Source organism: Polaribacter sp. IC073, assembly GCF_007997075.1.
Lineage (GTDB): Bacteria > Bacteroidota > Bacteroidia > Flavobacteriales > Flavobacteriaceae > Polaribacter.
Genome location: NZ_VORS01000002.1, coordinates 57672 through 115342, shown reverse-complemented (window position 1 = coordinate 115342; position 57671 = coordinate 57672). Strand labels below are relative to the sequence as shown.

40 protein-coding genes and 1 pseudogene (2 of these 41 cut by a window edge) are annotated in these 57671 nt (G+C 29.6%); 20 read left to right on the top strand and 21 right to left on the bottom strand.

All coding sequences use genetic code 11. The features are described from left to right. Both ES045_RS03325 and ES045_RS03320 read right to left on the bottom strand, forming a co-directional pair. Positions 1-275: the beginning of a polysaccharide ABC transporter ATP-binding protein gene (locus tag ES045_RS03325; protein WP_147112394.1), read on the bottom strand. It extends 994 nt beyond the left edge of the window; 275 of the gene's 1269 nt are visible here — the first part of the coding sequence; the start codon lies at positions 273-275; the stop codon falls past the left edge of the window. After that, positions 275-1129, bottom strand: coding sequence for an ABC transporter permease (locus ES045_RS03320; protein WP_147112391.1), 855 nt, complete (start codon positions 1127-1129; stop codon positions 275-277). The genes ES045_RS03325 and ES045_RS03320 overlap by 1 nt, the downstream gene beginning before the upstream one ends. A gap of 132 nt (positions 1130-1261) precedes the next feature. On the opposite strand from ES045_RS03320, the gene ES045_RS03315 reads away from it, so the two are divergent. Further along, the gene (locus tag ES045_RS03315; protein WP_147112388.1) at positions 1262-1729 is read left to right on the top strand and encodes a GNAT family N-acetyltransferase; all 468 of its coding nucleotides are present in this window, start codon (positions 1262-1264) and stop codon (positions 1727-1729) included. 1 nt (position 1730) lies between these two features. On the opposite strand, the gene aroQ is transcribed toward ES045_RS03315, so the two are convergent. From aroQ to ES045_RS03300, 3 genes are all read right to left on the bottom strand, one after another. After that, positions 1731-2144 carry a type II 3-dehydroquinate dehydratase gene (aroQ, locus tag ES045_RS03310; RefSeq protein ID WP_147112385.1) on the bottom strand — a complete coding sequence of 138 codons (414 nt, stop codon included), beginning with the start codon at positions 2142-2144 and terminating at the stop codon, positions 1731-1733. Between the two features lie 76 nt (positions 2145-2220). After that, positions 2221-2724 (bottom strand): transporter, encoded by a 504-nt coding sequence (locus ES045_RS03305; RefSeq protein WP_147112382.1) that lies wholly within the window; start codon positions 2722-2724, stop codon positions 2221-2223. A gap of 104 nt (positions 2725-2828) precedes the next feature. Beyond that, positions 2829-3746, bottom strand: a complete 918-nt coding sequence (locus ES045_RS03300; protein WP_147112379.1) for a hypothetical protein — start codon at positions 3744-3746, stop codon at positions 2829-2831. A gap of 52 nt (positions 3747-3798) precedes the next feature. On the opposite strand from ES045_RS03300, the gene ES045_RS03295 reads away from it, so the two are divergent. Then, positions 3799-4170 (top strand): TM2 domain-containing protein, encoded by a 372-nt coding sequence (locus tag ES045_RS03295; RefSeq protein ID WP_147112376.1) that lies wholly within the window; start codon positions 3799-3801, stop codon positions 4168-4170. A gap of 64 nt (positions 4171-4234) precedes the next feature. Next, positions 4235-5131, top strand: a complete 897-nt coding sequence (gene xerD / locus ES045_RS03290) for a site-specific tyrosine recombinase XerD (RefSeq protein WP_147112373.1) — start codon at positions 4235-4237, stop codon at positions 5129-5131. Between the two features lie 48 nt (positions 5132-5179). Here xerD and ES045_RS03285 read toward each other — a convergent pair whose 3' ends face one another. The 6 genes from ES045_RS03285 to ES045_RS03260 form a co-directional block, all read right to left on the bottom strand. Then, on the bottom strand, positions 5180-6289 hold the full coding sequence (locus ES045_RS03285) for an alkaline phosphatase family protein (protein ID WP_147112370.1): 1110 nt from the start codon (positions 6287-6289) through the stop codon (positions 5180-5182). A gap of 218 nt (positions 6290-6507) precedes the next feature. Then, entirely contained in the window at positions 6508-7986 is a 1479-nt protein-coding gene (locus tag ES045_RS03280; protein ID WP_147112368.1) for a SusD/RagB family nutrient-binding outer membrane lipoprotein, read from the bottom strand. A gap of 4 nt (positions 7987-7990) precedes the next feature. Beyond that, positions 7991-11140, bottom strand: coding sequence for a SusC/RagA family TonB-linked outer membrane protein (locus ES045_RS03275; protein WP_147112365.1), 3150 nt, complete (start codon positions 11138-11140; stop codon positions 7991-7993). Positions 11141-11370: 230 nt separating this feature from the next. After that, positions 11371-12936 carry a ribonuclease Y gene (gene rny / locus ES045_RS03270; protein ID WP_147112362.1) on the bottom strand — a complete coding sequence of 522 codons (1566 nt, stop codon included), beginning with the start codon at positions 12934-12936 and terminating at the stop codon, positions 11371-11373. Positions 12937-13164: 228 nt separating this feature from the next. Further along, on the bottom strand, positions 13165-13455 hold the full coding sequence (locus ES045_RS03265; RefSeq protein WP_147112359.1) for a cell division protein ZapA: 291 nt from the start codon (positions 13453-13455) through the stop codon (positions 13165-13167). A 13-nt stretch (positions 13456-13468) separates the two neighbouring features. Continuing rightward, on the bottom strand, positions 13469-13759 hold the full coding sequence (locus ES045_RS03260) for a hypothetical protein (protein WP_147112354.1): 291 nt from the start codon (positions 13757-13759) through the stop codon (positions 13469-13471). A gap of 146 nt (positions 13760-13905) precedes the next feature. Between ES045_RS03260 and ES045_RS03255 the strand changes: the two genes are divergently transcribed. Both ES045_RS03255 and ES045_RS03250 read left to right on the top strand, forming a co-directional pair. Continuing rightward, entirely contained in the window at positions 13906-15606 is a 1701-nt protein-coding gene (locus tag ES045_RS03255; RefSeq protein WP_147112351.1) for a M23 family metallopeptidase, read from the top strand. Positions 15607-15613: 7 nt separating this feature from the next. Further along, on the top strand, positions 15614-18061 hold the full coding sequence (locus ES045_RS03250; RefSeq protein WP_147112348.1) for a TonB-dependent receptor: 2448 nt from the start codon (positions 15614-15616) through the stop codon (positions 18059-18061). 81 nt (positions 18062-18142) lie between these two features. Here the strand turns inward: ES045_RS03250 and ES045_RS03245 are convergent, their stop codons facing one another. Further along, positions 18143-23956, bottom strand: coding sequence for a T9SS type A sorting domain-containing protein (locus ES045_RS03245; protein ID WP_147112345.1), 5814 nt, complete (start codon positions 23954-23956; stop codon positions 18143-18145). 98 nt (positions 23957-24054) lie between these two features. Continuing rightward, a complete protein-coding gene (locus ES045_RS03240; RefSeq protein WP_147112342.1) occupies positions 24055-24456 on the bottom strand; it encodes a helix-turn-helix domain-containing protein in 402 nt (133 codons plus the stop codon). A gap of 94 nt (positions 24457-24550) precedes the next feature. Between ES045_RS03240 and ES045_RS03235 the strand changes: the two genes are divergently transcribed. Together ES045_RS03235 and ES045_RS03230 are read left to right on the top strand one after the other, a co-directional pair. After that, positions 24551-26371: an ATP-binding protein gene (locus ES045_RS03235; protein ID WP_147112339.1), complete on the top strand. Its 1821-nt coding sequence runs from the start codon at positions 24551-24553 to the stop codon at positions 26369-26371. Next, a complete protein-coding gene (locus ES045_RS03230) occupies positions 26364-26990 on the top strand; it encodes a response regulator transcription factor (RefSeq protein WP_147112336.1) in 627 nt (208 codons plus the stop codon). Before ES045_RS03235 ends, ES045_RS03230 begins: the two co-directional genes overlap by 8 nt. Here the strand turns inward: ES045_RS03230 and bcp are convergent. Further along, positions 26987-27439 (bottom strand): thioredoxin-dependent thiol peroxidase, encoded by a 453-nt coding sequence (bcp, locus tag ES045_RS03225; protein ID WP_147112334.1) that lies wholly within the window; start codon positions 27437-27439, stop codon positions 26987-26989. The genes ES045_RS03230 and bcp overlap by 4 nt on opposite strands. A 123-nt stretch (positions 27440-27562) precedes the next feature. Between bcp and ES045_RS03220 the strand changes: the two genes are divergently transcribed. Next, positions 27563-28228: an endonuclease III domain-containing protein gene (locus tag ES045_RS03220; RefSeq protein ID WP_147112331.1), complete on the top strand. Its 666-nt coding sequence runs from the start codon at positions 27563-27565 to the stop codon at positions 28226-28228. Between the two features lie 31 nt (positions 28229-28259). On the opposite strand, the gene ES045_RS03215 is transcribed toward ES045_RS03220, so the two are convergent. From ES045_RS03215 to ES045_RS03200, 4 genes are all read right to left on the bottom strand, one after another. Beyond that, the gene (locus ES045_RS03215; RefSeq protein WP_147112328.1) at positions 28260-28883 is read right to left on the bottom strand and encodes an SDR family oxidoreductase; all 624 of its coding nucleotides are present in this window, start codon (positions 28881-28883) and stop codon (positions 28260-28262) included. Positions 28884-29261: 378 nt separating this feature from the next. Further along, positions 29262-29441: a hypothetical protein gene (locus ES045_RS03210; RefSeq protein ID WP_147112325.1), complete on the bottom strand. Its 180-nt coding sequence runs from the start codon at positions 29439-29441 to the stop codon at positions 29262-29264. Positions 29442-29459: 18 nt separating this feature from the next. Then, complete coding sequence (locus ES045_RS03205) at positions 29460-33221, bottom strand: T9SS type A sorting domain-containing protein (RefSeq protein ID WP_147112322.1); 3762 nt, start codon at positions 33219-33221, stop codon at positions 29460-29462. A gap of 219 nt (positions 33222-33440) precedes the next feature. Then, positions 33441-34028, bottom strand: coding sequence for an RNA polymerase sigma factor (locus ES045_RS03200; protein WP_147112319.1), 588 nt, complete (start codon positions 34026-34028; stop codon positions 33441-33443). 214 nt (positions 34029-34242) lie between these two features. On the opposite strand from ES045_RS03200, the gene uvrA reads away from it, so the two are divergent. The 3 genes from uvrA to ES045_RS03185 all read left to right on the top strand — a co-directional run bounded on the left by uvrA (position 34243) and on the right by ES045_RS03185 (position 41151). Next, a complete protein-coding gene (gene uvrA / locus ES045_RS03195; protein ID WP_147112315.1) occupies positions 34243-37029 on the top strand; it encodes an excinuclease ABC subunit UvrA in 2787 nt (928 codons plus the stop codon). Positions 37030-37184: 155 nt separating this feature from the next. Further along, positions 37185-40049 (top strand): leucine-rich repeat domain-containing protein, encoded by a 2865-nt coding sequence (locus tag ES045_RS03190; protein ID WP_147112312.1) that lies wholly within the window; start codon positions 37185-37187, stop codon positions 40047-40049. Further along, entirely contained in the window at positions 40039-41151 is a 1113-nt protein-coding gene (locus ES045_RS03185) for a MauE/DoxX family redox-associated membrane protein (RefSeq protein WP_147112309.1), read from the top strand. The genes ES045_RS03190 and ES045_RS03185 overlap by 11 nt, the downstream gene beginning before the upstream one ends. 77 nt (positions 41152-41228) lie before the next feature. On the opposite strand, the gene ES045_RS03180 is transcribed toward ES045_RS03185, so the two are convergent. Further along, positions 41229-42311, bottom strand: coding sequence for an HmuY family protein (locus ES045_RS03180; protein WP_147112305.1), 1083 nt, complete (start codon positions 42309-42311; stop codon positions 41229-41231). Positions 42312-42337: 26 nt separating this feature from the next. After that, the gene (locus ES045_RS03175; RefSeq protein ID WP_147112302.1) at positions 42338-44464 is read right to left on the bottom strand and encodes a TonB-dependent receptor plug domain-containing protein; all 2127 of its coding nucleotides are present in this window, start codon (positions 44462-44464) and stop codon (positions 42338-42340) included. Positions 44465-44563: 99 nt separating this feature from the next. On the opposite strand from ES045_RS03175, the pseudogene ES045_RS03170 reads away from it, so the two are divergent. The 5 genes and pseudogenes from ES045_RS03170 to ES045_RS03150 all read left to right on the top strand — a co-directional run bounded on the left by ES045_RS03170 (position 44564) and on the right by ES045_RS03150 (position 50020). Beyond that, positions 44564-45465: pseudogene (locus tag ES045_RS03170) on the top strand (DUF6607 family protein). A 5-nt stretch (positions 45466-45470) separates the two neighbouring features. Continuing rightward, complete coding sequence (locus ES045_RS03165) at positions 45471-46946, top strand: ankyrin repeat domain-containing protein (RefSeq protein ID WP_147112299.1); 1476 nt, start codon at positions 45471-45473, stop codon at positions 46944-46946. 9 nt (positions 46947-46955) lie between these two features. Continuing rightward, the gene (locus ES045_RS03160; protein WP_147112296.1) at positions 46956-47450 is read left to right on the top strand and encodes a DUF2271 domain-containing protein; all 495 of its coding nucleotides are present in this window, start codon (positions 46956-46958) and stop codon (positions 47448-47450) included. Positions 47451-47457: 7 nt separating this feature from the next. Next, on the top strand, positions 47458-49656 hold the full coding sequence (locus ES045_RS03155) for a PepSY domain-containing protein (RefSeq protein ID WP_189663018.1): 2199 nt from the start codon (positions 47458-47460) through the stop codon (positions 49654-49656). Between the two features lie 10 nt (positions 49657-49666). Next, positions 49667-50020, top strand: coding sequence for a DUF6686 family protein (locus ES045_RS03150; protein ID WP_223267168.1), 354 nt, complete (start codon positions 49667-49669; stop codon positions 50018-50020). A gap of 196 nt (positions 50021-50216) precedes the next feature. On the opposite strand, the gene ES045_RS03145 is transcribed toward ES045_RS03150, so the two are convergent. Further along, positions 50217-53339, bottom strand: a complete 3123-nt coding sequence (locus ES045_RS03145; RefSeq protein ID WP_189663017.1) for a S41 family peptidase — start codon at positions 53337-53339, stop codon at positions 50217-50219. A gap of 192 nt (positions 53340-53531) precedes the next feature. Between ES045_RS03145 and ES045_RS03140 the strand changes: the two genes are divergently transcribed. From ES045_RS03140 to ES045_RS03125, 4 genes are all read left to right on the top strand, one after another. Beyond that, complete coding sequence (locus ES045_RS03140; protein ID WP_147112290.1) at positions 53532-54611, top strand: hypothetical protein; 1080 nt, start codon at positions 53532-53534, stop codon at positions 54609-54611. Between the two features lie 146 nt (positions 54612-54757). Beyond that, complete coding sequence (locus tag ES045_RS03135; protein WP_189663016.1) at positions 54758-56737, top strand: histidine kinase; 1980 nt, start codon at positions 54758-54760, stop codon at positions 56735-56737. 5 nt (positions 56738-56742) lie between these two features. Next, positions 56743-57585, top strand: coding sequence for a metallophosphoesterase (locus ES045_RS03130; RefSeq protein ID WP_147112282.1), 843 nt, complete (start codon positions 56743-56745; stop codon positions 57583-57585). Positions 57586-57589: 4 nt separating this feature from the next. After that, positions 57590-57671, top strand: partial view of a LytR/AlgR family response regulator transcription factor gene (locus ES045_RS03125; protein WP_147112279.1) — the start only. The gene runs 668 nt beyond the window's last position; the window shows 82 of its 750 coding nt (coding positions 1-82); its start codon is at positions 57590-57592; the stop codon falls past the right edge of the window.

The window sequence follows — 57671 nt, the reverse complement described above, 5'->3', positions numbered from 1 at the left end:
TTTAACAAGGTAGATTTACCGGCTCCATTTTTACCAATAATACCTAAAACTTCTCCTTTTTTTACTTCAAAATTAATATCTTTTAAAGCCCAAACATAATCTGACTTCCCTTTTGTAGCTCTATCATTTGTATCTCCAATTTTTAAAAAGGGGTCTTCTTTACCTCTTAGAGCATACCACCAGCGCTTTAAATCGTCGCTAATACTACCAGTACCCACCAATCCTAATCGGTATTGTTTACTTACGTTTTCTGCTTTTAGTATTACATCACTCATTATATCGTATCTATAAAACTTTTTTCTGATTTATTAAAAATAATAATTCCTAAAAACAATATTACTATTGTAAAAACAACTGTAAATAATAACATTAATCCATTAAAACTTCCTGTATCTAACAAAATATAGCGCACCATTTCTATTACTACAGCTAAAGGATTGTATTTAACAATCCAAACATATGCTGGAAGTTTTTCTGCAAAATATGCTACAGGATACATTACCGCTGATACATACATTAGTAATTGCATTCCAAATTCTACTAATATTTTTAGATCTCTATATTTAGTAACCATAGATGATATAATCATTCCGAGACCTAAACCCATCATACCCATTATTAAAACCATTAGCGGAAACAATACAGTGTATCTATTTAAACTGATATCAGCTCCTTGGGTATAATAATAAATGTAAAAGGCTACAAAAATTAGAATTTGTATTCCAAAACGAACTAAATTAGAGATAACTACTGAAATAGGCATGATAATTCTTGGAAAATATACTTTTCCAAATATCCCTGCGTTTGCATTAAATGTATTTGAAGTTGCTGAAAAACAAGATTTAAAATAATTCCATATAGTAATACCAGCTAAATTAAATAAAAATGGTGGTACGCTTCCTGTGGAAATATTTGCTACATTATTAAAAATTAAAGTAAAAACTACCGAAGTAAATAAAGGCTGAATCAAATACCATAAAGGTCCCAGAATAGTTTGTTTATAAACGGTTACCACATCACGCTTTACAAAAAGCATTAGTAAATCTCTATATTGCCAAACTTCTTTTAAGTTTAAATCTAATAAATTATTTTTGGGCGTTATTTCAAAAAGCCACTTATCTTTCTGCATACATCTTTTTAATAGTGTAAATATAAATTATTTTAATAGATTTCTTATTCTTTTTGATTGAAACGTATTATTTTTACGATACTATGAGGGGAAACAATCGCTTATAGTCTTTACCAAATAAGATACACCAACTTGAAGAAAAAAACGAATCAAATTATCTCTTTTAATAATAAGTATGCTAAAGATTTTTACAACTTAAATGTAGAGTGGCTAGAAAAAAATTTTTACGTAGAACCTTATGACGAAAAAGTATTAAGCAATCCGAAAGAATCTATTATTGATCATGGGGGATTTATCTTTTTCGTAAAGCATGAAAGCAAAATTATAGGTACTGTAGCTTTAATTAATCAAAATACTTATTTTGAATTGAGTAAAATGGCCATTTCACCAGAATATCGAGGTTTAAAAATAGGTAAACAATTAATTCGTTATTGCATCAATTTTGCAAAAGAAGAGCAATGGAAAAGCATCACATTATATAGTCATAGAAAATTAGTTCCTGCTATTAATTTGTATAAAAAAGTAGGCTTTGTAGAGGTTCCTCTAGAAAAAGAGGTTCATTATGAGCGTGCTAATATTAAGATGATTTTAAATCTTTAGTTTACAAAAAACTCTGAATCCCTAAATCGTATCCTTTTAGTCCAAAACCGAATAAAACTCCGCTTGCATTTGGCGAAATATAACTGTGTTGTCTAAATTCTTCACGCGCGTGTATGTTAGAAATATGGACTTCTACAACCGGTGTTTCTATTCCTTTTACAGCGTCTCCAATACCAACAGAAGTGTGTGTGTATGCAGCAGCATTTAAAATAATTCCGTCATAATCGAAACCAACTTCATGCAATTTATCTATAATTTCTCCTTCAATATTAGATTGATAATAGTACAATTCTACAGTATCGAATTTTAATTGCAACTCTCTAAAATAATCTTCAAAAGTTTTAGAACCGTAAATTTCTGGTTCTCTTTTTCCTAAAAGATTTAAGTTGGGGCCGTTAATAATTATAATTTTCATATTTCAAAAGTACATATTTTTATATAAAAAAACGGAAGCTAATCAGCTTCCGTTTTATAAATATATTTTTCTTCACTTAAAGTCCAAACATTACTCCTAAACTAACATTAGAGAAATTTGTTCCGTCATTACTTATCCCAGAATACGAAACATTAAGTTGTGTTTTTTCTCCTATTTTGTAACCTACAATCGGTCTGTAATAGAAACCACCATCGTAATTATCATCAAGACCAACAGCATACCCAAGGTTTGCGCCTACTACAAATTTATCTGAAACATTAAATCTTGCAGCACCCGAAATCGGTAAAAAAGAAGCATCAGAAACCTCAAAAGTTCCGCCTCCAATTACATCAACATCTTTTCCAAAAAAGTGGTTATATTGTATAGAAGGCCCTAATGTAAAACCTGCTGCTACAGGATACATATAATTTAATTCTGCTCCTAATGTTAAGTTTGATAAATCTGCGGTATCACCTGTTGGTGCACCAATGTTAAAACCACCGTTTAAAACACCTTCTTGTGCACTTAATTCTCCTAAACTTGCAATTGCTAAAAATGCAATAAAAAATACTTTTTTCATAATTTTAATTTTAGATTAATTTTAAATTCTTACACAAAAATAGCTTTGTTTCTATGCTAGATTGTGCTCTATAAATTTAAAAATTGACTCAAATGATAGCGTATTTATTTAGGTTGTTTTTTTACTTTTAATCGCACCACATTAATGGTAGCCTCTTTACCTTCTTCTAAATCTGCAATAACCTCATACTCACGTCTAAAGTCATATAATTTTAATTTAGTAGTATTTGTTTTTAATTTACCAGAGTTAATTGTTACAATTTTAATTAGATTCTTATCATCATTTAAATGAACTATAATCGCCTTCTTTTTCTTTTTTACTGAATAATTTTCTAAAATCGGAATGCCATTATTTAATATGGTTATCACGTCTCCATCTTCTTTTCCATAATCCCATATTTCCATTTTCATTTTATTGGTATACACATAAACGGAAACTTTTTCACCAGATTTAATGCTAGTTTCACTAAACTTTTTTAAATAATTTTCTGGTTTAATTTCTGCTTTTACAATACTATCTACCTTCTTTATCTTATCTATTTTTACAACTTTTTTATATAATTTTTTAATCTTTTTTTCGACGAATTTGGTACTTACTAATTTTACTTTTCCTGTTGCACAGGTATCTCTGTCATCATAAATGCCAATAAAATCTCCTTCTAATGATTTCTTTTTTGAATCTCCTTTAAATTGTCCTTTAAAACTTACAAAACAGAATTCGTCTGGTAGAAATTTAGATTTTGTATATAAAATATCACTTTCTTTAAATTGAATTTCTTTATTCTTCGGATTGTAATACCCTCTTATGTAAGACTTTGTTTCATTTTCACCTGATAGGTCTGTGTAAGAATACCCTTCGATAAAACCATTATCGTTAGAATTAAACACAATTTTATATGAAATTAATTGGTTAGAATCTAAAACCAAAGCGCCAAGTAGTTCATAATCAAATTCTTTTGATTCTTGAGAAAATTGGCTCAAGAAACTCATCATACTAAAAATAATAAAAAATCCTTTTTTCATAAATATTTTACTTTATATTTGAGACAAATTAACCTAAAAATAATCAATTACTATGAAAAAATCACTAAGCATTTACACATTATTATTTGCGTTTTTTGCATTTTCTTTTAATACACAGGCTTCTTTTCCTGTAAAAAAGAACACAGAAGTTGTAGAAGTTATTAAAGATAATAAAGTTGAGCAAAAAGAAGTAACTAGTTTTGCTGCAGTTGCAAGTTCTGGAAAAAGCCAGGTTACAGCTTTACTTCTATCTATTTTCTTAGGAGGATTAGGTATTGATCGTTTTTACTTAGGTTACAATCTACTTGGTTTTCTTAAATTAATAACTTTAGGAGGATTTGGTATTTGGTACATTATTGACCTTATTATGATAGTTACTGGAGATTTACAACCAAAGAACGGAAGCTATTCTAAGACACTTTAAAAATATTTTATCGTTTTATAAAACCACCCAATTGGGTGGTTTTTTTATTTAGTAAATTTACCAGATGAATTGGCAAAACGCAATTAAAGATTATCAAATGTATTTAAAAATAGAAAGAGGCCTTTCTAAAAATACGATGGACAGTTATTCTAGAGACTTAGAAAAACTTTGTGTTTTTTTAGAGGAGAATGAAATTACCATCTCTCCTATTGCTATTGATGGTAATCTTGTAAAGCAATTTATTTATGAGGTTGCAAAAAAAGTAAATCCAAGAAGTCAGGCACGAATAATTTCTGGTTTGCGTAGTTTTTTCGATTACTTAGTTTTTGAAGATTATAGAAATACAAATCCTACCGATTTAGTGGAAACACCCAAAATTGGTAGAAAATTACCAGATACTTTAAGTCAAGATGAAATTGATGCATTAATTACGGCCATCGATTTAAGCCATTCTCAAGGAGAAAGAAATAGAACTATTTTAGAAACAATTTACAGTTGTGGTTTGCGTGTTAGTGAAGCAATTACTTTAAAGATTTCTGATTTATTTTTTGAAGAAGGTTTTATACGTGTGCTAGGAAAAGGAAATAAAGAACGTTATGTTCCTATACATACAGAAGCACAGAAGTATATTTTAATATATCAAAAAGAAATAAGAAGTCATATTCAACCCCAAAAGGGATTTGAAGATACCTTGTTTTTAAATAGAAGAGGAAAAGGTTTAACGCGTCAAATGATCTTTATGATTCTAAAAGATTTAGCGCTTAAAATCGATTTGAAGAAGAAAATAAGTCCGCATACTTTAAGACATTCTTTTGCCACCCATTTACTACAAAACGGTGCAGATTTAAGAGCCATTCAGCAAATGTTAGGTCATGAAAGTATTACCACAACAGAAGTTTATGTGCATGTAGACAAAACGTATTTAAAAGAGATTGTAGAAACGTTTCATCCTAGAAAATAAAAAAGGCCTTTAAAATTTAAAGGCCTTTTACACTACTTAAATTCTATACTATTTTATAAAAGGAAAAGGTTTTCCTATAGAATCAGTAAGTATTTCAAGATCTAAAATTTTTGCAACAGAAGCTGCTACTTGATTTGTATACAACTGCTCTTCTAAGATTATTTCTCCTTTCGCTTCAATCTTATTTCCAAAAGCAATTACCCAAACCTGATCGGTATTTTCTATTGAGTTTCCATGATGTTTCCAAGTAGCCAAAGGCTCAGTTCCTCTGCCGTGATCTGTTGTAATTATAAAAGTAGTTTTACCTTTATAGAAAGCATCTTGTTGCGTGAAGTTCCATAATTTCTGAATAAATGCATCGGTTCTTTTTGCTGATTTTAAATACGCATCATACTCCCCATCATGTGCAAAATCATCGGTTTCTCCGTATGAAATATAAACCAATTTTGGATGCTGTTTTATTAATGTTTCCAAAGCAAACTGATGTGTAAAAGCATCTAAACGAACGCCTCCCCAAGGACTTGGAATTTGATCTTGTAGTTCATTTAAGAACATTTCTTTTGCTGTTAAATCTGTTCCTTTTGCTTTCCTAAAGCCAGCGTTTACATACAAACCACTTCTTTCTTCGTTTACAATAGACGGAAAAACATCCCAACTACCAAAAGCTGCTACTTTGCCTTTATATGCATCCGTTTTTTCTGCAATTTCTAAAATTGTTTTGTTCGGATTTGGCATTTTATTATTGCTTCTTATTCTTTTATCATCTGCCTTCCCCGTTAAAATTTCATTGTAACCAGGGTATGAAAAATGCATTCCGTTTGTTAAATTCATTTTACTTCCTTCCCAACGATTTCCATGAATTTGTCCCATTTTAGAAACTTCGTTCCAGATGAAAGGGAATAAAACGGCTCTTCTTTCTTTGGCAGATTCTTTCCAAAACTGCGCTTTCAACTCTTTGCCATTCCCAACATATTCTTTATTTTCTACCAATAAAGAATCTGCACCAGAAAACAATTCTTGCCAACGCAAACCGTCTAAAGTGATGATAAAAACTTTTGACGAATCATCTTTATAAATGGTTTTTCCTTGTTTTTTTTCTGATGTGCAAGCGGCAAGTATTAATAAAAATACTACGGATACTAATTTTATACTTTTCATTATTTTATTGTTTTATTGTTTTATTGTTTTATTGTTTTAAATTTTTTTTATTTATGATCAACTACCCAATTTACAAATTGAATTCTATTACGAACGCACACATCATAAACGGTATGATTATTTAGTTTTCTGTTTAGAATTTCATCCATTAAATGATTCTTTTGCTTCTATAAAACTAGGTAAATCCCTTGATAAATTTACAGTACATAACTCGTTTATCATTTCAACCACCAAGTTAACTCTCTAATTCCGTCATTAGAACCACCAAATTGTCTTGAAATTGCTTCTGTTACATTTTCTGAATTGTTATTGTATTCATCTAAAGGATAAATCCATCTTGTTGGTGGCGTATCTGTTCCCAAATATGGAAATGCAGGATAACTTGTCCTCAAATGATCAAAATACATTTTCCAGCCTCCTTGTAAGAAAGAAGTCAAATATTTCTGAGTGATAATTAATGCTAACTTTTCTGCTTCTGAATTAGCATTCGAAAAGTTTACTTTTGGTCCAGAAATGTATTTTGTTGCTGCTGCTTGCGTATAATATTCTTCATATCCCTTTGCATAAGTATTGTAAAATTTAAAATTTGCTTTGATACCATTTTCGTAAAATGCTTGTGCATTTCCAGCAGGAATCCACCCTTTTAGTGCCGCTTCTGCTAAAATAAACTGAACTTCAGAAAAACTTAAAAGATTGTGCGCTTCTGCCGTAGGATCTTTTGTATACCTATCATTTACTTTAGAAACTTTTCCTGCAGCTGCAAGTAAATTTACATCATTATAGGCAGCAATCGGGTTTCCGCCTTCGTAAGCAGTAAAATCATCAATTGCCAAACCAGCTTCTTTTGCCTTTTTTGTTTGTCCGGAAATAGCAAACAACCTCGTATCTTCTCTTTCTTTTAATAAATTCACAAAAGTTGAAGCCATGTATAACCCTGAACCATAACTACTTGAATTAAACTCGGTATATCTAGAGTCTACTGCATCAACAAACTCTAATCTTGCACTTTCTTTTGGTGTAGCAATAATTTCTTGTGAATTATAAATGGATGCAAATTCGTTTTTTATATCTAAAGAAGTGCTTCCTGCTTTTTTAGAAAGCGTTAATAAAACTTTTAGTCTAAAAGAATTCACTAATTTCTTCCATTTATGAATATCTCCATTAAAAATTGGGTCTCCTGTAATTACGTTTCCACCATCAAGCAACAAATTTGATATTGCTAACTCATTTAAAATTCCTGTAAAAACTCCTTCTTGTGTGCTGTATTTTGGTTGATACAAAGCTTCTGTTTCTCCTCTTAAAGCTTCCGCATAAGGAACATCTCCAAAAGTTAAAGCCAAGTCATAAAAATAATAGGCTCTAAAAAAATGACCAATTCCTTTGTAAGAATCATCAGCAACTCTATCTGCTTCTTCTAACATCTTTGTTACTTGCCTTAAACTATTATAGGCATCAAAACTACTTCTATCCCATTTGTAAAATTGCGATGAACTCTCGCCATCTGTTTGTACAATCATTCTAGAAGCATACATTGCACCTGCACCGTTTACTTGAAATGCTGCTGTTGCAATATTTGTTAAAAGTAAATCTGGGTGTGTTTGACTCACTTTATTAGGGTTGTTATTAATCTCTAATTCTTCACAAGAAGAAAAGAAAGCTACAGTTATTAAAAATACTATTATTTTAAAATTTTTCATTTTATTAAAATTTAAAAGTTAAACCTAAACCTAAATATCTTGTAGAAGGGTCTTGTAAATTATCATCATTGCCAAAATCTGGATCGATAATAGCTGCTTTCTTCCAAATAAATAAATTGTATCCGTTTAAGCTTGCATTAATTTGTTTGAAACCTTCTGCTTTAATCACCTTATTTAAGTCGTAACTTAAAGCCACTGTTCTTAATTTAAAATATGTTCTATTAAAAACATTGGCAAAAATCTTACTTTCCTTTGATGTTACTTGGGCTCTGTAAGGATAGTTTTGCGACCAAGATTGCCAGCTTACAGGTTTTGTATGTGCCGAATAGGTTCTAGTATCTGCCGTTACATTTCCATTTAAATCTCTTTGTACGGAACCTCCGGTAACATTTACTCCTGTTGGTACGTAAACCGTACCAATTCCGTTCTCATATTCTGCATCTCTGTGAATTGTAGAATTTGGATGTTTACCACCCCACCACATTTTCTCTACAGTTCTAGACCTTAGCAAACCACCCCAAACACCATCAACACCAACTTTTAAAGAAAAATCTTTGTATTTAAATGAGTTTTCAAGTCCTAATCTCCAATCAGGATTTTTATTTCCTATATTTTGCTGGTATGGGTTTTTTGTTGGTAAACTAGTATTATTATCTAAAATTAATTCTCCGTTTGCAGATTTTTCCCAAACAGTTGCGTAAAAAGCGTCTGTTCTATCATTCAATCTTAAATCATTGTATTGATCTGCACCTTCATCTAATCTTGTTAAACGTTGTACTTTTTTACTCCAATTTGTTAAAACATCCCATCTAAAATTGTCATTTTTAATTGGGGTTGCTGTAATTGAAACTTCATACCCGTTTGTTGTAAATTGATGTGCATTTTCTTTTCTTGATGAAAAACCAGAACCTAAAGAAATTGGTAAGTTTATAATAGAGTTTTCATCTATAGCATTGTAGTATGCAAAATCTAAACTGATTCTATTTCTTAAGAAACCTGCACTGAAACCTACTTCTACGTTTGTAGTTAAAGAGCCTTCTATATCTGGATTCACCAAGCTACCGGAGTACGATAATTGCGGACTTCCATCAAAAGTACCTGCATTGTCATAATAAGAATTTATTTGATACGCACTCAAAGACCTTTTTACTTGTGCCCAAGAACCAAAAACTTTTAAATAATTAATTGCTTCTGGTAATTCAAACCATTCAGAAACCAACGTACTTAAAGAAACTGATGGGTAAAACAAAGAATTATTATCTGTTGGTAACGTAGAGTGTTTGTCTGTTCTACCTGTGAATGTTAAGAATAGTTTAGCATCAAAATCTAATTCTAACATCCCGTAGAAGCTATTTACAGATCTTTCAGAAAAATCTGTAGTTCCTTTAATATTTCCTTTGGTATTATTTAAACTATACAATTCTGGTACAATAATACCATCTGTAGCATTATATTCCTGCTGATATTTATGATACTCTGACGATGCACCGGCATTTGCATTAAAAGAAAACCGGTCTGAGATCTCTTTATAATATGTCATTAACAAATTATAATCTACATCTAAAGAGTTGGTGTTCCATGTTTTATAATCACCATCTCTTGGGTCTCCATAATTTAAATAAGATTTTGGACTTTCTCTATTTTCAAATCGATCTTTCATAACTGCAGAACCCATTGCTTGCAGACTAAAATCATCTGAAATCTGATAACTTAATTTCATTTGTCCGTTTAGAACATTAGAATCATATTGCTGATTTAGCTCATGTGCAGCAAAATAAACATTGTTATACCAAGCATAATTATAGTTTGCTTGTCGATACCCTTCTTGACCAGGAATATACCTGTGTTCATTTAACTCTTTACCATTTACATCATCTCCCATCCAAATTAAAATGGTGTACATGTGGTTTTTGGGCCCGTAACCATGTCTAGGATAATTAGGAGAGAATACTTTATTGTAAGCAAGTTTGCTATCTAAAGTTAATTTATCTGATAATTTTGTTGATGCATTAAAAGTTAAACCGGCTGTTTTTACACTTGTATTTGGCACCCTACCCGTGTGAGATTTATAATTACCAGATAACCTAAAAGAACCTTTTTCTGTAGCATTTGATACAGAAAACGATGTGGTATTTATCACTGCAGTTTTTAAGAAATCTTTTAAATTATTATGATATTCCCAAGGAATAGGTACTCTAGAATAGCGAGATTTGTCATCATATTTTGTTCCACTAACATCTCCCCACCAAGGAGTAATTTCTCCATTTACATTGTCTAAAATAGGGCTATTCCATTGAGCTATTTTTACACCTGGTTCAAATTTTGGTCCCCAAATCATGTCTCCATCAGAAATACCTCCATCTTGTCCGTCCCAAAATTCATATTTTCCGTTAGAACCGCTTCCGTAGGCTGTTTGCGTTTCGGGAAAAACTGTAAAACCAGCACTAACCATCGTATTGTGAGCAACTGTTATTTCTAATCCATCAGCCTTTTTTCCTTTTAAAGTTGTTATTTGAACTGCTCCATTACCGCCTCTATAACCGTATAGAGCAGAAGCAGAAGTCCCTTTTAAAACTGTAATGTCTAAAATATCATCTGGTGAAATATCAAAGAAATCTGTACTTACAGGAATGCCGTCTACAACAATTAGAGGTGTTTTACCTCTTAAAGAAAAAGAAGGAGCTTGAAATAAACCGGTTGGATTGCTTACCGTTAAACCAGCGACCTTACCAGTAATTAAACCTGCAACATTGGGTGCTATAATTTCTTTAACTGCTGCTGCATCTATTTTTTGAGTGGCATACCCTACTTTCTTTTGTGCTCTTTTAATACCTAGAGCTGTTACAATAATTTCATTTAACATATTCTCTTCTGGCAGCAAACTAATAACAATGTCTTTTTTTTTTCCTATTATAATTTCTTGACTGATATATCCTAAATAAGTTATTTTTATAATACTTTTTTTGTCTTTATATGCTATTCTAAAATTTCCGTCAAAATCAGATGATGTCCATTTATCGCCATTTAAAATATGAACGGTTGCACCCGGCAAGGGACCTCCTGTTTCTTCTAAAATCTTCCCTTTTAACTCTTGCTGTGAAAAAGCAATTTGGCTTAGAAAAAATGACATTAAAATTAAAAAATTGTGTTTCATTTTGTAGTTATGTTTAGTTTATTATTTGACTACAAAGCAAAAACACTTAAGTTAAACTAACATATAGTAGATGTTAGTTTATAGCACACAATATGGTAATACAGCTTAAGGTTTGGTTACCTAAACGAAGCTTTTCTATAGAAAATTAACATTAATTTTAAAATAGAGGGCATAAAAAAACCTTGAGTATATACTCAAGGTTTTTAATATTTATATTTAAAGTAAAAAAGTTACTTCGCTACATTCACAGCTCTTGTTTCTCTAATAACTGTTACTTTTACTTGACCAGGATATGTCATGTCATTCTGAATTTTCTGAGAAATACTAAATGATAATTCAGATGCTTTTGCATCATTTACCTTTGTACTTTCTACCATTACTCTTAATTCACGTCCTGCTTGAATAGCATACGCTTTTTGTACCCCATTAAAACCAAATGCAATATCTTCTAAATCTTTTAAACGCTGAATATAAGAATCTAATACTTGGCGTCTCGCTCCTGGTCTTGCACCAGAAATAGCATCACAAACTTGTACAATTGGCGATATTAAACTCTTCATTTCAATCTCGTCATGGTGCGCTCCAATAGCATTACAAACATCTGGCTTTTCGCCATATTTCTCAGCCCATTGCATTCCTAATAAAGCATGCGGAAGTTCACTTTCTTCATTTGGTACTTTACCAATATCATGTAATAAACCTGCACGTTTTGCAACTTTAGAATTTAAGCCCATTTCTGCGGCCATTATTCCACATAAGTTAGAAACCTCTCTAGAGTGTTGTAATAAATTTTGTCCGTAAGAAGATCTGTATTTCATTCTACCAACCGCTTTAATTAACTCAGGATGCAATCCATGAATCCCTAAATCGATTACCGTCCTTTTACCAACTTCTATAATTTCTTGTGTAATTTGTTTTTCTGTCTTGCTTACAACTTCTTCAATTCTTGCAGGGTGTATTCTACCATCTGTAACTAATTTGTGCAATGATAAACGTGCAATTTCTCTTCTAATAGGATCAAAACAAGAAAGAATAATTGCATCTGGAGTATCATCTACAATAATTTCTACACCAGTAGCAGCTTCAATAGCTCTAATGTTACGCCCTTCTCTACCAATAATTCTTCCTTTTACATCATCTGATTCTAAATTAAATACAGAGACACAGTTTTCTACTGCTTGCTCTACACCAACTCTTTGAATGGTTCCTAAGACAACTTTTCTAGCTTCTTGCTCTGCTGTTAATTTTGCTTCTTCAACAGAAGTTTGAATAAAAGCCATTGCTTCTGTTTTTGCTTCATCTTTTAAAGAAGAGATCAACTCTTTCTTAGCTTCATCTGCCGAAAGACCAGAAATTTGCTCTAACATGTCTACATGCCGCTTGTGCGTTTTATCTAGTTCCTCTTCTTTTTTCTCAAGAAAATCTAATTTTTGATTGAAGTCTTTATCTTTCTGTTCTACAGAACGATTTAATTTCTTATGCTTATCAACTTCAGAAGCCACTTGAGATTCTCTATCTCTAATACGTTTTTCAACATCAGAAATTTTCTTTTCTCTACTTAAGATTACTTTTTCATGCTCAGCTTTAAGCTCAATAAACTTTTCTTTTGCTTGTAAAATTTTATCTTTTTTTATTGAATCTGCATCAATTTTTGCTTCCTTTATAATAGAAGAAGCTTCTTTTCTTGTTGCGTTCAATAATTTCTTTCCTTTAGATTTTTCAATTGCTTTTGCAATAATAAAACCAATTACAATTCCTATAATTCCCACTATAATGGGAAGTAACTTTTCGTCCATAATTTAAATTTAATATATAAAAAAAGCCTACGATAGTTTGGTTTTTTAAACTCCATTATGGTTATTTATAGGACTAACTAACTGTTCAAGGATCCACTTGTTACTAAAAAATTTAGTAGCTATGGCTTGCTTTAGTAGTTAAGACTCATCCTTCATAATTGAATCGTGTTGAGTTTAATAAACAATTTACTAACGTAGGCAGTGTGTTGTTAATGTATTTTAAAGAACTTATTTTAAATGAGTATTAACCAAATTGGTCAACTCTTTTAATCTATTTATAGTTTCAGAATTTTCAGAACCTTTTTCTAGTGTAGAAATTTCTAATTTAGAAGCAAATTGTAATGCACACATCGCTAAAACATCTTGTTTGTCGCTAACTGCATAATTTTGCTCATAAGTAGAAATTAATTTATTAATAGCCGTTGCTGCTTTTCGCATTCCTTCTTCTTCTTTAGTGTTGTTTACACTTAAAGGATAGGTTCTACCAGCTATAACTATTTTAATTTTTAATTTTCCCACAATAAAAAGAACTTTATTCTTGTAACTGAATAATACATTTATCAATTTCTCGAATTAATGTATTTATTTTGAGTTTTGTATCTCTTGTATTTGTACCACTGCCATCTATAGTTTTTGCAATTTTAAGTAAATCATATTGTTTTTTTTGATTTGCTATTATTTGCGCTTGTTCTAATATTTCTTGTTGAAAATTAGTAGAACTTTGAAGCAAAATTTCATTTTCTTTTTTTAAAAATTCATAATTAGAAAGCAAGGTTTGTAACCTATCTTCCAGTAAATGAATTGCTTCTAAGGTAATACTCATAAACTTATTAGAATAAAACTATACACACAAAGTTAATGTTCTGTTTTATATATTACAAGATTTAATTGACATTTTAATAATACACTGATGTTAAACCATTTAAAGGAAAATGTTTTTTACTACTTTTGTGTAAAAAATTAGACGACTTGAAACAGCAACTGCTACTCTTATTATTAATACCCTTTTTAAGCTTTTCACAAGAGAAATACCCTAAAGATTATTTTCAAAATCCGTTAAAGATTCCCTTAATTCTCTCGGGGACTTTTGGCGAGTTAAGAAGCAATCATTTTCATTCTGGTTTAGATATTAAAACACAAGGTAGAACAGGTTTAAAAGTAGTAGCAGCTGCAGCGGGTTATGTCTCTAGAATAAAGGTGCAGCAATATGGTTATGGAAAAGCTATTTATGTAACGCACCCCAACGGTTTTACTTCTGTTTATGGGCATTTGAGTAAATTCAATGTCGAAATTGAAACGTATGTAAAAAACATTCAGTACAAAAAAGAGAATTATGAAACTGGGAATTTATTTCCTAAAAAGAATAAATTCATCATAAACAAAGGAGATTTAATTGCTTTTTCTGGTGATACAGGCGGTTCTGGTGGACCACATTTACACTTCGAAATTAGAGATACCACCACAGAAAAAGTGATCAACCCAATGTTATTTGGCATTACTGTTCCCGATACTAAAACACCAACCATACAATCACTACAGGTATATCCTTTAAGTATCGATGCTAGAATAAATCAACAATACAATAGCTATAAAATAGACGTTAAAAATTTAGGAAATGGAAAATATTCGGCGCAAAGAATTTCCGCAAGCGGAACCATTGGTTTTGGCATAAATGCTTTTGATAGACTTAATAATGCTTGGAATAAAAACGGAATTTACAGTCTTGAAATGCTGGTGAACGGAAAAAGGCATTATTACCATGATGTAGAAACTTTTTCTTTTGCAGAAAGTAAATATTTAAATCTTTTAATTGATTATGAATATTACAAAAACTACAAAAGTAGAATCCAAAAAACATTTAAAGTTCCTAAAAATAAGCTTTCTATTTATAAGGATTTAATTGACAATGGTAAAATATTTATTAAAAACGGACTAAATTATGTTGTTGAAATTATTGCTAAAGATTTTACAGGAAACACAAGTTCTGTAAAAATTTCTATTGCGGGGAAAGACAGTAATTCTATCTTTAAAAAACAAAAAGATGCTACGAACTATAAAATTATTGCTACCAATTTTCAGAAGTTTTCAGAAGAAAATGTTACAGTTGCTTTTCCTAAAAACACCTTCTATGAAAATATTTTTTTAGATTTTAAGGTGGCTAATGGCATTGCTAAAATACATACTCCAACAATTCCTTTAGATAAAAGTTACACCTTAACTTTTAATGTTTCTAAATATTCTGAAGAAGAAAAAGAACAATTATATATTGCAAATATTGAGTATGAAAAATACCCAAGATACGTTTACACCAGAAAAAAGGACAGTACTTTTTATACCACAACAAAAACCTTAGGGAAATACACTTTAAAAACCGACAAGCTAAAACCAAAAGCGAGCATACTTTATATTAAAGACAAACAATGGATTAGTAATTCAAAAACTATAAAAGTTAAAATTTCTGATGCAGATTCTGGTGTAAAAAACTGGCGAGCAACGATAGATGGTGCATGGGTTTTAATGCAATACAATCATAAAAAAAACATACTTACCTATAATTTTAGTGATAAAAAATTGGTTGGTAGCAAACATATCTTTAAGATTGTAGTCTCAGACAATGTAGGCAATACTACAGAACGTTCTATTACGTTCTGTAAAAAACAAGCAAAATAACACATCCGTGAAAAAAATATTTATACTCATCTTATTATTACCGCTGTGTGCTTACGCTCAGAAAATAACTATTTTAAAAGGAACTGTAAAAAACAAAGACAAAAACCCTATAGAAAATGTTTCTGTAAAATTTGGGGAGACAGGAACTGTTACAGATGAAAATGGTAATTATTCACTTAGAGTTCCTTATCAGGAAGAAATTACTGTAAAGTTTAGCCATATTTCTTATCGAAAATTTTCTCATAAAATAACTGCAAAAAGTAGAAATGCCATCCGCTTCTCTCCTATTTTATCTTTAAGAACAGAAAAATTAGCAGAAGTAATTGTAAAAGACCGAAGAAAAGAAGCACAAGGAATTACAACCATAGATGTAGCTAAAGCAAAAGTAATTATAGGTGCAAATGCAGGTGTAGAAAACATCTTAATGACATTACCAGGTGTAAATAATAATAATGAATTAAGTACACAGTATAATGTTAGAGGTGGTAATTTTGATGAAAACTTAGTGTATGTAAACGGTATTGAAGTGTACAGACCTTTTTTAATACGTTCTGGCCAGCAAGAAGGTTTAAGCTTTATAAACCCTAACATGGTGCAGAATATCAATTTTTCTGCGGGTGGTTTTCAAGCAAAATATGGTGATAAATTATCGTCTGTTTTAGATATTACCTATAGAAAACCAAAAGAGATAGCAACTACTATCGATGCTAGCTTATTAGGTGGAAGTGTAACTTTCGAAAGTCCGTTTTTAGACAATAAGCTTTCTGTTATTACGAGTTTAAGATATAGAGACAATAGCTTATTTGTAAATAGTAAACAAATAGAAACTAATTTTAGACCAAAATTTACAGATCTACAATCTTTTGTTACGTATCAATTTTCAGAGAAATTTTCTTTGAATTATTTAAGCAACTTCTCTTTAAATAACTACAATTATCAACCTATATCTAGAAGAACACGTTTTGGTACCGTTGTAAATCCTTTAGAATTAACCGTTTTTTATGACGGTAAAGAAGAAAATAATTATTTCACCCTTTTTAATGCAATTTCTGGAGATTTTAAAGCAAATGAAGCCTTGTCTTTTAGAGGAACAATATCTAGCTACAACACGCAAGAAGAAGAATATTACGATATATCAGCAGCTTATAATCTAGGGGAAGTAGATGCAAATATTGGTTCAGAAAATTTTGGAGAAGTAGATTTCTCTCAAGGAATAGGCTCTCAATTAAACCATGCAAGAAACGATTTAGATGCATTGATAAATAATGTGCAAATAAGAGGAACGTATAAAAAAAATAGGCAACAATGGGATTTTGGTGTAAAATATCAACATGAAGACATTAGAGAACGCAATAGAGAATGGGAAGTAATCGATTCTTTAGGGTTTTCTATTCGTCCGCCAAATAGCTTAACAAATAACCAACCTTATGAATCTTTTGAAGGGCCAATAACTCCTTTTCAAAATATTAGAGAAGACAATACAGTTACAATCAAACGTTTTTCTGGGTTTGTTCAATTTAATGAACGCTTATTCTGGAATGATACCGAAGTTTGGTTTAATCTTGGCGTTAGAGCTCAAAATTGGACCGTTAAATCCGAACAAAATTCTTCAAGCAATCAGACTATTATTAGTCCGAGAGCACAATTTTCTATCAAACCAAATTGGGAAAAAGACATGTTGTTTCGTTTTTCTGGAGGCTGGTATTCACAGCCACCTTCTTACAGAGAATTAAAAAATTACAATGGAAAAATAAATACAGCGGTAGAAGCACAAAAATCGATTCACCTTGTTGCTGGTTTAGATTATAGTTTTAATATGTGGGAAAGACCTTTTAAACTAACCACAGAGTTGTATTACAAAGATTTAAGCAACATTAATGCGTACGCTGTAGATAATGTAAGAATTAGATACAGAGCAGACAATGTCACTACTGGGTATGCACAAGGTTTTGATCTCCGTTTAAATGGAGAGTTTGTTCCGGGCAGTGAAAGTTGGGTGAGTTTAGGGTATTTGAAAACAGAAGAAAATATTGACAATAGAGGAACTATTTCTAGACCATCTGATCAGCGTTTAAAATTTGCTATCTTGTTTCAAGATTATGTGCCAAATTTACCAAATTTAAAAGCATATTTAAACCTAGTTTATAATACCGGCGTTCCTGGTGGTGCGCCTGCCTATGCAGATGTCTATAAATTTCAAGAACGTTTAAGAGATTATAAAAGAGCAGATTTGGGTGTTTCTTATGTTTTTGCGGATGCAAACAAGCAATACACAACAGGTTGGTTGTCTAAGTTTAAAGAATTAACTGCTGGATTAGAACTTTTTAATATGTTCGATATTCAGAACTCTATCACCAATACTTGGGTAAGAGATGTGTATTCTAAAAACCAATTCGGTATTCCTAATTTTATGACGGGTAGAGTTTTAAATTTTAAAATAAGTATGAAGTTTTAAAGCTATAAAATTTACAAATAATAAAAAAGCGAGCAGATTAAAATCTACTCGCTTTTTGAATTTACTTCTTTTCCTTTTTTTTTAATTTTTAATTAATTTCTGATTGATAAATCCTTTATCGGTGATAACTCTTAGATAATAAATTCCGCTAGACAAGTTTTCAATATTTAATTTACTTGTTTTTACTTTTATTAATTTTTTACCTACTAGATTATAAACTTCTATGGTTTCTAGAATCAAACCATTAGACACTGAAACGTGAACAGCTGTTGTTGCAGGATTTGGATATATAGAAATATTGTCCTTTAGAAAATCACTCTCAAGAGATAATACCTTACATGAGCTGCTATAATTTGCCGCTATATCCTTTTTCCAATTGGTATTATTTACTGCTGCTGTAACATCGTCTACTTCGATACACGTTAAATTTACATTGCCTGTAGCATCTAATTTTAAAATAATTGTATTTGCTCCGTTTTTAATATTTAAAGTTGTTAAGTTATTATGACTCACATTTAATTCTGTAATGGATGTGATTTGAGAAATATCTATCGCTGCTATTAAATTATTAGCAACATTTAATACTTTTAATTTATTACTGCTTCTTGCCAAAGTTCTCTGCGCTCCTGTTATTCTTGAAGAAACAACCACAGAATTAGCATTTAACAAACTACTAATATCTGTAATACTGTTTCCAGAAATATTTATACTGGCTGCATTTGTAAATGCTTCTAAACCGACAACTGATGTAATATTTTGACCGCTTAAATCTAAATCTCCCGTAAAAGCTTGTGCTTCTTCGTATGTAATTACTCCATCGCCATCATCATCTAAGCCAACTAAAGTAGACAACGCTGTTTCTAAATTCTCATCTGTTGTGTACACTTCCCATTCCGAAGAACAATCTGTATTATAACTTGCAGTTGCATCTTTATTGCTCCAATTATTTGTTGAAAAAATAACGTCATCTACCGCAATACAAGCTAAGTTTAAATTGTTTGTAATATTAAAATCTAGAATTGCTGTATGATTGCCATTTTTTAAATAAGCTCTTTCTAATAAATTGTCATTTAAAATTAATTTGGTAAGGTTTGTATTTTGATTGATATCAATATTTACCATTTTATTATTATTTGCAATAAATTCTGTTAACAATGTATTCTTTAAAATATCTATGCCTGTAAATTGATTATCATGAATCCATAAACGTTGTAAAATTGTGTTTTTTGAAACATCTAGTGCTATTATTTTGGTGGTGCTCACATCAATTCTTTCTAAAAGAGTATTTTTTGAAACATCTAAAGCGATGAGATCATTCTCTCCTACTCTTAAATCTGTAAGTTTTAGATTATTCGTTATGTCTAAAGCAGTAATTTTACTATCTGAAAGGTATAATCTTGCTAAATCGGGTAACAGACTAACATCTATTGAAGTAATGCTTGTTTTCCAAAAGTGAACTCTCCAAAGCTTTGTATTATTCGATAAATCTACACTGCCTAAATTAAAATTCCAATCAAAATTAATTTGTTCTAAAAGCACATTATTTGATAAATCTATACTTGTTAACTCATTCTGATTTGCCCAAATTCTCTTTAACAATACATTTGAAGAAACGTCTAAAGTTGCTATTTGATTTTCAAATAAATAAAATTCTTCTAAATTAACCAATGCACTTACAGTAATATTAGAAATTTGGTTTTTACCAACGCTTAACCAGGTTAATGCTGTATTATTGGAAAGATCGATACTTGTAAGGTTATTTTCTTCTACATTTAAAAAAGTTATTTTTGTGTTTTGGGATAAATCGATATTGGTTAAATTATTATTTCGAACATTTAAACCTGTAATATTTATAAAAGCTTCAATTCCTGTTAAATCAGAAATACCTAAACCTTCTCCTGTTAAAGTTTGCGTGATTGCTGCTGCTTCAGATACCTGAATTTCACTATCACCATTACTATTAATAAAACTATCCGCAACTAATGCTGCTTTCATATTCACATCTGGTATGACAACTACTGGCGCTAAATTACAGTCCGTAGAAAAATTAGCGTTGGCATCTATACTTGTCCAATTTGTTGCAGAATACGTTGCATCATCAACCTGAATGCATGTTACATTCGGATTATTCTGTAACTGAATCTCCGTAATTAAAGAATTGTTTCCATTTTTTAAATTTATCGTTGTTAAATTAGCATTATCACTTGCATATAGTCTTGTTAGTGCTAAATTTGTTGATACATCTAAAGTAGAAATACCTGTATTGTAAACTGCTAAATTAAAGATTTCAGGATTTTGACTAATATTTAACTGCATTAAATTCTGATTGTTTGGCAACCATAATTGCTCTAATGTACTATTCTTTGTAACATCTAAAGATGCTATTTCTGTTTGTTCTGCTGTAATTACTTTTATTACTGAGAGCGCAGAAACATCTAACGAAACTAACGGATTTATACCAACAGCTAAATTTTCTACTAAAACAGTCTTTGATAAATCTACCGACGTTAATTGATTTCCTTCTAACCATAGTATTTTTAAGGCCGAATTTTGTGAAAGATCTATAGAAGTCAATTGATTATTATAGATTCTTAAATCTACTAATAAAGGATTATTTGTAATATCTAAAGAAGTTAATGCTCCTTCATAAATAGATAGTCTTTCTAACAATGTGTTTTGACTAAGAGCTACCGTAGTAAATGCATTACCATTTGCATAAAGTCTTTTTAAATTTGTTAGATTGGTTATTTCTAAATTAGACAAACCGCAGCTCCAAACATATAAACGCTCTAATAAAGTATTGTTAGCAACATCTATGTTTCCTAAGTTGTTATTTGAAGTATTTAACCATATTAGGTTTGCATTTTGAGAAACGTTTATCGTTGTTAAAAGATTATTATGTACAAATAAATCTTTTATATTTACCAACATACTAACGTCTATACTTGTAATTTGATTATACATCACCCCCAATCTCTCTAATAAAGTATTGTTAGAAACATCTACAGAAGTTAATTGATTACCATTTAAAAATAAATTAGATAATGCTGTGTTCTGCGATAAATTTATAGTAGAAATTGTATTATTTGCTGCTTCTAAAGAAACCAAATTAGGCATTGCTTCAAGTCCTGTTAAGTCTGTAATTTTAGCAAAAACGTTTGGTAATAATACATTATTTGTAGGGTCTGAAATTTTTAAACTATCAATTGCTACTGCTTCAGATTCTAAAATGTAACCATTTAAACCATTTTGATCAAACCCTAAATCTATTAAAGCTTGCTCAAAATTTGTGTCTGGAATTGCTATAGGAAGATCATTATTTGCAGGCGCAGTATACCCACAATCTGAATTAAAAATAGAGGAAGAACTTACATTCGTAAAGTTAGACATTGCAAAATTCACATCATCTACCTGAACACAGGTTAAATTCGGATTATTAAGTAAATCTAATTCTGAAATAAGATGATTATAGTTATTGTTTAAATTTATCTTAGTAATACTAGGTAAGTCTTTTGCTACTAATTTTGTGATTGCGTTTGAACCTAAATCTAATTCCGTTAAATTATTTTCTGAAATGTCTAAAACCATCAAATTACCGTTATTAGACACATCTAATGTCGTTAGTAAATTTGCTTTCACATGTAGTTCTTTCAATTTTGTGTTGTTGCTTATATCTAAAGCCGCAAGATTACTATTGCTAACACCAAGTATTTCTAAAGAACTTAAAGTACTAAGATCTATAGTGCCCAATTCATTATTCAGAAGATTTAATTCTTTAAGGCTTGTTAAACCAGCAATATTTAAAGAGGTTAAATCAACATTTTGAGCATCTAGATTAATCGTTTCTAAATCAGGAAATACTGAAGCATCAAAACTAGAAATATTATTTTGTTTTAAATCAATATATTGAAGACTAGAAGTACCTACAAAAGTAGAAATAGTATTAGTAGCTGCATAAACTGCTAAAAGATTTGGATTACTAGAGAAATCTAATGAGGTTATTTGATTGCCATAAAGAGCAGCAGCTTCTAGTAATGGATTATTACCTACATCTAGAATACTTAGTTGATTGTAAGCTAATACAAAAGACTTTAGTTTCGTATTTTGACTTAAATCGATATTTTGAATGGCTGTTAAACCTATCTGAAAATTATCTAGATTAGTACAACCCGTAATATCTACAAACGCTAATGAACTATTAAAATTAAAATTCATCGTGGTAATCGCAGGATTATCTGCAAGTATTACTGAAGTTAATTCCGTTTGATTTGCACCAACATAATTCAAAAATTGAAGTCCGGTTACATCTAACTCTGTTATAGGATTGTTAGAAAAATTTAATCTTTTTAAATTTGTGAAAGACTTTATCCCTTCTAAACTTGATATATTTTTGTCACTTAAAACAAGTTTAGTAATGGTATCTACTTCTACTTCTAAAATATTCCCATTTAAACCATTAGAATCTAATCCTAAGTCTATTAAAGCTTGTTCAAAATTTGTGTCTGGAATTGCTACCGTTATAGGTTCTACAAAACAATCTAAACTATAATTTGCAGCATCACTAATATTTGTCCAATTTGTTGTTGCATAACTAACATCATCAACTTCAACGCAGTTTAAATTTATATTGTCATTAAAATTAATATCTGTAATTAAACCATTAGCACCATTTTTTAGATTGATTTTTTCTAAGTTATTATTGTTTACATAAACTCTTGTTAGCTTGTTGTTTTTAGATAAGTCTATTTCTGTAATCAAATTATTTTCAAAACCGATACCTTCTAAAAGTATATTCTGGCTAACATCTATGCTACTAATTTGGTTTGTATGAAACCATAAACCTGTTAAACTTGTATTCTTAGTTACATCTAATGCTGTTAATTGATTTTCTCTAACTGAAAAAGTAACCAACGCTGTGTTTTGTGAGATGTCTATTGAAGTCAATTGATTTTGAAAAATGCCTAAATATGTTAATGCTACATTATTAGTTACATTTATTGAGGTCAACTGATTTTGATAAATTGCCAAAAAGGTTAGTGCTGTATTATTTGTTAAATTTACAGTACTTAGTACATTATTTTGAATCTGGACACTAACTAATTGCGTATTTGCAGAAAAATCAATTGAGGTTAACTGGTTATTTTGAGCACTTAGAAACTGTAAATTTGGTAAATTAGAAGTATCAAAAGAAGTAAAATTATTGTCATTAATTTGTAAATTTACAAGCAAACTATTTTGTGATAAATCTATTGTAGAAAATCCATTTTCAAAAACACCCAAACCAAGAAGATTTGTATTTTGCGTTACGTCTAAACTTGTTAATTGCGTACCGCCAACCCAAAGTGCTTCCAAATTTAAATTTTGCGTTACGTCTATAACGCTAATATTAGAATATGCTAAATCTAAGTGCTTCAAATTAGAAAAATTAGTTACGTCTATTACTGAAATTGGGTTATTACGTAGATAAATTGCCCTTACTAAATTACTGTTCGAAAAGCTAATAGTTGTAATACTATTACCATCTGCATAAAGACTAATAAAGTTCGTGTTTTGTGATACATCTAAGGCACTAAGATTATTATTTGAAATTTGTAATAACGTTAATTGATTGTTGTTTTGTAAATTAATTTCAGACAAATTATTATTATCAACATATAAGTCGGTAAGATTTGTAAAGGCTTCAATTCCTGTTAAATCTGAAATATCTTTAGAAGATAAATTCAAATCGGTAATATTTACTGCATCTGCATTTAAAATATTTCCATTTAAGCCATTAGTATCAATACCTAAATCAATTAAAGTCTGTTCGAAATTTGTGTCTGGAATTGCTACTGTTTGCGCTAATAAATTCAAGCTCAAAAAAAGGATTCCTAAAGAAAGTAGTTTTGTTTTCATCTTCGTTTTGTGGTGTTTATGGTTGTATAATAGGTAATGATCAAAAGTAGTTTTAGTTATAAAGCAATAAAATACCTAGCAGTAGGTATATTGTAGAGTTACATCAACTCAAAGGCTTTGGCATACTGATACCAATCGAAAATTGATTTTAAGTTTAGTTTTTGTTTGATTCGTTTTCTGTGAGTTGAAACGGTTGAGGTTTCAATAAAGAGTATTTTAGCAATCTCATGTGAGCTTTTCCCATTAATAACCAAAATAAAAACCTCTTTCTCTTTGTCGGTTAAAGAGTTAAATTTCTTCTTATTTCGAGTAGCAAATTGCCTGTTTTTTTCTAACTCTTTAGAAAACGAAATTAGTTTTGGTAAATCTTCAGGCAAAACATCAAAGAAAAAAAGGAAGTCTTTTATAAAACTAATAGGCAGTTTTTTCTCATTCCACAGTATATTATGTTGCGGAACAGGTTTAGTTTGTGCTGTGTCAAATAATTTTATAACCCCCATTATACTTACCTTATTTAAAGCCTAACAAATTTAATTTGTCTTACAAAAAAAAAACCATACTTTAGTAGGGTCTTTTTTCTAATCTATACTCAAAGTGAAACTTAAATTTATTTTTTATTTATTTTTTTACTCAGCGCTTATTTTCTCTCAAGAAGATTCGATATCAATTTATAGGGATCTAAAAACCTTTTATATTGATGATAAAGAACAGCATACAGTTATAGATATTATAAATAAGTATGAAGAAGGAGAATTCTTCCAAGAGAAAAATCAAAAGATTTATAAAAATTTAGGCACTAAAATCTTATGGCATCACTTCGCTGTAAAACCATCAAAAATAATTACCAAAAACAAATACTTTACAATTTCTAATACCTATTTACCGTACGGAAAAATATATTTAAGAAAAGGAAATAAGGTAGATACGCTATACGAAGTTTCAAACAACAAGCTTTTTCCTCACAAAAATATTTTTTATAGAAACCCCGTTTGGAAAATTCCTGTTGACACCTTATTAACAACAGATGTTTTTTTAAAAATTAAAAATAATAATGGTAGAACTAGAATGGCATTGTATCTAGAAACAGAAAATCAATTTTTAAAACGCGTAGAAACAGAATATTTCTATTTTGGTTTGTTTATTGCTTTTCTTATTTCCATGACTTTAATTTTAGTTTTTTTTGCTGTTCTAAAAAAAGAATATGCTGTCTTATTTTATGCACTTTATAGTATTACTGTTTTATTTGAGTTTCTTGCAGGTAAAGGTTTAGGTGTTCAATATTTTTGGTCAGACAGTACTTTTATTACAAACAATATTAGAAGTTTTAGTCAGACTGTTGGTGTATTCTGTATTGGTTCTTTTTATATGAAGTTTTATAAACTAAAGGCCTCTCAAACGATCACTAAAGGAATCTTTAAATGGGGAACGTTTTTAACAATTCCTATTATTTTATTGTATGCTTATAAATATTTTTTTGGTGGCTTTGTTACTTTATACCTTGCCGTTTGGTCGGTTTTAAAAATAATTGTATTTATTTGGGTTTTAACACACCTATATTTAACTATAAAAAAACAACTACCAATATATTTAGTCATAGCATTTATTTTACCCATTTTAGCAGTAATTAATGGGCAAATCATGAATCCTAGTGTAGAAAATAGTCTAGCTATCAAATTAAGCGGTCCTAATATTTACTACATCATGCTTTCCTTAGAAATTTTATTATTTACTAGATATATTTTTGGTTCTGTGATAGATACACAAAGAAAATACTTTAAACTAAAAAAAGTAAGTGACGAGTTAAAGTATCAGTTTCAAAATAAAGCCTTAGAAATTCAGCAACAAGAGCGTAATAAATTAGTACACAATGTGCATGATACTTTTGGTGGTTATTTAGAAGCTTTAAAATTACGTTTATTACAAAAAACGGAAAATACACCAGAAAAAATTCAAGAAATCTTAGATGCTTTTTATAATGATTACCGCTACTTATTAAATAGTTTACATGTTCCAAAAATTAATTCAGAAAATTTTATTACGAGTTTAATCGAGTTTTGCGAGAAGTTAGATGCACTTACAAGTCAAAGAATTAATTACACTTTTACGATTGACTCCATAGATTTACAGCAAGAAAAATGTGTTCACTTGTATCGAATACTTTCAGAATTAACCACAAATGCTATTAAATATTCTGAAGCAACCGAAATAAATATTTCAATCAACCAAAAAACAGAAGGATTTGTTCTTTTAGAAGTTTCTGACAATGGGATTGGTTTCAATCAAAATAAAATACAGAAAACAGGTTTTGGTTTAAATAGTGTAAAAAATAGAGTCGAACAAATAAATGGTACTTTAGAATGTATTTCTAATAAAAAAGGAACCGTATTTAAAATAGAAACTCCTATAAATGATTAAAAAACCGATAAGAATTGTTATTGCAGACGACAATCGCTTTTTCTGTGATGCGTTAAAAGACAGCTTAAATATGCATGAAGAGCTAAATGTTGTCGCTACTTTTACAACCCTAAAAGAACTCTTTAAATTCACGAATTTTTATAATTTAGATGTTTTAATTTTAGACGTGAACTTTAACAGCAAATGTTCTTTAGACTTTATTGATCAAATAAAACCAACAGATAAAACATTTAAAATCATTGCCTTAACAACAATGAATAATAATTTCATAAAAGAAAAGGCAATAAATAATGGTGTCGATATTTTTGTAGGAAAAGACGGTAATTTAGAAAATTTCAAAGAAATCATCCTACATTGTTTTGTTGATAAAACGATAAAGCCCAGTAAAATTTCCTCAAAAATAAGTGTTGATAATTATACATTTACAAAACGTAAATTAGAAATTTTACAAGCATTGTTTAATCATTCCGATAAAAAAGAAAAAGAGCTTTCTGCAATATTAAATATTACAGAAAGCTCTTTAAAATCTCACAAAAGAGATTTATTTGAGATTACACATACTAAAAGCACTCCAGAATTAATTAAATTCGGAATTCAAAAAGGATTAATTATAGCTTAATCTAAAATTTGAGCTGCATGTGCCTTCGTTTTTACCTTCGAAATTATATCTTCAAGAACGCCGTTTTCATCAATTACAAAAGTAGTTCTGTGAATACCATCATATTCTTTGCCCATAAATTTCTTTGGTCCCCAAACATTATAAGCTTCAATTACCACTTTATCTTCATCTGCTAAAAGCGGAAAAGGTAATTCGTGTTTATTAATCCAGTTTTGCTGTCTTTTTGCAGAATCTGCACTTACACCTAAAACGTCGTATCCTTTTGCTAAAAAAGATTGGTAATTGTCTCGTAAATCACACGCTTCATTAGTACAACCAGGCGTACTTGCTTTTGGGTAAAAAAATAATACTAACTTTTTACCAGCATAATCTGCTAATTTAACAGTGTTTCCTGCATTGTCTTTTGCCTCAAATTGTGGTGCCTTATCTCCTATTTTTAATGATGTCATGACTATTCGTTTGAAAGTTTATAAAGTGGAAAGTTAAAAAGTAAAAATGATACAAAAAACTTTTTAGTAAATAATGTGTAAAACTTTAGAAACTTTTAACTTTACATCTTTAGAACTCATTTTATGAACAAACAAGAAAAAGTGCAATTTGTAATTGATACACTTGAAGAAAAATATCCAGAAATTCCTATTCCATTAGATCATAAAGATCCGTATACTTTATTAATTGCGGTTTTATTATCTGCGCAGTGTACAGATGTTCGTGTAAATAAAATTACGCCACTTTTGTTCGCTAAAGCGGATAATCCTTTCGATATGATTAAAATGTCTGTGGAAGAAATCAAGGCAATTATTCGTCCTTGCGGATTATCTCCAATGAAATCGAAAGGAATCTATGGTTTATCTAAAATTATAATTGAAAAATATAATGGTGAAGTGCCGCAAAGTTTTGAAGGTTTAGAAGAACTACCCGCAGTTGGTCATAAAACGGCTGGAGTAGTTATGAGTCAGGCTTTTGGTGTCCCTGCTTTTCCAATAGATACTCATATTTTACGTTTGATGTATCGTTGGAATTTATCGAATGGAAAAAGCGTTGTACAAACAGAAAAAGATGCTAAAAGACTATTTCCTAAAGAAATCTGGAACGACTTACATTTACAAATTATTTGGTACGGTAGAGAATATTCACCGGCAAGAGGTTGGAATTTAGAGAACGATATCATCACAAAAACAATTGGTAGAAAAACCGTTTTAGACGATTATTATAAAACAAAAAAAACACCTAAATAAGGTGTTTTTTTATTCTAAAATAGGTGACATTTTAACTCGGAATTGCTTTTCCTATTAAAGTGTTGCCTTCTATTATTTCAAAAGTTTCATTAATCACTGCGGTATCGTGTAAAACATGCACTAAAGTTTGTGCAACATCTTCTCTACTAATTTCACCAGACTTGTTTAACTTCTTACTCAGTTCAATTTTTCCTTTACCCTTTTCATCATTTAAGGCCCCAGGTCTAATTATCGAATATGGTAATTTACTTTCTCTTAAATAAATATCTGCATTTTGCTTTGCTATTAAATAATCTTTAAGTTCTTCTGAACTTTCTGGATTATCTGCTCCCATCGAACTTAACATTACAAATTTTCTTACGTTCGATTTCTTTCCTGCATCTATCAACTTTTTTGCTCCTTCTTGGTCTACTGCTTTTACATTTTTTCCACCAGAACCAGCTGCGAATATTATTTTATCGATATTTTCCGTTGTATGAGAAACGTCTTTTTCTAAGTCTGCTAAAATAGTTGCTATCTTTTTATCTTCAAATTGCTTTTTCTGACTTTCTTTACGAACCATAGCAACCGGATTAAAATATTGTGATGTTGCTAATAAATCTACGATCTTTTTTCCTGTGGTGCCATTTGCACCTGCTACTAATATGTTTTCCATGACTGCAATTTCAGAAGAAAAAAAGGCTTTGTTTATCTCATTTAAATTAAAAAATGATGCATATAAAAAAAGCCCCAACAATTGTTGAAGCTTTTTCCACTCTTAATTCAAATTCAATTCAATGAAATCTTTTGATTTGGTTTTCACAAAAGTTAACGATTTGGAAAAATCAATCAAAAATTGAACTGTTTCATGTGTAGGTTGCATCTGCATATCAGAAGGCTTTTTAGAGTAAAGTTGCATCATATATATTCTTTTTCTGTTATTTATATATAGATAACGCTACTTTTTTTACTTTATTATGTTGTTCTTCAATAAATTAAAAAAAAACGAGTTGCTTAGTGCAACTCGTTTATAAACTTGATTAAATGTTTCTAATTAAAATCCGCTCCCTACCGATTCTGGTGTAGATGGAGAACTTGCTTGCGCTTTCTGTGGATTTAAAATAAGATACGTTCCTAATGCAGTTAAAGCCGCATATTTACCATAATTCCCTATTTTTTTTAGCGCATCTTTTCTTGTGATGTCTTCTTCTTTATTTTCGATACTTTTCTTCATTGCTGTCTGAGATATGTACTATTTTATAATTATTTTTTTGCTAATTTCCTTTTGCGCTTTAGATTTTAGTTTTACGATGTAAAACCCTTTTGCGAGTCTGTTTAGATCTATTGCTGCTTTTGTGTCTTGTAAGTGTTTCGTAAATACTTGTTTCCCTAAAAGATTAAATATTTCTAATGTTGTATTCTTAGAGTTTAAGCCATTTACTGTTAATACATTTTCTGCTGCAACAAATACAGTTGCGTTTAAAAAGTTCTCATTTACAACGCCCAAGGTTTTCGTTAAGTCTACAGTAGTAGTATGTAAATAAAAACGCCCTTTTTTGTCACTACTTGTAACTTCTGTTGTATAACCTTTTGAATTAGTATCTAATCGATAAAATTTATGCTCCTTTTTATCTTCTAAAAACACTTTGTAATCTGCTGGTAATTGAGAAATAGTTGCTTTTAAAGTAACCTCAACCGTGTTTTTAACTTCTAAACCAATAGGAATTACCATCTCTTCATAACTTGAAGTAGGTAGTACTTGTAAAGCTAAATCGATATCTAAGTTTGAGGTATCTTCTACTAGTTTAGTAAACAACCTAATAGCGCCTTTACTTGTTAATCCTCCAGAAAATTGACCAGCATCATAACCTTCATCTAAATCTTTCGTTGAATTTTCAAAGTATTTAATCTGACTCTTTTTAACAACATCGCCTGTTTTTGCTTCTAATTCTATCACAAAAGGATTTTTAGAAGATTTAAAGAAAACAGCCGTTTCATGGCTACGCATTGTTGGATCTATTTTAAATAGATCTCCATTATTTTTTGCGTTTATAAAAAAACCTTGACCAGGTGACACAAAGGTTGTAGTTGTGTTTGCTTGATTTACTACGGTATAATCTTCGGTAGCATTGTTCCATAAATACAAAGATTTAAACCCTGTTTGAAAAACAGCGTCATTGTTATCTAATATATTATTGGTTGCATTGCCCGAAACATTTATAGGTAAAAATGCTAAATAAGGATTTCCTACTAAATTCCAACCAGTAGTGTTTTTAGAAAGCACCTTATGAACAGGACTCGCAGTAGCAGATCCTTCTAATTGCAACTCACTTGCATCACTTAATAAAACACTATAGGCATCACCAAAATTAAAATCTTCAGAATTAGTTGTTCCATCTTGATAATACGTCCAACCAGTATTTCCATCATTGTAAAAACCAATTCCTCTATTGTTACCTTGACCTGTTTCCAATGCATTATTACCAGCAAAAATATCTTTATTTTGCGTTAAAGGTGCTGCGACAACATGCCACTTTTTATCTCCAAGAACATCTCGTTTAAATGCTATTTTTCCAATAGGATCTGTTTGTGTAATTAAAGTACTACTACTTGTGTTGCTAGAGTTAAATTCTAAAACACCTTCTATTGTTATGCTCCCTGCAACAGCACTGGTTACATCATCTATAATTACGGTTTTCCCTGCAGGAATAGTAACTCTGCTTGTTTTAGTTGGTACGGTACGGTCTCCCCAAATTGTAGGATCATTCCAAGCAAGTGTTGTTGCTGTACTTGTAATACTTGTATTTGTTAAATAAGAGAAAATTCTTGGTTGATCACCTCTACTTTCATCTTTATAAATTACATAAGGAATGTTATTATAATCTAAAGTAATCTTTAAATTGTTCGATACTCCAAAAGTAAAGTTTGAAACACCTAACAAATCCCATTGTGAGCTTGCACCATTAAATTTCCTTACAGATGTTTCATTACTAACATCTTTATAGACAACATAAGGTGTATTTGCAGTATCTAAGTCAAAACTTAGCCCCGTTATATTTATTGGTAAATCCACAACATTAATATCATCCCAACCATCACTTGTAGCATTTATTTTTTTAATGACCACTTTCTTACCTTCTAAATAAGAAATATAGGGTACATTATTACTATCTAATTTCATAGTAACTGAATTTTCAGAACGATCAAAACTACTAATTTGTAAAGCAGTCCCTAAAATTTCTAATGACACTCCATTAAACTTAAATAAAGAATATTTGTCATCTTCATCAGACCAAGATCCAACATAAAGGCTATCATTACTATCATTTAAAAGAGTAACTACAGAAGATGTAAGCGTGTTATCTAAAGTTGTCCAAATACTACCATTATACTTTTGTATGGTAGTAGAAATAACAGGAGACCCAGAACTATAATCATAGGTTGTACTAGCAAAATAAATATTATTATTGTTGTCAACAGAAAACACTCCATTAGCTCCACTACCTACTTCTTCTGTTGTTGTAGCTGCAACCCAATTTGTTCCATCAAATTTCAATAATTTAAATACAGGAAAATCACTTGGAGGACCACTGTTAAAATCTGGTGCATTTTCTAAATAATTAAAAAATACATAAGGTACATTATTACGATCTACAAAAACACCTGATTCAACACCAAAGAACGTTGCAAATCCAGTTGTTTCAAAATTTGGTATGCCTACAGAAGCCCATTCTGTACCATCAAATTTTGCTACTGTAACTTTATTGTTATCTAAATAAGATATATAAGGTACTCCGTTTGGACTTATAGCTGAGTTTAGAACTTCTACTTCATTGCTAAAGGAAAAATCTGTAGAAGTATCTGCACTAACATTGGTCCAATTCGCATAAGGAGTTTTACTAAACTTATAAACTGAAGTTTTGGCTTTATTAAATTCGCTGTCTTGATACGCAATAAAAAGAGTGCCATTACTGTCTACAGCTATTTGTTGCCCGTACGCAAAATCATTAACAGCGTTCGGTAATGTTGGGTTGATAAAATTCCAACCCGGATTTGCAGGATCGTTGTAAACAACATTTGTTCTATTATTGTAGTTACTATCCACATCTCTATAAACTTCATAAAGCACATTGTCATTTCCCATAACTAAATCAAGAGCAGTAACAGGGTCACCAAAGTTACTCCCGTAATAAGACCAAGCTGTTCCATCATGGGTTAAGACAACATTTTCTCCACCCTGACCACCACCTTCACTCAATGCTAAAAAAAGTTTATCATTGCTGTCTATAACTAAACTTAAGTAGTTAGTATATTCTTCAAGAGACGCATAATCAATATTTCCTGTTTTCACAAACTCCCAAGAAGTACCGTTAAAAAGAGAAACGTATGCTCTCCTCGAATAATCTGTACCAGTCATTTGATATGCAACATATGGCAGATTATTACTATCTATTGCTAAACTTAGGGAAGCTGTCTTTCCAATTGTAAAACCTTCAGCACCTACTAAACTCCAACTTGCATCTACAAACTTTATTACAGTCGTTTTTAGAGAATTAGTATCATCTACAAACGCTACGTAAGGTATACCAAGGTTGTCTATTGCAAGACTTAAAGACCTCACGTTACTTCCAAGAATATTTGGTGAACCAACGCTAACCCAAGTAGTTACATCAAATTTTACTACTTCAAGTTCATTGTTACCATTTCTATATGCTAAATAAGGCACATTGTTATAAATAGATAAATTTAAATTTGATACTCCAGCAGAAGAAAAATTAGCAACGCCAATAACTTCCCAAATATCGGTATTTACATCCCTCTTCTTTACGGTAATTTTGTCATCATTATTAACATTTGTATATGCTAGATAGACATTGTCATCCCCATCAATCTTCAATTGTTGATTTTGGTGTGCTCCCGCATAATCTTCTCCAACAATTTCCCATTGAGCACTACTACTTTGTATTTGAAATAAACACATATACAAGCAGATAAAAAATAATTTTTTTGCCATTTTTATTTGTTTTAAATTAACTTTAGTATCAAAACTAGAGAACAAATAGATGGTTACAAAAAAAATGTCGTGAACTGCCCTGTTTTTGTCGTGAATGAACTTTTTATCTAAAAATAAACAATTATTCCTGCCAAATAATCAAATTCATAAGCGTAAAAAAACCTTCATAATTAAGTTATGAAGGTTTTAAAAATTAAGTGAAAATAATTATATCTATTGCTAATCCACTAAAATTATTTTATGTTTTTCTATTAATTTACGCATATTTATTAACGCATAACGCATTCTACCCAAAGCTGTGTTAATACTAACACCTGTATTTTCGCTAATTTCTTTAAAACTCATATCTTTATACATGCGCATCACCAAAACTTCTTTTTGTTCCTCTGGTAACTCATTTATAAGCTCTCTAACATCATCATAAATCTGTTCTTGTATTATTTTTTTTTCTGCATTTAAGCTTCCATCATGTAAAACGGAAAAAATATCGAACTCATCTGTATTCTTAAAAGAGGGCATTCTGTTATTTTTTCTAAAATAATCAATCACTAAATTATGTGCAATACGCATTACCCAAGGTAAAAATTTTCCTTCTTCATTATAATTTCCTTTTTTTAAAGTTCTAATTACTTTGATAAATGTATCTTGAAAAATATCTTCTGTTAAGTCTTTGTCTTGTACTTTACTATAAATAAAGCTAAATAAACGTTGTTGATGTTTGTTAATTAATATAGATAAAGAAGCTTCTTTACCATTTATATAATCGCTAACTAAAATGCTATCTGAAATTGGGTTTTTACGTATCATAACTACTTTTAGAAAAGCGAAAGGGCTTTTCTGTATTATTAAAGATTAATAATTTTTAAAGTAATTTTATGCTATATACGTCTAATTTTGTGTGGTTTATAGGTTACAAATATGCTTATTATTTCTTTATTTGACAAACTTTTTGTAAAAAAGATTTTGCGTACTATAAAATGAGTATATTTTTTGGTAAATTTATGGCTTATATTTTTGATACATGAAGAAAGATCTTTCCGCAGTAAATCCTAAAGAAAACATCATTATAAAAGGAGCAAAACTCCACAATTTAAAGAACATTGATGTTGTAATTCCTAGAAATAAATTAGTAGTAATTACAGGGCTTTCTGGTTCTGGTAAGTCTTCTTTGGCCTTTGATACACTGTATGCAGAAGGACAAAGACGTTATGTAGAAAGTTTAAGTTCGTACGCAAGACAGTTCTTAGGAAAGCTACACAAACCAAAAGTAGATTATATAAAAGGGATTGCTCCTGCAATTGCAATTGAGCAAAAAGTAAATTCTACAAATCCGCGTTCTACGGTTGGTACATCTACAGAAATTTACGATTATATAAAATTATTATTTGCAAGAATTGGTAAAACCTACTCGCCTATTTCTGGTGATGAAGTTAAAAAAGACACCGTTTCTGATGTTGTGAAGTTTATAAAGAAGTTTGATGATAAAACAAAACTCTTACTACTTGCCCCTGTTATTATTGATGAAAATCGCGATTTAAAAACTGTTTTGCAAGTTTTAGAGCAACAAGGCTATGCACGTTTAAAATGGAACGATAAAGTCTATAAAATTTCAGATTTTCCGCAGGAAAAATTTAAAGACGAACCTTTACTTCTAGTGGTTGATAGAATTGTTACTAAAGACGATGAAGATTTTTACAATCGTTTAGCAGATGCTATTCAAACTGCTTTTTTTGAAGGAAAAGGAATCTGTTTCATCGAAAATTTAGCAGATAATAAGGTAACCGAATTTAGTAATAAGTTTGCTTTAGACGGACTTACATTTTTAGAACCAAACACACATTTATTCAGTTTCAACAATCCTTATGGTGCTTGTCCAACTTGTGAGGGTTATGGAAATGTAATAGGTATTGATGAAGATTTAGTGGTTCCGAATACAGGTTTGTCTATCATGGAAGATGCCATTTTTCCTTTTAAAACACCTTCTTATATTCATTATAAAGAGGCTTTAATTGATGTTGCCTATCAATTTGACATTCCAATTCACAAACCTTGGTTTGAATTATCAGAAAAACAAAAAGAATTGGTTTGGGAAGGAAATAAATCTTTTCACGGAATTCATCATTTCTTTTCAGTTTTAGAAGAGAAAAGTTATAAAATACAGAATAGAGTGATGCTTTCTCGCTATCGCGGAAAAACAAAATGTACTACCTGTCATGGAAAACGGCTGCGTGACGAAACTAATTATGTAAAAATAAATGAGAAAAACATTTCAGATTTAGTAGCACTTCCGTTAGATGAACTTGCTGTTTTCTTCAAAAATCTAAAATTAGACAAATACGAAGCAAAAATCGGAAAACGTTTGTTGACAGAAATCAATAATAGATTGCAATTTTTAACAGATGTTGGTTTAAATTATTTAACCATCAACAGAACCTCCAACACACTTTCTGGAGGGGAAAGTCAGCGTATAAATCTAGCTACTTCTTTAGGGAGTTCTTTGGTGGGTTCCATGTATATTTTAGATGAACCAAGTATTGGTCTGCACCCAAAAGATACCGAAAGATTGATTGGTGTTTTAAAAGACTTACGAGATCTAGGAAACACCGTAATTGTGGTAGAACATGATGAGGATATCATGAGAGAAGCAGATTATATTATAGATATTGGCCCAGAAGCAGGTACTTTTGGCGGACACGTAGTTGCAGAGGGTAATTTTAAAGAAATTTTAAAATCAGATTCTTTAACGGCTAAGTATCTAAATGAAGATTTAAAGATTGAAGTTCCTAGAAAACGAAGAACATCTGTAAATAAAATAGAAATTATTGGTGCTAGAGAACATAATTTACAAAATATAGATGTTACGTTTCCATTAAATTGCTTGTCCGTAATTACCGGAGTTTCTGGTTCTGGAAAAAGTACATTGGTCAAGAAAATACTCTATCCAACAATGCAAAAAAAGCTAGTTGGTTATGGAGAGAAAATTGGACAACACACCGCAGTAAAAGGGAATTTTGAGACTATAAAACACGTAGAATTTATAGATCAAAATCCTATAGGGCGTTCATCTCGATCTAACCCTGTAACATATATTAAAGCGTATGATGATATTCGTGCATTGTATTCCAATCAGAAATTATCGGGTATTAGAAACTACAAACCAAAACATTTTTCTTTTAATGTAGAAGGTGGTCGTTGTGAAGTGTGTAAAGGTGAAGGTGAAGTAACCATCGAAATGCAATTTATGGCAGATGTGCATTTAGAATGTGATGTTTGTAACGGAAAACGTTTCAAAAAAGAAGTTTTAGAAGTAAAGTTTGATGGAAAATCTATTGATGATATTTTAAACTTAACCATTGACGATGCAGTTGCATTTTTCTCAGAAAATTTGGTGACTAAAATCGCAAATAAACTAAAACCTTTGCAAGATGTTGGTTTGGGGTATGTGCAATTAGGGCAATCTTCTTCTACCCTTTCTGGTGGTGAAGCACAACGTATAAAATTAGCGTCATTTTTAGTCAAAGGAAATACAAAAGACAAAGCGTTGTTTATTTTTGATGAACCTACAACGGGTTTGCATTTTCACGATATTAAAAAATTATTAGCTAGTTTTAATGCGCTAATAGACCGCGGACACTCTATTGTTGTCATCGAACATAATATAGAGTTAATTAAATGTGCAGATTATATTATTGATTTAGGTTTAGAAGGTGGTAAAAATGGTGGAAACCTTATTTTTCAAGGCACACCAGAAGAATTAGCAAAAAATAAGGAATCTTATACGGCGAAATATTTAGCAGAAAAGTTGTAGTTTTATGATGTTTTTTTTGAAACTATTTCCAGCTTTTCACTGTATCTTTTTTCTGGAAAAGAAAAAAGGAAGCCTTTACAATCTGGGCTAGATGTGCTTTTTGGTAATTGAAAAGTTTATATATATTTGAAATATCATTTTCCAAAATAATAATTATGTCAAAATATACTTTTTATTTTATTTTAACTTTCACTACAATAATACATTCACAAAATTACGTAGTCTACTCTGATCAATTTGATAAATCATACAGCGGTAAACATGAAGTTGATATTTCTCATTTAAAAAAATTTGGCTTTCAAGATGTTTTTGCTTACAATTCTAAAGATTATAATGAATATAAAGATTCAATAGATGTTATTTCTAAAATAAAATACGTTACAATTACAGTTTCCGAAAATTTAGCTTTAGATTCCATAGTAACGAATTTGAAAAGATTTAACAATATTGAGTATATTAAATTTAAAAGTCCAACTTCATTTTTCAATAGTAAAAAAATTGATAGTATAATTTTTCCGAAAAATATTTATCAACTAAAAAATATAAAAACAGTTTCTTTTTATGGCGATTTTAATTGGAATCAAAGTAATTGCTTATCATCAATAGCTAAATTACCAAAATTAGAAAATATAATTTTTACTTTTAATCAGCAACCAGATATAATATTTAAAAACCCCAACTTTTTAAAACTAAATTTTATTAAAGGTTTAAGTTATTCAAGTTCAAAAGATGTTTCATTTCCAGATAAAATTAAAAGTTTTAAAAATTTAACATCATTAGCTTTAAATATTGATGATGGGAAAAATACTTTAGAAGAAATAAATAAGTTTTCCTCAATTAAAAATTTGAAATACCTTCATTTAGGTTGGTTAAATTTAAATGATTCTTTGTTGGCAAATTTTAGTTATTTAAAAGAGTTATCATTAAGTTCAGTAAAAATTGAAAATTCAAACCTGTTTTTTTCAACTTTATCTAAAATTAAAGGGTTTGAAAAATTAAAATTGTTAAATACAAACCTAAGTCTAACAAATGAAATTGGTGGTTTGAAATCACTAAAAGAATTTTATAGTGCCAATAATATATTTGAACAAAAGTTACCTGAAACTTTCTATGATTTAAAGAATTTAGAGAAAATTGAAATTCAAGGAAGTAGATTAGAAATTATTGATGAAAAAATTAATCAACTCAAAAATTTAACATCTTTAAAATTATATTTTAATAATATAACAGTTTTACCTAAAAAAATTGGTAACTTATCTAAATTAAAGCAACTATATTTAAATCATAATAAAATTAAAGAACTACCAGAAGATATAGGAACACTCAACATATCTTATTTAAGTTTAAATAATAATTTAATTGAAACTCTACCTAAATCTTTTACGGAAAACAGTAATTTAGATAGTTTAATGTTGCACGAAAATTATATTAAAAACCTTCCAAAAAAAATAGGAGATTTAAAAAAACTAAAACATTTAAATTTAGAACTTAATAATCTTAATGAACTCCCTAAATCTTTTAAAAGTTTAATAAATTTAGAATACTTAAATATTTCTAGAAATAGAATTACTCATTTACCAAATAAATTCGGAAAACTTAAATCGCTCAAAATATTAGATTCGGAATTTAATTTGTTAACAAAACTACCTACTTCATTTGGCGAATTAGAGAAATTAGAAAGAGTGGTTTTGACAAATAATAATTTAAAAGAACTTTCTGATAACTTTGGCAAATTAAAAAAACTAAAAAAAATATACTTATACAACAGAAGTAACTATAGTTATGTAAATAATAGAAAATTTAAAAAAGACACAACATTAAACATAAAAGTATTAGAAAATAATATTACAAAATTACCAATTTCATTTTCTAAACTGCCAGTATTAGAATTTATAGAATTATCATTAAATAAAAACATTGATGAAAAACAACTATTTGAAGTATTAAAAAAATCAATTTTTGAAAATTATACTATTAATTTAGAAGAATGTAATATCGAAAATTTACCAAAAAACGGTTGGAAAGATATAAAAGCAAAAGATATTGATTTGAGAGAAAATTTTATTAGTGAAATACCTCAAGATATGATAAATGCTAAATATTTAACAACATTAAATCTAAATAAAAATAAAGGTTTTAACACATACAGAGGAAATAAAGCTGCAATTGATTTACTGTTTGTTGAAAAAGGTTTTATTAATGAGAATAGTATAGAAAAAAGTGACGATCTTGTTATTGCTTACGCTAAAACGGCCAATAAAAAATATAGTAATAAAGATTTCTCAAAAAATGTTAAATATACAGAAAAAGCATTTGCAATTGATAGTATATTAACATACAAACACTTGTATGAAGATAATTATATAAAATCACTATACCATACAAAAAATTACACTAAAGCTATAGCTTTTGCAAACGCTCAAATAAAAAAAGATACCTCACAAAATATTAGATTTCTAAATTCAATTCTTCCAAATTTTGAATATAAATCAAGAAGTTTATTAGCAATTGGCGATACTATACAGGCAATTCAAAATTTTGAAATATCCTCAAGAAAATTTAGCAGTAACAATTGGACAGAAGCAGGAATGCTTTCAAAAAAAATGAAGAAAGATTCTATTGCAGAAGTTTATTTTAATAATTCCTTTGATTATTACAAATCACAATTAAAATACAACCCTAAAGATTGGGGTAATTATCTTAGTTTAGTAGAAGCTTACATCATTGGTAATAAAATAAACTTGGCATCAGAATATATTAATAGATTGGACAAAATAGAGGTTGAAAATAGAAATTACAAATCTCTAATTCCATATTTTCAAGAGATTATAAATATTGCAAAAATTGATAACCATAAATTTTCAATTTCTAAATTTGAGAATCTTTTAAAATTAAATAAATTCTTTTTAAAGAATTGGAGTTTTAAATTAATTGAAGATTGGCTAATTTTAAATAATTTATCAGAAGATAAAAATAAAAAAATAACCGAACTCAATAATTTATATATTCATGGTATTTAACCTAAACGACAAACAAAAAGTAAATTGGGTACGTATTATTGCAATTCTTGCCGTTTTGGTATTGATGGTCTACGCTCCTAAATTATGGCTTTCTACAAAACTTTTTCCTGTAATTCCTTTGTTTGACTGGTTGCCAATTCCAACAAATCCCTTTGATTTTATTTTAGCCGGTTTTTTCTTTTTTATACAAATTATATATATATTTCAGAATAAAAGATGGCAAGGTTGGTTTGTTCTTTTACTCTACCTTTATTTGGCTTTAATAGATCAGAACAGGCTTCAACCCTACTTTTATCAAAGTTTTTTAACCATTTTGGCTATTGAAATATTCCCAAGAAAAACAGATTATAAAAAAATTTTATACGCCGTAATTCTTATCTTTTTTGCAACGTATTTCTGGAGTGGAATTCAAAAATTAAACGAAGCATTTTACACACAATGGCTAAGTGCTTTAGAAAAACATTTTAGTTTTTTACCTCATATTTTTCTTGAAGTTTTTACTTATGCTGTTCCTTGGCTAGAAGCTTCGATGGGTGTTTTATTATTGTTTAATAAGACAAGAAAATTCGGAGTGGTATGTATTCTTGCAATGCATGGTATTATTACACTTTTACTATTTTATTTAGGTTATGGTTATAATGTGGTGCCTTGGAATATTCAGAATATGGTATCTGTGGTTGTTATTTTTTGGAGCTTAAAAACGACAAATGCATTTGATTTCTTTCTGAAATTTATCAACAAACAAAAAATAGTCATTTTAACATTTACCATTTTATTGCCTCTAGCAAACAACACCACTGGTTTTTATGACAACTTGCTCTCTTTTCACTTTTTTACAGCAGATTTAAACTATTACAATATTGTTTTAAGTGAAGAGTTAGAAGATCTTTTACCTGAACATATTCAGCATTTTTACAGATACCAAGACGGTAAAGCCTATTTAAACATGAATGAATGGGCACAATATGATAATAAAGTTTTGTTTTATCCAGAAGATAGAATTATAAAATATACAGATGCTTATTTGCGTTCTTTTGCAGAAAATCCTAACAAAGAAAACTTAACAGAATTGGTTGTTTATAACCAAGGTTATAAGAAGTAAAAAAGCCATTTAAACTTTCGCTCAAATGACTCTTCCAACTTATAATTCTAACTTAAAGAATCACTTAAAATTTTTAATTATAGTAATAAGCTGTACACAAATTTAGGATACCCTCGTTCTCCTGCTTCATTTGTAAAAGCTAAAAACTGTAGTTTATATAAATTACCATCTGTATCATTTACAACGTAAAATACATTTTCTTTTAAGGATGGTAAACTTCCTGGACCACCTCCATTTCTCCAACTACTTCCAATGCTACGTTGGTCTGTTGTAAATTTGGTAGCATCTATGTCTGTTAAAGAAAAGCTATCATAAGTAAAAGAAGTCTCTTCTGTATCTATCATATAAACTGTTGCCGCTGCTTTTGTATTATTTGTAATAAAATCGGAATAACCATAAGAACCATACCCTTTAATTTCATTGGTAAAAACAGTGAAGTTTAAATCCCAATTTTCTTTCTTTGGTGCTACAAGAGCTTCACTTTCTGTGTTAATGTTAAAAAAGGTAAAATTATGCGTTGTACTTTTAGAAATTGTTACTTCTTTATGAGATGTAGCATCTAAATCTGCATATTGTAAAACGTAAGAATTTCCACTTTTTAAGATTCTAATTTTTTTCCAACCTCTAGCGTCACCAGAAACAGCAACACTTCCCGTTGCCGGTGTATCTGTACCAATTTCATATCCTAAGTTTAATAAATACACATTATTGTTTACATCCGTATTAGAAATTTCTGCAATTGCTGTCTTTTTAATATCACCATTTGGTGCATCTACGTAAACAATATTTTCTGCATCATAAGTACCAACGGCTACTTTTGTTTGCAACTCTTGTACTTCTGCAGAAGCGGAATTTACCGCATCTATATCTGTTACAGACAACTTTGCTGCTGCCATATAAACGGCTCCATTTAAGGTTACTCTAAAATCTGAACCAGCGTAAAAACCTAAATCCCAAGAATCTCTTCGCACTGCTGTAGAAGTATTTGAGCTTAAATCGATATACACTTGGTTTGGTTCATTTGGTCCACCAACTTCTGGTGAAACTGCTGCGCCATCAATTACTACAATTATGGGTGCTATTGGTGTATCTTCTGAATTACAACTTGTAAAAGAAAATACAGTTGCACATAAAATAAAAGTTAAAAATTTGTTTGTCATGATTTTAATATTTGATAATTAGTTATTTAAAAATTAAGGTTATATAATAGTTTTAAGTAATAAGAGCGCCCATAACCCAATAAAAGAGCGCTATTATTAGACGTATGAGTTCCAGATGTACTTGCATTACTTACATTTACATTCGTCACATCAAATAAGTTTCTTCCGCCCAAAGTGGCTTGAATTTTATCTTTAAAGAATGATTTTTTTAGGGAAGCATCTAGCCAATTATAAGCACTTGTAGTAGATTTAGAAAAAATAGAATTTCCGTTTTCATTTGTTGATAATGCAATATAATTTTGCTGATTTCCATTATGTTTAAGCAAAATAGTAACTGCAGTATTCCATTTTTTGATGTTATAATTTAGACTTGTATTTAATTGAAATGAATACAAAAAGTCGTTTTCTGCGTTTACCTCATTGTTTGCTATCCTAGAAATACCTTGCAATGTGGCACCTAAATTAAAGGTCCAATTGTCTTTTCTTATACTGTTTTCAGAGGAGATTCCCCATAATTTATAGGCATCGATATTAATGTATTGATATTGTAACGGAGTAGGATTTACAATGGCTAAATCTATTTTATCGGAGACGTCTAAATAACTGATTTTTAAAGTATTTAATAATGAAAAATCGTTGATGTAACTGTATTTTTTTAGGTTGATGAATGCTGTAATTCCGTTTTCTGAATTTAAATTTGCATTTCCTCTCACATCGTGATTAGAATCTACGAAGTAATAATACAGTTCTTCGAAATTGGGCGTTCTGTAGGATGTGCCTACATTACCACGCAATTCAAAACCGTTTTTCATTAAGTAACGCGCACTAACAGATGCTAATATTTTAGATTTGAATAAAGAATTGTATTCATATCGTATGCCTGGTCTTACTAAAAAAGCTTCTGAAAACTTAAATTCAGAAGAACCATAAAATGCGTAATTATTCTGAGATTGTGTTTTATCTTGTTGTGTAACATCACCAGAAGCTTGCGAATCAAAACCACTTATAAACCTTGTTTCATAGCCTAATTGAAAGTTAAAAAGACTACTTTTTACAAGATTATTAATACTTCCTTTAGAAAAGAAAACTTTAGAAGACTGTTGTAATTCATCGGTTTCATTACTTTTTTCTTTACTTAAAATGTAATAATTAAATTCATTTAAATATCGTTTTTGCACTTGATAAGAAAGTGCTACATTATATTTTACACCCGAATTTAAACTTCCTACAAGGTTTACATTATTTACAAACCGATGCGTTCTAAAATTCTTATCTGTTGCAGACGGATTACTCGTTTGTGCATCTGTATCTATATTAGCTCTCACCGTAGCATCATAGTAATTGATAAGTTCATTAAAGTATTCTAACTTATAAAATAGTTGAAATTTTTCTTTTTTATAATGTACAAAAGCATTGGTATTTAATTGTTCTTTTGGCAACCAATCATACCCTCTTAAACCATCATTTTTATAATAGCTTCCACCTTGTTTTCCATTGTAAAAACCTGCAAATTGATTGTGGTTTACGCCAACTCTAGCAAACCAATTTTCAGTAATATTATGGGCTACACTTAACGCTTGTATGTGTCTACCTTCATCAAACCAAGCATATTCATGACGCACTGTTTCTTCTTGTAAAGATGCTTTGATATTCCACTTATTATCTATCGATTTTTTGGTGATAATATTTATAACGCCAGATACAGCATTTGCGCCATACGCTACTCCCATTGCGCCTTCTACAATTTCTATACGCTCTACATCATCTAAATTAATTTGCGTTAAATCGATGTTATTTCCAAGTCCGTTATCACTTACTAAAGGAATGTTATCAACCAAAATATTAAAATATTGAGCATCTAATCCGAAGAAAGAAATAGTAGACTTCCCTGTTTGAGAACTGGGTACAATTGTTAGGTTTAAATTGAAGTTTAATAAATCTGCTAAATTATTGGCTGCTTGCCTTTCTATCTGAGCTCTTCTTATAATAGTGACATTGTGTACTGACTTTTTTATGGACTGCGGATTGTATTGTCCGGTAATAACAACTTCATCTAAAATGGTCACTTCTGTAGAATCCTTTGTTTTCTCTTGACAGAAAAAGGATAAAGTGAATAACATACATACAATCGTAATTTCTTTATTTAGAAACATTCTTAATAATTTTCGACAAATATATGTTCTTATTTTAATTCAATCTAAATAAAATTTATATTTTTGTCGGAAATTAATACAAACCATAAAAAACAAATAATGAATAAATTATTATTTAGTAGCTTAATTCTTCTACTAACAATTTCTGTAAATGCACAAAGTAAAAAAACTAAAGACCAAAATGCCATCAAAGAAATGTGTGGTTGTTTTGAGGTAACTTTTAATTTTGCTGAAACTTTTAATTACAGCAAAGACTCCACTTATAAGGCTTCTAAAACGAAGGTTGACAAAGGTTTGGAATGGGCTGGTTTGGTAGAAGATAAAAATAATAAATTTCTATTCAGCATATATTACAAGTTGGTATTCCTACAAATCCAATGATTATAAAGCATTGGAGACAAGATTGGATGTATCAAAACACTGATTTTTATACTTTTAATGGAAATAATAATTGGACATTCAACAGAAAGAATAAGAAAGATGTTAAGAAACAATGGACTCAAAAAGTATATCAAGTAGATGACAGTCCGCGTTACGAAGGTTCTGGAACTTGGGTGCACGTAGATGGAAAAAGCTATTGGGAAAACAAAACGACTGCTCCTTTACCAAGAAGAGAATATACAAAAAGAAGCGATTACAATATTACTTTAAGAGGAAACAGACATGAAATTACTAATGATGGTTGGGTTCATGACCAAGATAATAGCAAAGTGCAACGTAAACCAGGTGAAGAAGATTTAATAATAGCAAAAGAGAAAGGATACAATACCTATGTTAAAGTTGCCGATAGTAAATGTAAAGCAGCTTCAGATTGGTGGAAGGAAAAAAATAGTAAATGGCAATTGGTTAGAAATAAATGGGAAGACATTTTTAGTAGAAATACAGATTTAACATTAGAAACGAAGGTAGACAACAAACCTTTATACAAACACTTATTTACGGATACTGTTATTGAAAAGAAAGAATTGAACGATATTATTGAATCATTTGTAAAAAAATAAGAAAAATGAATACATTAAAACAACTACTAGTCGTTATTACTATAATTTCTAGTATTTCTATTTCAGCTCAAAAAAAGAATATTTTTTTGGATGCTAAATTTTGGAAAACGAACCCCAGTATAGAAACTATAGATCAAAAAATTAATGAAGGAAATGATATTGCAGCTTTAAGTAGCAATGCATTTGATGCTGTAGTTTATGCTATTTTGAACAAGACAGCTAATAAAACCATAAAATATCTTATATCTAAAGAAGGAAATGGCGTTAACAAAAAAACGCATGATGGGCGAACTTACATTTTCTGGGCCGCATATAAAGACAACATAGAAATAATGAAACATGTTTTTTCTAAAGGTGCGAAAACAACTATAATTGATACACATGGAAACACGTTTATGAACTTTGCTGCTTCGGCAGGTCAATTAAATTTAGAACTCTATAAATATAGCTTTGAAATTGGCGCAGATATCACCCAAGAGAAAAATCATGATGGCGCAAATGCTTTATTGTTGGTTGCTTCTCATTTAACAGATTTTAAACTTGTAGACTATTTTACTACAAAAGGAGCTTCTTTAAATGACAAAGATACTAACGGAAACGGACTTTTCGAATATGCTGCAAAAGGAGGAAACACAAAATTTTTGAAGATACTTTTAGAAAAAGGAATTGACAAAGGTAATCATGCAATGATTTTTGCGAGTCAAGGTTCTAGAAATAAAAAAAACACTTTAGAGACCTATCAATTTTTAGAAAAAAGTGGCGTAAATCCGAATGGGATTGATCATAAAAATAGAAACTCCCTTCATTTTATCGCGAAAAACAGTTCAAAACTATCTGAATTTAAATATTTTATTGAAAAAGGTGTAGCTGTTAATTTACAAGATGAAGATGGAAATTCTCCATTTATGAATGCTGCAAATAACAATTCTTTAGAAGTTGTTCAGTTTTTATCAAAAGATGTAAAAAACATTAATTTAAAAAATAATGATGGCCGTTCTGCTTTAGCTATGGCTGTAAACAGAAATTCAATTGATGTTGTTCAGTTTTTATTAGAAAAAGATGCTGCTATTCATACAGTAGATAAAGATGATAATACGCTTTCTTATTATTTAATAAACAGTTTTAGAGCGAGTAAACCCGCAATTTTTGAATCAAAACTAAAAGTTTTAGAAAAAAATGGATTGGTTATAAATCAACTTCAGAATTCTGAAAATACGTTATTACACATTGCTACTGAAAGAAATAATTTACCATTATTAAAAAGGTTAGCTGTTTTTAAAATTAATGTAAATGCTCTAAATAAAGAAAATTTATCTGCATTACAAATCGCTGTGATGAAAGCTAAAGATGACAAGATTATAAAATACTTATTAAGTATTAACGCAGATAAAAATGTAAAAACAGCATTTGATGAATCTATTTTTGATTTAGCATCTGAAAATGAATTGTTAAAAAAACACAACATCAACTTTCTAAAATAAAATTCAAACATGAAAACTAAAAAAATAGTACTTCTTATTCCTGTATTTCTATTGGCAATAACTGCCTTGTTCAGCTTTAAAAAAATGAATGAAAGTTCTCCATACAAATGCATGATTCAAATGAAAAACTACACTGGTGAAGGTGCTTATGTAGTGGTTTCATTATTAAACCCAAAAGGTGAATATGCAGAGACTTTATATGTGCAAGGTGATGATGATGAGTGGTATTTTGATATTAGAGAATGGTGGAATTTTCAAGGTAAAAAAAGAGCAGATATCGATGCTATTACAGGCGCAACAATTAGTGGTGGTCAGCGTACCATTAGTATTCTTAGAATTGATAATGATAAGGTAGATAAAGGATATAAAATTCGGTTTGAAACAGCTGTAGAAGATCAAAAATATCATAAAGATGATGTAGAGTTTGAATTGACCGCAGCAAATTTAAAGTCTAAAATTGAAGGAAAAGGATTTATCCGATACATAAGAATGTTACCACAATAAAAAAAAAATGACAATTTCTATTTGGAGGTATAGCCACTTAACGTTGGCTATATCTTCTGCTTTATTTATTATAATCGCCTCTATTACTGGTATTATTTTAGCTTTTGAACCGATTTCAAACAAATTAAACTCCTTTGATACTGTAAATCTTACTGAAGTTTCTATGGATGAAACAATTAATATTTTACAACAGAAATATGGCGAAGTATTAACAATAGATATTGACGAAAATGATTTTGTTTCAGTAAATATTATTTCAGAAAAAGGTAAAAGCGAAACTTTTTATATCAATCCTAAAACCGGAAACAAGATTGGAGAGATGATAGAAAAGAAGCCCATTTTCGAATTTGCTACAAACTTGCATCGCTCTTTGTTCTTAAAATCTACGGGTAGGTTTCTTATTGGTTTTGTGTCTTTATTACTCTTTTTAATAGCTATTACAGGAATTCTTTTAATAGCTAAAAGACAAGGTGGTTTTTCTAAGTTTTTCTCTAAAATTATCAAAGAAGATTTCAATCAATATTATCACATAATTATTGGAAGGTATGCGTTAATTCCCATACTAATTGTTACCATAACAGGCGTTTACTTGTCGTTAGAAAAATTCTCTTTATTACCTAAAGACTCTGCTAGACATCAAAATATTGAACAGAAAAAAAATGTTGAAAAAATTAATGTTGCAGATTTTGTCATTTTTAAATCAACAAAATTAGCGGAAGTCAAAAAAATAGAATTCCCATTTTCTACGGATGAAGAAGATTATTTCTTTGTAAAACTTACTGATAAAGAAGTAGCAATTCATCAATTTACAGGGCAAATTGTGAGTCAGAAAAAACAGTCTTTAGTTGCTTTAGGTTCTTATTACAGTTTAATCTTGCATACTGGACAAGGTTCTATTTTATGGTCTATCATCTTATTACTCGCTTGTTTTGCCATATTATTCTTTATTTTCTCTGGTTTTTCTATGACTTTAAAGAGAAGAAAGAAAACTACGTCCGCAAAAAATAAATTTACCAAAGACGAAGCCGAATTTATTATTCTTGTGGGATCTGAAACAGGAAGTACTTTTAACTTTGCTACTACATTTTACAATGCTTTATTAACAGCAAATAAAACGGTTTTCATCTCAGAATTAAATGAATATGCAACGTATAAAAAGGCTCAAAACATTGTCATTTTTACCGCTACTTATGGTGAAGGTGAAGCGCCAGTAAATGCTTCAAAATTTATTCAAAAAATTGAAAAAACCAATCAAAAAAAGATTCTGAATTTCTCTGTGCTTGGTTTTGGTTCCAAAGAGTATCCAGACTTCTGTAAGTTTGCAATTTTAGTACATGCTACTTTGCAACTTCACATAAACTTTATACCATGTTCGCCAATTTTTAAAATAAATAATCAGTCTTTTTCTGAATTTAATAAATGGATAAAAGAATGGAGTAAATTCCATAAAATTAACCTTCAAATAAAGAAAGAACATTTACAAGTTTCTAAAAAGAAAGAACATTATTATAAAGTTCTAAACAAAACCATAATTAATACTGATGAAACCTTTTTAATTCAACTAAAACCAAGCAAAAAAATAAAATTTAACTCTGGAGATTTGCTTTCTATCACACCAGAAAATGAAACTAAAAATCGTTTATATTCTATAGGGAAAATAGATAATACTATTTTATTGAGTATTAAAAAACACGAACTTGGCCTTTGCTCTAATTATTTTAACAACTTACATAAGGACGAAAAATTTATTGCTCACATTCAAAAAAATAAAAAATTTCATCTACCAAAAAAAGCAAAAGAAGTTGTTTTAATTGCAAACGGAACAGGAATTGCTCCTTTTTTAGGCATGATTAATGAAAAAAAATCAAACCCAAAGATTCATTTATTTTGGGGAGGAAGAACAAAAAATTCACTAGAAATTTATAAAAATAATATTGAAAAAGCAGTTAAAAATAAATCGTTAACCTCATTTTATACTGCTTTTTCTCAAGAACAAAAAGAAAAGACATATGTTCAAGATATCATACAAAAGCATCCCAAAATAATTGCGGATACTTTAGAGAAGGGAAATTGTATTATGATTTGTGGTTCTATAAGTATGCAAAAAGGAGTGCTAAAAGCCTTGGAAGAAATAACAATTTCTTATTTAAAAACTCCGTTAGAAAAGTTTCAAGAAAATAATCAAATTAAGTCTGATTGTTACTAAAAATAAAAAAATGTGCCATAAAACTAAAATAATATCAAGTGTTAAATGTGGAGAGTTATCTGTTTGCATGGGTTGTGAAACATATAGTTTAACATTTAACAATGTCTTTTTTCAATTTGAATTAGAGGAGTTAATTCAGTTTAAAAATTACATTTCTAAAGTAGATACAGCATATTGGTTCACACATTATGCGAATACAACTCAAAAAAGAAAAATTCCAATACAAACATATCATCAAAATTTAATTTTAATTTTTAATGTTTATGAGTTTGAAGAACTTAAAGTACTTTTAAAAATTAAAAGTAACTTTAAAAAAGAAATTTTATCACCAGAAGACGTAGATTATACGTTTATATTAAATTAATTATAACGAATTCTAATTCATTTTATTGATCTCTAGTTTTGGTTTAAAATTATGAGATTTCTCCACCGCTAAAAGCTCTTTTCGAAATGACAACCGCATAGATAAACATAGAGACCGTACAGTTTTAATACTGAATTAAATACAGCACAAGAACCTGTATGGTCTCTTAATTAAAATTGTTCTTTAAGATACTTAACTACTTTATTTTTTTCATTAAAATGGCAATAGCTTTATCTAATTGAGGTGTATTATTTTGTAATCTATCTTTAAAATCTTTACCAACATATACATCTGGTGAAACTCCTGTTAATTCTAAATCTTTACCATCTAACGTATAACAACCCCAAGAAGGCAATCTGTATGAAGAGCCATCAACTAAAGATTTACTGGTGGTAAAAATAATCCATCTGTAGGTTTCTGTTCCTACAATAGTACCCAAACCGAGTTCTTTAAAACCTGCAGCGGTCATTTCTGCATCCGAAAGAGATTGCTCATTTATTAACAAAACAATGGGTTTATTACCATAACTAAAATTAGATTGACTTGCCAATTTGCCTTCTCTATATTTCCAGTTTAAGTATTTTTTTTGTTGCAAAAAGTTTAAAACAGGGTCGTGTACATTTCCTCCTGTATTGTACCTTAAATCTAAAATTAATCCTTTTTTGTACGCTTCATTGCTCATTAAATCTTCATAAAACTTGGTTAGTTCTCCACCACTCATATTTTTCATGTGCACATAAGCAATCTCATTATTTGTCTTTTCATCTACATGTTTTTGATTTTCATCTTGCCATTCATCATACATCAAACTTTTAATATCTCCATAATTTGTAGCATGAATGTAAACACTAAATTCCTCTTTATTTCTAGAGAAAGTCAATTTAATCTCGTCTTTAGTATCAGGATTTGTAAAGTAAGATTCTCTGTTTTTATTGGTATCAACTCCTACTCCATTCACAGCAATTAACACATCACCTTTTCTAATGTTTTTATTTTTAACATCAACAGGGCTTTCAGAAACAATTCTTTCAACCATAAACGGCTTGTCGTTTTTAAATGTTATTCCGGTAGCTAAAGTTTTGGTTCCGTAATAGATTTTTTCTTCAGAACCGTTTGAATTAAACCCAAAATGAGACGTATTTAATTCACCCAACATATCATTAAAAATCAAACGTAAATCTGCTCTATTGGTAATAAAAGGTAAAAACTCTGCATAACGATCTCTTAGTTTTTGCCAATTTTGTCCGTGAAAATTTTCATCATAAAAATTCTCTTCCATTCCCGCCCAAGCTTCAAAATACATTTGCTCAAATTCGTTTGACAAAGACTTGTTGAATTTAGAATCTATAGCAATTACTTTTAATTTGTTTGTACTTAAGTTTAGGGAATTAATAACGCCACTTACCAATACATAATGTTTCTTTTTTGACGCTACATGCTGGTATCCAAAAACTCCTTTGTCTCCTAAACTTTCTGTTTTATCGCTCTCAAAAGGTGCTATGGTTGTTTTCCATAATTTATTTTTGCCTTCATCGTGATTAGAAATGTATAGTACATGCGTTTTATCGCCTTCAGTTATCACAGAAATATTTGCTTGATTTCCAAATCTTGGGCTAATTCTAGTCAACCTATCCATTAACCCTTTACTGTTTATCCCAACAGTTACGTTTTCTTCCTTTTTATCTTTTTTAGTAGTATCCTTTTTTACGAACAACTCTTTTAACTTGTCCATTTTAAAAGGTTTCTCATATTTATCCAAAGCCATTTGATATACTTTCGACTTTCCGTTTCCACCACTAGGAAAACTAGGAGCAGTTCTTTCTGAAGTGAAATAAATAAATCTTCCATCTTCAGACCAAATTGGTTGAAGCTCAGAAACCTTTGTATTTGTAAGATTTATGGTGTTTTTAGATGCTGTATTATAGACAAATATATCAGCTTCAAAATCTCGATACGCATTGTAAGCAATGTATTTTCCATCAGGAGAAAAATATGGATTTGCGTTGTAGAATCCCCAAAGTTCATCTTTTACAACCAAATCACTCTTAAAAGTTTTTAAATCGATCGTATAAATTTCATTTCTACCTCTTAAATAAACACCTTTTGTCATTTCTTTATCAAAAGTAAGCTGCCTATTATTCATGTCATTTTTGGTAAGCTGTTTTGTAGATTCACTATTCTCAGCATCAACAACAAACCAGTTGTAATACCCTTTGTAAGATCTAGAATACAAAAGTGAAGTGTTATTTTTCAACCACTTTACTTCCTGAACAGCTTCTGTGTTTTCTGTAGGAATTTCTTTTACAAATTTCCCTTCTACGTCAGAAACAAATAATTTTCCTCTAGAAACAAAAGCCATCTTTTTCCCATCCGGAGAAACATCAAAAAAAGTAATTTTTCCTTTTACGTTGTAAGATTGTTTTTTAGTAATTGTATTATTATTATTGATGTTAATTTTTAATTCATTAGAAGATTTTGAGGCAACATCATACACATATAATTGGTAATCTTTTCTAAAAACAATTTTCTCTCCATTGGCACTCACTTTAGGCCACATAATAGATGTAGAGAAATTTGTAAGTCTTTTTTTAGTTCCGCTTTCAAAAGTATATAAATTGTATTCATCTTTATATTCATCAGATTTAAAGTAAACATTCCCTTTTTCATCAATCGTTGCACCAAAATCTTTTCCTCTATAAGAAGTATGTTTTGTAAATTTCTGAGTGACAATATTATATGATTTTATATCAGGGTTGTAATCTCCTTTATACCTTTTTCTATGGGCAAAAGCAGCACTTTCCCAAGATTCATTAAAATAAATATCTTTTGTTATTGGGTGTTGTACAGCGTTATGAACGGTATTAAAATAATGAGGAAATGTTCTTTTTGGAGTTTCGCCAGCAATAGAAATGGTGAAATTAGAAGTAGCATTATATCTGTTAGATGTAAAATTGATGGTTTTACTATCCCAATTCCAAGAAGCAACCATGTCATTCCCTTGGTGAAAAGTAAGTTGGGTAATTTCTCCGCCTTTTAAAGGCATTATATATACATCGTAATTGCCATATTGATTGCTAGAAAAAGCCAACCATTTTCCATCAGGAGAAACACTTGGGTCTGTTTCTGTTCCGTCCATTGCAGTTAGTCTAAATGTTGTACCGCCATTAGAATTCACTTTCCATAAATCTCCTTGATAGCTGAAGATAACTTCACTTCCATCTGGTGTTAACGTTGGTTTTAAAGTAAAATGAACAGCGCCTTTTTGAGAAAAAAGTGCAAAAGAAAGTAAGAAGATACTTAATTTAAATATCGTTTTCATAATTATAAAGTTCGATTAGATTTTAAATTTAAGCAAATAAAATTTTAAAGCGTGTAATCGAAGAAATAAAATAATAAGAACGCTCTAAGTAACGAATTCTAATTCATCATATACGAATTCTAAAACAGCCAAAATTTAACTTTACTTCCAAGCTACTTTTACAGTGTATTAACATTTAAAAAAGTAGAAATTATGAAAAAATTCTTAAAAAAAACAGCAGTAGTATCAGCAGTATTTATAGCAACAAGCACCTTTATTGGTTGCGGTTCTTCAGCATCTAAAAAAGGAAATGAAACCGCAATTATTGTAGAGAAAGCTTCTATTTCTAAAGAAATAACTTATCAGAAACCCGTTGTTTTTATAGCAGGTTTCGACAAAGGAAATGAAACTTTTTACTCGAACGCAAGAACTTATTTTCAAGAAAAAGGATTAAAAGTAATTGATGGTAAGTATTCTTTAGAAGAAATAATTCTGTGGTTAAATACAAACGGAAATCAACATCCTTTTAGTGAAATTCATATCGTAAATAAAAGCAATCCTTATAAAGGCATGCATTTAGAAACGGTGGTTAGAGGAGAAAAAATCACTTCAGAAACCTTAAGAAGAACCATTACACAAGGTACTTTACCAAAGTTAAAAAACGTGGTAAATAACAACTCTAAAATAATATTTCACGCTTCTGGTTTAATCGAGAACAAAGCGCTTTTAAAGACTTTGAAAGATGCTTTTCATACCACAGAAAATGCTAAAATTGTGGCTTCTCCTTATCACACCATATTCGGGGGGAAATTTTCTGATCACTCTTTGGCACAACCTTATTATGTGTTTTATCCAACCGCATATTCTCCTGGAAAAATAGATTTATCGAAAGAAATTGCTAGAAAATATCCAGAAGAAAAAAATATCGATTGGTATGAAACCTTGAATAATGAAGAAGAAAGATATATTGGTGAAGCATACACTACGCAGTTTACAATACCTATTAAATGGGAATTTGATTACTTTAATTCTGATAATGAAATGCCTAATTTTACAATGGCAAACGATGTTAAGGACTGGATAGCATCAAAAGATGAATTACTTGCTGAATTAGAGAAATACAACATTCCTGTAGAAAAATTTAGATGGAATTGGTCTGTAAGCGGTAGTAAATTAGTCATTAGCGGAAGAACAACTGGCTTGTGTGTATTAAAGCCATTAATTAAACCTTATGGAGATTTGCAACACGTAGCACCAGATACAAGTAACAAACGTCTGTATGGAATGAATTAATTTGGAATAGAAATTGTAGTTTGATAAACGTCATTACACAAAATTAAAAATGATGTAATGACGTTTTAATTAGTAAGTTTGTTTATATGAAAATATATCTTAAAAAAATATCTTCAATTTATCTTTACCAATGGAAAATAATAAAAATGCTCCTTTTATTTTTCTCTTTTTTTCTGATAAATGCTCTTCATGCTCAAGAAAATAGTTTTGAAGAAATAGCAGTTTTTAACGAATTTAAAAATTATAAAATTAAAGAAATATCACAAGATGCATCTAATAATATTTGGTTAGCAACCAACAAAGGTGTTTTAAAGTTTGATGGTCTTTCTATAAAACAATATGATATTCAAATAGGCAAATCTTCAGAAAAAGTAAATACCATTTTAGTTAAAAACGATTCCCTTTTTATAGGAAAGAACAACAGTTTACATCTAAAAACACGCCAGCAACTTTTAACTTTTGATACTAAAGCAATTCATAAAATATTTAGTTATAATAACAAGTATTTCATAGCTTCAAACCAAGGAATCCTTTATTTTAATAAAACCCTTTTAGAACCTTTAAAAACAACTTATAAATTAGATTTCTCAAGTATAAATGATCTTATTTTTTACAAAGGCACGTATGTTATTGCCTCAAACACGGGACTTTGGATTCTATCTGATTTGTTTCAACCTAAAAAAATAGATTTAATTCAAAAGGGGAATTATACTTCTTTACTACAAATTGAAAACAAGCTATTTGTGGTGAAAAATAATAGTGAAATTCAAGAATTAAATGATAAAAATGTACTCCTAGAAAAGTATTCTAAAAACGAAATTTCTAGCATTTCAAACATCAATAATAAACTATATGTGGTTTCTAAAAATGATGGCATAGATGTTTTAAATTATACTACTTTTATTTTTGAAAAAAGAATTAATAAGTACAATAGTAATTTAAATTCTAATACTATAACGGCAGTATTTGAAGATGCAGAAAAAAATATTTTGATTGCAACTGAAAAAAAATTATACATTAAAAAAAAATCTGAGATTATAGGAAAACCAACTTTAAATATTTCTGATGTAACTGTAAATTATATTTCTGTAGATACTATAAATGTGAATTCTTATAACAATGTATTACAACTAAAACCGAGTCAAAATAATATCTCTTTTTCATTGCAAAGTACTTCTATTAACAATGCAAAAAATATCGAATTCAGATATCAATTAAAGAATCAATTTTCTCCTTGGGGCACAAATAATCAAGTAAATTTTGCGAGCTTAGAACCTGGTAAATATCATTTTATTGCTGAATCTCGCTTTAAAAACAGTAAAAAAATAAATTCTAAAACATTCTCATTTCTTATTGCAACTCCTATTTATAAAAAGATTTGGTTTCTAGTTTTATGTGGCGTTCTTTTTTGCTTGCTTTTAGCAGGTATTATTGAAGTCTATATTCAAAAAATTCACAAGAAAAATCAACAAAAAATAGCTGCTTTAAAACTAGAAAATCATTTACGCTCTTTAGAACAAAAAGCATTGCAATTACAAATGAATCCGCATTTTATTTTTAATGTTTTAAACGGAATAAAAGCGTTGGGTAATTCAGGTAATAAAGAGGATCTAAATACAACAATCTCACAGTTTTCTATCCTTTTAAGAAGCATTTTAAATAATTCTAGGTTAGAAGAAATCAGTTTAAAAGAAGAAATTGAAACCATAGAAAACTATTTAAGTTTAGAACAAAAAATGAGTTCAAAAAAGTTTGATTTTTCTATTGAAACGAACCTACATAATATGGATGCCGAAGAAATTTTGATTCCGCCAATGTTGTTACAACCTTTCGTAGAAAATGCAATAAAACACGGGATTTCAAAAATTGGTTCTGAGGGAAAGGTTCAAATTCTATTTACTGTGAAACATCGTTTTTTAGAATGCACAGTAACAGATAATGGTATTGGAGTTTTTCAGTCTCAAAAAGAAACTAAAAATCATAGCTCTGTTGCTTTAAAAATAACCAAAGAAAGAATAGAAAACCTTTCTAAATTTAGTACTTTTTCTGTGGAAGAAATTAAAAAAGAAAAAGCCATTTCAGGAACTAAAGTTTGGTTTAAAATACCTTTAAAAACAGATTACTAAAAAATATGGAAAGAAGAAAGTTTATAAAAAACACCGTTTTAGGAGCCACTGGCATTGGTTTAACTACTGGTTTGTATAGCTGGCAAATAGAACCTTTTTGGCTAGAATTTGTAAAAATAAATATGCCCATTAAAAATTTACCAAATAATTTAATAGGCAAAACAGTACTGCAGATTAGCGATATTCATGTTGGAAATCGTTTTAATTATCAATACATCATAGATTCTTTTGAAAAAGCAAAATTGCTAAATCCAGATTTTGTTGTCTACACAGGCGATTTTGTTTCTTATGAGAATGAAGAACAGTTCGAACAACTAAAGAAGGTTATGAAATTTGCTGTAAAAGGAAAATTAGGAACTGCGGGTGTTTTAGGAAATCATGATTATGGAGAAGATTGGTTAGAACAAAATGTTGCAGATAGTATTACAGAAATTTTAGAAAATGCTGGTATTTCTATTTTAATTAACGAACAAAAAGAAATGAACGGCTTAAATATTATGGGCATTGATGATTATTGGGGTATGAATTTTAATCCAAATAAAATAATGTCTGCATATGATGATAGCAAAGCCAATATTGTTTTATGTCACAACCCAGATGTATGTGATTTAGACGTCTGGAATAATTATAAAGGATGGATTTTATCGGGCCATACTCATGGAGGACAAGTAAAACCTCCTTTTTTGAAGCCGCCAATTTTACCTGTAAAAAACAAAAGATACAGTGCCGGAGAAATCGATCTAAACGATGGTAGAACTTTATATATCAATAGAGCATTGGGTAATTTATACCAAGTCCGTTTTAATGTAAGACCAGAAATTACTGTTTTTACACTGTCAAAATTATAAATTTATGAAAAAAACAACGGCAATTTTAGTAGAAGATAATTCTTTAGCTTTAGAAATGTTATCGAATGATATTTCTAAGCATCATA

What these genes read in the sequence shown, in the direction of transcription:
- ES045_RS03145 (WP_189663017.1), bottom strand. Translation starts at nt 53,339, where the DNA reads ATGAAAACGATATTTAAATTAAGTATCTTCTTACTTTCTTTTGCACTT.
- ES045_RS03135 (WP_189663016.1), top strand. Translation starts at nt 54,758, where the DNA reads ATGCTCCTTTTATTTTTCTCTTTTTTTCTGATAAATGCTCTTCATGCT.
- ES045_RS03155 (WP_189663018.1), top strand. Translation starts at nt 47,458, where the DNA reads ATGACAATTTCTATTTGGAGGTATAGCCACTTAACGTTGGCTATATCT.
- ES045_RS03130 (WP_147112282.1), top strand. Translation starts at nt 56,743, where the DNA reads ATGGAAAGAAGAAAGTTTATAAAAAACACCGTTTTAGGAGCCACTGGC.
- ES045_RS03175 (WP_147112302.1), bottom strand. Translation starts at nt 44,464, where the DNA reads ATGTTTCTAAATAAAGAAATTACGATTGTATGTATGTTATTCACTTTA.
- ES045_RS03285 (WP_147112370.1), bottom strand. Translation starts at nt 6,289, where the DNA reads ATGAAAAGTATAAAATTAGTATCCGTAGTATTTTTATTAATACTTGCC.
- ES045_RS03215 (WP_147112328.1), bottom strand. Translation starts at nt 28,883, where the DNA reads ATGGAAAACATATTAGTAGCAGGTGCAAATGGCACCACAGGAAAAAAG.
- ES045_RS03200 (WP_147112319.1), bottom strand. Translation starts at nt 34,028, where the DNA reads ATGATACGTAAAAACCCAATTTCAGATAGCATTTTAGTTAGCGATTAT.
- rny (WP_147112362.1), bottom strand. Translation starts at nt 12,936, where the DNA reads ATGGACGAAAAGTTACTTCCCATTATAGTGGGAATTATAGGAATTGTA.
- ES045_RS03180 (WP_147112305.1), bottom strand. Translation starts at nt 42,311, where the DNA reads ATGACAAACAAATTTTTAACTTTTATTTTATGTGCAACTGTATTTTCT.
- ES045_RS03240 (WP_147112342.1), bottom strand. Translation starts at nt 24,456, where the DNA reads ATGGGGGTTATAAAATTATTTGACACAGCACAAACTAAACCTGTTCCG.
- uvrA (WP_147112315.1), top strand. Translation starts at nt 34,243, where the DNA reads ATGAAGAAAGATCTTTCCGCAGTAAATCCTAAAGAAAACATCATTATA.
- ES045_RS03210 (WP_147112325.1), bottom strand. Translation starts at nt 29,441, where the DNA reads ATGAAGAAAAGTATCGAAAATAAAGAAGAAGACATCACAAGAAAAGAT.
- ES045_RS03295 (WP_147112376.1), top strand. Translation starts at nt 3,799, where the DNA reads ATGAAAAAATCACTAAGCATTTACACATTATTATTTGCGTTTTTTGCA.
- ES045_RS03185 (WP_147112309.1), top strand. Translation starts at nt 40,039, where the DNA reads ATGGTATTTAACCTAAACGACAAACAAAAAGTAAATTGGGTACGTATT.
- ES045_RS03190 (WP_147112312.1), top strand. Translation starts at nt 37,185, where the DNA reads ATGTCAAAATATACTTTTTATTTTATTTTAACTTTCACTACAATAATA.
- ES045_RS03245 (WP_147112345.1), bottom strand. Translation starts at nt 23,956, where the DNA reads ATGAAAACAAAACTACTTTCTTTAGGAATCCTTTTTTTGAGCTTGAAT.
- ES045_RS03280 (WP_147112368.1), bottom strand. Translation starts at nt 7,986, where the DNA reads ATGAAAAATTTTAAAATAATAGTATTTTTAATAACTGTAGCTTTCTTT.
- ES045_RS03260 (WP_147112354.1), bottom strand. Translation starts at nt 13,759, where the DNA reads ATGAGTATTACCTTAGAAGCAATTCATTTACTGGAAGATAGGTTACAA.
- ES045_RS03320 (WP_147112391.1), bottom strand. Translation starts at nt 1,129, where the DNA reads ATGCAGAAAGATAAGTGGCTTTTTGAAATAACGCCCAAAAATAATTTA.
- ES045_RS03275 (WP_147112365.1), bottom strand. Translation starts at nt 11,140, where the DNA reads ATGAAACACAATTTTTTAATTTTAATGTCATTTTTTCTAAGCCAAATT.
- ES045_RS03300 (WP_147112379.1), bottom strand. Translation starts at nt 3,746, where the DNA reads ATGAAAAAAGGATTTTTTATTATTTTTAGTATGATGAGTTTCTTGAGC.
- ES045_RS03150 (WP_223267168.1), top strand. Translation starts at nt 49,667, where the DNA reads ATGTGCCATAAAACTAAAATAATATCAAGTGTTAAATGTGGAGAGTTA.
- ES045_RS03140 (WP_147112290.1), top strand. Translation starts at nt 53,532, where the DNA reads ATGAAAAAATTCTTAAAAAAAACAGCAGTAGTATCAGCAGTATTTATA.
- aroQ (WP_147112385.1), bottom strand. Translation starts at nt 2,144, where the DNA reads ATGAAAATTATAATTATTAACGGCCCCAACTTAAATCTTTTAGGAAAA.
- ES045_RS03205 (WP_147112322.1), bottom strand. Translation starts at nt 33,221, where the DNA reads ATGGCAAAAAAATTATTTTTTATCTGCTTGTATATGTGTTTATTTCAA.
- ES045_RS03305 (WP_147112382.1), bottom strand. Translation starts at nt 2,724, where the DNA reads ATGAAAAAAGTATTTTTTATTGCATTTTTAGCAATTGCAAGTTTAGGA.
- bcp (WP_147112334.1), bottom strand. Translation starts at nt 27,439, where the DNA reads ATGACATCATTAAAAATAGGAGATAAGGCACCACAATTTGAGGCAAAA.
- ES045_RS03160 (WP_147112296.1), top strand. Translation starts at nt 46,956, where the DNA reads ATGAAAACTAAAAAAATAGTACTTCTTATTCCTGTATTTCTATTGGCA.
- ES045_RS03230 (WP_147112336.1), top strand. Translation starts at nt 26,364, where the DNA reads ATGATTAAAAAACCGATAAGAATTGTTATTGCAGACGACAATCGCTTT.
- xerD (WP_147112373.1), top strand. Translation starts at nt 4,235, where the DNA reads ATGAATTGGCAAAACGCAATTAAAGATTATCAAATGTATTTAAAAATA.
- ES045_RS03165 (WP_147112299.1), top strand. Translation starts at nt 45,471, where the DNA reads ATGAATACATTAAAACAACTACTAGTCGTTATTACTATAATTTCTAGT.
- ES045_RS03220 (WP_147112331.1), top strand. Translation starts at nt 27,563, where the DNA reads ATGAACAAACAAGAAAAAGTGCAATTTGTAATTGATACACTTGAAGAA.